The 57,671-nt window shown below is 63.2% G+C and carries 31 protein-coding genes (2 of these 31 only partly in view); 20 read left to right on the top strand and 11 right to left on the bottom strand.

Translation table 11 applies throughout. The features are described 5' to 3' along the window. On the top strand, positions 1-1,040 hold the 3' portion of the coding sequence (locus tag GEV01_RS12885) for a transglycosylase domain-containing protein (protein ID WP_152805696.1). 2,083 nt of this gene lie to the left of the window's left edge; only the last 1,040 of its 3,123 coding nucleotides appear in the window; its start codon lies beyond the left edge, outside the window; its stop codon occupies positions 1,038-1,040. 160 nt (positions 1,041-1,200) lie between these two features. Next, positions 1,201-2,565: a TAXI family TRAP transporter solute-binding subunit gene (locus tag GEV01_RS12880; RefSeq protein WP_152804835.1), complete on the top strand. Its 1,365-nt coding sequence runs from the start codon at positions 1,201-1,203 to the stop codon at positions 2,563-2,565. Positions 2,566-2,571: 6 nt separating this feature from the next. Here GEV01_RS12880 and GEV01_RS12875 read toward each other — a convergent pair whose 3' ends face one another. Continuing rightward, complete coding sequence (locus GEV01_RS12875; RefSeq protein ID WP_152804833.1) at positions 2,572-3,030, bottom strand: rhodanese-like domain-containing protein; 459 nt, start codon at positions 3,028-3,030, stop codon at positions 2,572-2,574. A gap of 311 nt (positions 3,031-3,341) precedes the next feature. Between GEV01_RS12875 and glnA the strand changes: the two genes are divergently transcribed. The 5 genes from glnA to corA all read left to right on the top strand — a co-directional run bounded on the left by glnA (position 3,342) and on the right by corA (position 9,087). Beyond that, positions 3,342-4,757 carry a type I glutamate--ammonia ligase gene (glnA, locus tag GEV01_RS12870; protein ID WP_008445691.1) on the top strand — a complete coding sequence of 472 codons (1,416 nt, stop codon included), beginning with the start codon at positions 3,342-3,344 and terminating at the stop codon, positions 4,755-4,757. Between the two features lie 124 nt (positions 4,758-4,881). Then, positions 4,882-5,382 carry a DUF4124 domain-containing protein gene (locus GEV01_RS12865; RefSeq protein ID WP_152804831.1) on the top strand — a complete coding sequence of 167 codons (501 nt, stop codon included), beginning with the start codon at positions 4,882-4,884 and terminating at the stop codon, positions 5,380-5,382. Continuing rightward, positions 5,379-6,476 (top strand): nitrogen regulation protein NR(II), encoded by a 1,098-nt coding sequence (gene glnL, locus GEV01_RS12860; RefSeq protein WP_152804829.1) that lies wholly within the window; start codon positions 5,379-5,381, stop codon positions 6,474-6,476. The genes GEV01_RS12865 and glnL overlap by 4 nt, the downstream gene beginning before the upstream one ends. 69 nt (positions 6,477-6,545) lie before the next feature. Beyond that, positions 6,546-8,045: a nitrogen regulation protein NR(I) gene (gene ntrC / locus GEV01_RS12855; RefSeq protein ID WP_152804827.1), complete on the top strand. Its 1,500-nt coding sequence runs from the start codon at positions 6,546-6,548 to the stop codon at positions 8,043-8,045. Positions 8,046-8,118: 73 nt separating this feature from the next. After that, the gene (corA, locus tag GEV01_RS12850) at positions 8,119-9,087 is read left to right on the top strand and encodes a magnesium/cobalt transporter CorA (RefSeq protein ID WP_152804825.1); all 969 of its coding nucleotides are present in this window, start codon (positions 8,119-8,121) and stop codon (positions 9,085-9,087) included. A gap of 81 nt (positions 9,088-9,168) precedes the next feature. On the opposite strand, the gene GEV01_RS12845 is transcribed toward corA, so the two are convergent. After that, positions 9,169-11,934: a TonB-dependent receptor gene (locus GEV01_RS12845; RefSeq protein ID WP_152804823.1), complete on the bottom strand. Its 2,766-nt coding sequence runs from the start codon at positions 11,932-11,934 to the stop codon at positions 9,169-9,171. 281 nt (positions 11,935-12,215) lie between these two features. On the opposite strand from GEV01_RS12845, the gene GEV01_RS12840 reads away from it, so the two are divergent. After that, positions 12,216-13,592: a sensor histidine kinase gene (locus tag GEV01_RS12840; protein WP_152804821.1), complete on the top strand. Its 1,377-nt coding sequence runs from the start codon at positions 12,216-12,218 to the stop codon at positions 13,590-13,592. On the opposite strand, the gene GEV01_RS12835 is transcribed toward GEV01_RS12840, so the two are convergent. After that, positions 13,589-15,235, bottom strand: coding sequence for an NAD(P)/FAD-dependent oxidoreductase (locus GEV01_RS12835; protein ID WP_152804819.1), 1,647 nt, complete (start codon positions 15,233-15,235; stop codon positions 13,589-13,591). The genes GEV01_RS12840 and GEV01_RS12835 overlap by 4 nt on opposite strands. Before the next feature lie 1,217 nt (positions 15,236-16,452). Between GEV01_RS12835 and GEV01_RS12830 the strand changes: the two genes are divergently transcribed. After that, positions 16,453-19,344, top strand: coding sequence for a TonB-dependent receptor domain-containing protein (locus GEV01_RS12830; RefSeq protein WP_235914347.1), 2,892 nt, complete (start codon positions 16,453-16,455; stop codon positions 19,342-19,344). Between the two features lie 132 nt (positions 19,345-19,476). On the opposite strand, the gene GEV01_RS12825 is transcribed toward GEV01_RS12830, so the two are convergent. Together GEV01_RS12825 and GEV01_RS12820 are read right to left on the bottom strand one after the other, a co-directional pair. Continuing rightward, positions 19,477-20,784: an aspartyl/asparaginyl beta-hydroxylase domain-containing protein gene (locus tag GEV01_RS12825; RefSeq protein WP_152804814.1), complete on the bottom strand. Its 1,308-nt coding sequence runs from the start codon at positions 20,782-20,784 to the stop codon at positions 19,477-19,479. 145 nt (positions 20,785-20,929) lie between these two features. Continuing rightward, complete coding sequence (locus GEV01_RS12820; RefSeq protein WP_152804812.1) at positions 20,930-21,655, bottom strand: 16S rRNA (uracil(1498)-N(3))-methyltransferase; 726 nt, start codon at positions 21,653-21,655, stop codon at positions 20,930-20,932. Between the two features lie 142 nt (positions 21,656-21,797). On the opposite strand from GEV01_RS12820, the gene tkt reads away from it, so the two are divergent. Both tkt and gap read left to right on the top strand, forming a co-directional pair. Then, complete coding sequence (tkt, locus tag GEV01_RS12815; RefSeq protein WP_152804810.1) at positions 21,798-23,792, top strand: transketolase; 1,995 nt, start codon at positions 21,798-21,800, stop codon at positions 23,790-23,792. A 48-nt stretch (positions 23,793-23,840) separates the two neighbouring features. Then, positions 23,841-24,851: a type I glyceraldehyde-3-phosphate dehydrogenase gene (gene gap, locus GEV01_RS12810; RefSeq protein WP_008445703.1), complete on the top strand. Its 1,011-nt coding sequence runs from the start codon at positions 23,841-23,843 to the stop codon at positions 24,849-24,851. Positions 24,852-24,917: 66 nt separating this feature from the next. Here the strand turns inward: gap and GEV01_RS12805 are convergent, their stop codons facing one another. The 4 genes from GEV01_RS12805 to glnE form a co-directional block, all read right to left on the bottom strand. Next, positions 24,918-27,839 (bottom strand): TonB-dependent receptor domain-containing protein, encoded by a 2,922-nt coding sequence (locus GEV01_RS12805; protein WP_152804808.1) that lies wholly within the window; start codon positions 27,837-27,839, stop codon positions 24,918-24,920. Positions 27,840-27,982: 143 nt separating this feature from the next. After that, the gene (locus GEV01_RS12800; protein WP_235914375.1) at positions 27,983-30,802 is read right to left on the bottom strand and encodes a TonB-dependent receptor domain-containing protein; all 2,820 of its coding nucleotides are present in this window, start codon (positions 30,800-30,802) and stop codon (positions 27,983-27,985) included. A gap of 293 nt (positions 30,803-31,095) precedes the next feature. After that, positions 31,096-31,557: a cache domain-containing protein gene (locus GEV01_RS12795; RefSeq protein WP_152804804.1), complete on the bottom strand. Its 462-nt coding sequence runs from the start codon at positions 31,555-31,557 to the stop codon at positions 31,096-31,098. 122 nt (positions 31,558-31,679) lie between these two features. Then, positions 31,680-34,517: a bifunctional [glutamate--ammonia ligase]-adenylyl-L-tyrosine phosphorylase/[glutamate--ammonia-ligase] adenylyltransferase gene (gene glnE / locus GEV01_RS12790; RefSeq protein WP_175023063.1), complete on the bottom strand. Its 2,838-nt coding sequence runs from the start codon at positions 34,515-34,517 to the stop codon at positions 31,680-31,682. 116 nt (positions 34,518-34,633) lie between these two features. Here glnE and GEV01_RS12785 point away from each other — a divergent pair, with 116 nt between their 5' ends. The 5 genes from GEV01_RS12785 to GEV01_RS12765 all read left to right on the top strand — a co-directional run bounded on the left by GEV01_RS12785 (position 34,634) and on the right by GEV01_RS12765 (position 45,679). Beyond that, complete coding sequence (locus GEV01_RS12785; protein ID WP_152804800.1) at positions 34,634-38,830, top strand: YhdP family protein; 4,197 nt, start codon at positions 34,634-34,636, stop codon at positions 38,828-38,830. A 15-nt stretch (positions 38,831-38,845) separates the two neighbouring features. Beyond that, the gene (locus GEV01_RS12780) at positions 38,846-39,643 is read left to right on the top strand and encodes a carbon-nitrogen hydrolase family protein (protein WP_152804798.1); all 798 of its coding nucleotides are present in this window, start codon (positions 38,846-38,848) and stop codon (positions 39,641-39,643) included. Positions 39,644-39,683: 40 nt separating this feature from the next. Then, positions 39,684-41,144 (top strand): metalloprotease TldD, encoded by a 1,461-nt coding sequence (tldD, locus tag GEV01_RS12775; RefSeq protein ID WP_152804796.1) that lies wholly within the window; start codon positions 39,684-39,686, stop codon positions 41,142-41,144. Positions 41,145-41,401: 257 nt separating this feature from the next. Beyond that, positions 41,402-42,481 carry a 3-deoxy-7-phosphoheptulonate synthase AroG gene (gene aroG / locus GEV01_RS12770; RefSeq protein ID WP_070267395.1) on the top strand — a complete coding sequence of 360 codons (1,080 nt, stop codon included), beginning with the start codon at positions 41,402-41,404 and terminating at the stop codon, positions 42,479-42,481. Positions 42,482-42,760: 279 nt separating this feature from the next. Further along, positions 42,761-45,679 (top strand): TonB-dependent receptor domain-containing protein, encoded by a 2,919-nt coding sequence (locus GEV01_RS12765; RefSeq protein ID WP_152804794.1) that lies wholly within the window; start codon positions 42,761-42,763, stop codon positions 45,677-45,679. 71 nt (positions 45,680-45,750) lie between these two features. On the opposite strand, the gene GEV01_RS12760 is transcribed toward GEV01_RS12765, so the two are convergent. Further along, on the bottom strand, positions 45,751-48,390 hold the full coding sequence (locus GEV01_RS12760; protein WP_328595506.1) for a TonB-dependent receptor: 2,640 nt from the start codon (positions 48,388-48,390) through the stop codon (positions 45,751-45,753). Positions 48,391-48,864: 474 nt separating this feature from the next. Beyond that, entirely contained in the window at positions 48,865-51,732 is a 2,868-nt protein-coding gene (locus GEV01_RS12755) for a TonB-dependent receptor domain-containing protein (protein WP_235914346.1), read from the bottom strand. Between the two features lie 511 nt (positions 51,733-52,243). Between GEV01_RS12755 and GEV01_RS12750 the strand changes: the two genes are divergently transcribed. The 4 genes in view from GEV01_RS12750 to GEV01_RS12735 are tightly spaced (at most 2 nt apart) and all read left to right on the top strand, a layout consistent with a single transcriptional unit that may run on beyond the window. After that, positions 52,244-54,022 (top strand): ABC transporter substrate-binding protein, encoded by a 1,779-nt coding sequence (locus tag GEV01_RS12750; RefSeq protein ID WP_152804790.1) that lies wholly within the window; start codon positions 52,244-52,246, stop codon positions 54,020-54,022. A 2-nt stretch (positions 54,023-54,024) separates the two neighbouring features. Continuing rightward, positions 54,025-54,963, top strand: a complete 939-nt coding sequence (locus tag GEV01_RS12745; RefSeq protein ID WP_152804787.1) for an ABC transporter permease — start codon at positions 54,025-54,027, stop codon at positions 54,961-54,963. Beyond that, a complete protein-coding gene (locus GEV01_RS12740; protein ID WP_152804786.1) occupies positions 54,960-56,078 on the top strand; it encodes an ABC transporter permease in 1,119 nt (372 codons plus the stop codon). Before GEV01_RS12745 ends, GEV01_RS12740 begins: the two co-directional genes overlap by 4 nt. After that, positions 56,078-57,671 carry the 5' portion of an ABC transporter ATP-binding protein gene (locus tag GEV01_RS12735; protein WP_152804783.1) on the top strand. It continues 146 nt past the right edge of the window, so the window shows 1,594 of its 1,740 coding nt (coding positions 1-1,594); its start codon is at positions 56,078-56,080; its stop codon lies off the right edge, out of view. The genes GEV01_RS12740 and GEV01_RS12735 overlap by 1 nt, the downstream gene beginning before the upstream one ends.

Genomic DNA, 57,671 nt, shown 5'->3' with positions numbered 1-57,671 from the left:
ATCGCACCGTCTACCCGGCGGCCAGCCAGCAGCAGTTCGCCGCCTTCCTGAAGGACAACCTGCCGTCGCAGAACGAGGTGCCGGAAGAGCGCGTGGCCAAGCTGTACGATCAGTATGCGATCGACAAGTGGTCGCTGGCGGACCGCGGCTACCTGGCCAGCGTGCACCCGCTGGAACTGTGGATGGCGGCCTATATGCGGCTGCATCCTGGCGCCACGCTGTCGCAGATGACGGCAGCCAGCGAGCAGGAGCGGCAGGAAGTCTACCAGTGGCTGTTCAAGACCCACCACAAGCACGCACAGGACAAGCGCATCGCCGGCCTGATCGAGGTGGAAGGCTTCATGGAAATCCACAAGCAGTGGAAGAAGATGGGTTATCCGTTCGACTCGCTGGTGCCGTCGTATGCGACCACGCTGGGCGCGTCGGCCGACCGTCCGGCGGCGCTGGCGGAGATGATGGGGATTATCGTCAACGGCGGCGTGCGCAAGAGCAGCCAGCGCATCAGCTCGCTGCATTTCGCCGAGGGCACGCCGTATGAAACGGTCGTCACCAAGGGCAAGCCGACCGCCAACGAGCAGGTGCTGTCGCCGGAGGTGGCGCGGGTGGTGGCCGATGCGATACGCGGCGTGGTGTCGGACGGCACGGCCAAGCGGGCGCGCACGGCCTTCGTCGGGTCGGATGGCAAGGTGATACCGGTGGGCGGCAAGACCGGTACCGGCGACCAGCGCTTCGACGTGTATGCGGCTGGCGGGCGCTTGATCGAGTCGCGCTATGTGAACCGGTCGGCGACGTTTGTGTTCAATATCGGCGAGCGCTTCTTCGGTTCGATGACGGCTTATGTGCATGGCCCGGAATCGAAGAACTATGACTTCACCAGCGCACTGCCGGTGCAGCTGCTGGTGGTGCTGGCGCCCAACCTGATGCCGCTGATCGAGCCGCATCCGGTGGCCAAGCCGGGGGCGACGCCGCCGGTGATCGTCAAGACCGGCGGCAACACCACGGCGGCGGTGACGCCGCCGCTGCAGGCCTGCGGCGGCTGAATGTCGTCCCCGCGCAAGCGGGGATCCATGCTGAGGTAGCGTTCTATGGGCCGCATCGGCGGACCGTCCCGCCTGCGCGGGAGCGACGCGCTCGTGTTTCCCTTGCATAGTTGCTCATTTGTTGGCAATGTATCAGCCCATGAAACCGATACGCCACCACATGTCCAAAATCCTCAAGTTCACGCAGTTCTCAGTGCGGGACTTGTTTGTCGCCGCCGCACCCACCATCGCCCTGATTGCCGGCGTCTGCCTGCTGGCTTACTGGCTGGTGGACCCGGCGCCGCCGCGCACGGTGCGCCTGGCCACCGGCCAGGAAAATTCCGCCTACGAGGAATTCGGCAAAAAATACGCGGCCGCACTGGCCAAGCACGGCGTCAAGGTGACGCTGGTGCCGTCCGCCGGCTCCGGTGAAAACCTCAAGCGCCTGCGCGCCGGCGAAGTCGACATCGCCTTCGTGCAAAGCGGCTCCACCAACGAGGAGGCGGCCGAACGCGAAGGCCTGACCTCGCTGGGCAGCCTGTTTGTCGAACCGCTGTGGCTGTTCCTGCGCGAGACCAAGGGCAAGCCGCCCATCACCCAGCTGACCCAGCTGAAAGGCTTGAAGATCAACTACGGCCCCAAGGGCGCCGGCGCCCCGCGCCTGTTCCGCCAGGTGCTGGAACTGAACGGCGTCGAGAAGGGCGAGGTCGAGCGCTTCTCGCTGGCCAACACGCCGGCCACGGTGGAGCTGCTGGAAGGCCGCATCGACGGCCTGGTGTTCACCTCGGCGCCGGAAGCGCCGCTGATCCAGATGCTGCTGCAAACGCCCGGCATCAAGCTGTTCAACTTCAACCAGGCCGAAGCCTACGCGCGCAAGCTGCCCTTCCTGACCCATGTGGTGCTGCCGCAGGGGATCGTCGACCTGGGCCGCGACATCCCGGCCGAGGACTACAACCTGATCGCCCCGACCGCCACACTGGTGGCGCGTGACGATCTGCATCCGGCGCTGACCGACCTGTTCGTGCAGGCGGCCAGCAGCATCCACAGCGGCGCGGGCTGGTTCTCGCAGCAGGGCCAGTTCCCGTCGGCCAAGTACACCGAGATTCCGGTCGATGCCGAGGCGGCCAAGTACTACAAGAGCGGCCCGCCGCTGCTGCAGCGCTACATGACGTTCTGGCTGGCGAACTTCTTTGATCGCATGTGGGTTGTGGTGGTGGCGCTGGGCGCCTTGATACTGCCGCTGTCCAAGGTGGTGCCGCCGCTGTACGTGTGGCGCATCCGTTCGCGCGTGTACCGCTGGTATGGCCAGCTGCGCGCGGTGGAGCAGGCGGTGGAGGATGCGCCGGAAGGTTCGCGCATGGAGGTGTACGAGGCGCAGCTGCAGCGCCTGAACGAGATCGAAGAGCTGGTCAACCAGGTGTCGATCCCGCTGTCGTTTGCGGACGGCTTGTACGGCTTGCGCAGCCACATACAGTTCGTGCGCAAGCGTATCCAGTTCCTGATGGGCGAATCGGCGCCCGCCGTGGATGAGGCGGTGGCGGTGTAGCGGCTGCTAGGCGCCGGTCCAGGGCAGGTCGGCCTTGCACCAGCCGTTGACGTTCTTGCGGTGGCCGCGCTCGTCCTTGTCGCCCTCGAAGCCTTCCAGGATGTCGTAGCAGTGCTTGTAGCCGTGTTCGGTCGCCAGCTTGGCCGCGTTGCGCGAGCGCACGCCCGAGCGGCACAGGAACAAAATCACCTGGTCCTTGCGCACCACCGAATTCAATTCCTCGATGAACTCGTGGTTGGCGACGCCGCCCGGATAGATGGTCCACTGGACCGCACCATGTTGGGCTTCCGGTATCGCCACCCGTCCGACCCAGTCGCGCTCCGCGTGGGTGCGTACGTCGATCAGCTTGATGGCGTTGTCGGCGCTGATCAGTTCAAAGGCTTCCTGGGGCGTGACGGCGCCCGCGTACGGCCAGTCTTTGCTGCGGCTGCGCGCCAGCGCCAGAATATCGTCTATTTTGCTCATGTCATGTTCCAGAAATAAGTTTGAGTTTATTATAGGCTTCCTGCACGCGCACCACAGGCAGGCGCACCAAAGCCGTGCGTTTTATGGAAATATTCCAAAAATGCACAAATACGGTGCAATATCCCGAACATGCACTCAGTTGGTGCGGCATTGAGCTGCCTCATATTGTGGCACTTGGACTGGACGGCGAATTTTAGATTCATTTGCCTGCAAGTTCAAAGACGCTATCGACATAAGCTGATGAGTTTTATGCTGGCACGAATACTGCTTACCAAGAGCGCACGAGCCCCACATTCCTTTAGGAGATACGCATGGCAATGACAGCCGCAGAAGTTCTGAAAATGGTCCAGGAAAACGAAGTCAAATTCGTTGATTTCCGTTTCGCCGACACCCGTGGTAAAGAACAGCACGTCACCGTGCCTGTGTCGCACTTCGACATCGACAAGTTCGAATCGGGCCACGCCTTCGACGGTTCCTCGATCGCCGGCTGGAAAGGCATCGAAGCATCGGACATGATACTGCTGCCGGATCCAAACACCGCGAACATCGACCCGTTCATGGAAGAGACCACGCTGTTCATGCAGTGCGACGTTATCGAGCCTGCCGACGGCAAGGGCTACGACCGCGATCCACGCTCCATCGCCAAGCGCGCTGAAGCCTACCTGAAATCGTCGGGCATGGGCGACACCGCCTACTTCGGCCCAGAGCCAGAATTCTTCATCTTCGACAGCGTGCGCTGGAAGATCGACATGTCCGGCTGCTTCGTCAAGATCGATTCCGAAGAAGCATCGTGGACCACCGGCGAGAAGCTGGAAGGCGGCAATACCGGCCACCGTCCTACCGTCAAAGGCGGCTACTTCCCAGTGCCACCAGTGGACAGCTTCCAGGACATGCGTTCGGAAATGTGCCTGATCCTGGAATCGCTGGGCATCCCGGTCGAAGTGCACCACCACGAAGTGGCCGGCGCTGGCCAGAACGAAATCGGCACCAAGTTCTCGACCCTGGTCGAGCGCGCCGACTGGACCCAGAACCTGAAATACGTGGTCTGGAACGTGGCCCACAGCTACGGCAAGACCGCCACCTTCATGCCTAAGCCTATCGTTGGCGACAACGGTTCCGGTATGCACGTGCACCAGTCGATCTGGAAAGACGGCGTCAACCTGTTCGCCGGCGACGGCTATGCCGGCCTGTCCGACACCGCGCTGTACTACATCGGCGGCATCATCAAGCACGCCAAGGCACTGAACGCGATCACCAACCCAGGCACCAACTCGTACAAGCGTCTGGTTCCAGGCTTCGAAGCACCGGTCAAACTGGCGTACTCGGCTAAAAACCGTTCGGCTTCGATCCGTATTCCACACGTGGCCAATCCTAAGGGCCGCCGTATCGAAACCCGCTTCCCGGATCCACTGGCCAACGTCTACCTGTGCTTCGCAGCGCTGTTGATGGCTGGTCTGGACGGTATCGCTAACAAGATCCACCCGGGCGAAGCAGCATCGAAAGATCTGTACCACCTGCCGCCGGAAGAAGACGCACTGATCCCAACCGTGTGCTCGTCGCTGGAAGAAGCGCTGGACAACCTGAACAAAGACCGCGAGTTCCTGACCCGTGGCGGCGTGTTCAGCGATTCCATGATCGACGCTTACATCGAACTGAAAATGCAGGACGTCCAGCGCATGCGCATGACGACTCACCCTGCCGAGTTCGACATGTACTACTCGCTGTAACAGCCATGCACCGGCAACGCCGGTGCGGCTAGTGCGGTACAAAACGCGGGGCGAGCAGAGCTTTCCCCGCGTTTTTCTTTGGATGTTGTATATTCGGGATGGATAGTTCCACCACGGATTACGAATGACAACTCGTTTCAAAAGATGCGCGCTGCCGGTGTTGCTTGCACTGCTGGGCTGCTCGGCCGCCCAGGCACAGATCTACAAGTGCACCACGCCCAACGGCAGCATCGAGTACACCGATATCAACCGCGGTAGCTACTGCAAGGCGATGGACTTGCCGGGCACCGTGGTGCCGGCGCCGCCGCGCCGCCAGGGCACGCCCGCGCGCGTCCCCGGCGTGCCGGCGCCGGTCAGCACGCCGGGGGATTTTCCCCGCGTGGACAGCGCCGAGCAGCGGGCCCGCGACGCCGACCGCCGCGGCATCCTGGAGGACGAGCTGAGAACCGAAACGCAGAAGCTGGCCGAGTTGCGCAAGGAGTTCAACAACGGCGAGCCGGAACGGCGCGGCGATGAACGCAACTACGCCAAGTACCAGGAACGGGTGGCCGGCATGCGCGACAACATCAGCCGCTCGGAAAAAAATGTGGAAGCCTTAAAACGTGAGATCGCGAATATCCGATGACTTTAGTCAGTAAGCAAGCCGGCCGGCACAGCCTGCCTTCGCTGGCGGGGCTGGAACTGCTGGCCTCGGCCGTGGTGCTGCTGGACGCCGACGGCCAGATCGTCTACGCCAACGCCGCCGCAGAAAATCTGCTGGAAAGCTCGCTCAAGGCGCTGTCGCGCCAGACGCTGAGCGCGCAATTCCTCAACCCGGGCGAGCTCGACAACATCTGCAGCCAGGCGCGCGAGCACAAGTTCTCCGACCTGCGCCAGGACTTGATGCTGGAGCGGGCCGGACGCGATGCGCTGCACGTGCACAGCATCGTCTCGGTGCTGGACGAGCCGGCAGGCCATATCCTGATCGAGCTGCGCGAGCACCTGCAGCACCTCAAGCTGGACCGCGAGGAGCGCATCCTCGACCAGAGCCAGGTCAACAAGGAGCTGATCCGCAACCTGGCGCACGAAATCAAGAATCCGCTGGGCGGCATACGCGGCGCCGCGCAGCTGCTGGAGATGGAGCTGCCAGCGCTGCACGCGGGCCAGCTGCGCGAGTACACCCAGGTCATCATCAAGGAAGCCGACCGGCTGCAAACACTGGTCGACCGCCTGCTGGCGCCGCACCGCCGGCCGCACATCGTCGGCGACGTCAACATCCACGAAGTGCTGGAGCGCGTGCGCAGCCTGATGCTGGCCGAGTTCCCGTCCGGCCTGACGATCTTGCGCGATTACGACGCCTCGATACCCGAGTTCCGCGGCGACAAGGAGCAGCTGATCCAGACCGTGCTCAACATCGCCCACAACGCGGCGCAGGCGCTCGCCAGCCGCATCGATAACGGCGATGCGGAGATCGTTTTCAAGACGCGCGTAGCCCGGCAAGTCACCTTGGCCAAGGTCCGTTACGGGCTGGCATTAGACTTGCATATCATTGACAATGGACCGGGCATCGCACCCCAGATCCGCGACCGGATTTTCTACCCCTTGGTGTCGGGCAGGGAAGGCGGCAGCGGCCTGGGCTTGACCCTAGCGCAAACCTTCGTGCAACAGCACATGGGCGTGATCGAGTGCGAGAGCCGGCCTGGATATACGGATTTCCGCATCCTGCTGCCGCTGCCATAAGCCCAGGCAGGCAGGGGCGGATACCGAGTCCCTTGATTGACGATCCATATTGCGGGATACACACAACACATGAAGCCAATCTGGATAGTAGACGACGACGAATCGATCCGCTGGGTACTGGAAAAAGCGCTGGCCCGGGAAAACCTGGCCACCAAGAGTTTTGCCAACGCGCGCGACGCCATCGCCGCGCTGGAGTTCGAGACACCGCAAGTGCTGGTGTCCGACATCCGCATGCCGGGCGACTCCGGCCTCGACCTGCTGCAACTGGTGAAGTCGCGCTTCCCCGGCCTGCCGGTCATCATCATCACCGCCTTCTCCGACCTGGATTCCGCCGTCGCGGCCTTCCAGGGCGGCGCCTTCGAATACCTGGCCAAGCCGTTCGACATCGACAAGGCTGTCGAGCTGATCCGCCGCGCGCTGGACGAGAGCCTGCGCGAGACCAGCGTTGAATCGGGCCCGTCGGAAACCCCGGAAATCCTCGGCCAGGCGCCGGCGATGCAGGAAGTGTTCCGCGCCATCGGCCGCCTGTCGCAATCGAATGTGACGGTGCTGATCACCGGCGAATCGGGCTCGGGCAAGGAGCTGGTGGCGCGCGCGCTGCACAAGCACAGTCCGCGCGCATCGCAGCCCTTCATCGCGCTGAACACGGCGGCGATTCCGAAGGACTTGCTGGAATCCGAATTGTTCGGCCACGAGCGCGGCGCCTTCACCGGCGCGCAGACCACGCGCCGCGGCCGCTTCGAGCAGGCCGAGAACGGCACCTTGTTCCTCGACGAGATCGGCGACATGCCGTTCGATTTGCAGACGCGCCTCCTGCGCGTGCTGTCGGACGGCCACTTCTACCGCGTCGGCGGCCACCAGCCGCTCAAGGCCAATGTGCGCGTGATTACCGCCACCCACCAGAACCTCGAACAGCGCGTGCGCGAAGGCTTGTTCCGCGAGGACTTGTATCACCGCCTCAACGTGATCCGTTTGCGCCTGCCCAGTTTGAGGGAGCGGCGCGAGGACATCCCTATTTTGGTGCGCCACTTCCTGGTGCAGAGCGCCAAGCAGCTGGGCGTGGAGGCCAAGCGCATGAGCGACGCCACCTTGCAGTTCCTCAGCGGCCTGGATTTGCCGGGCAATGTGCGCCAGTTGGAAAACCTGTGCAACTGGATCACGGTGATGGCGCCGGGGCAGACGGTGGAGGTCAAGGACTTGCCGCTGGAGCTGACGCAGGAGCAGGGCAGCGGCGCCAACGCGCCGGCGCCGGCCGAGCACTACGCGCCGGTGCAGCATCACGGCACGGTGACGGCGATACCGGTGCCGGAAGCGGGCCATCATGCGCCGGCCGGTTCGCCGGATGCGTGGCTGGGACTGCTGGAGGCGCAGGCCGCCACCATGCTCAGCGGCGGCCAGCAGGAAGTGATGGCGGTGCTGGGACGGCAGTTCGAATCGGCGCTGATACGCACGGCGCTCAAGCACACGCACGGCCGCAAGAACGACGCGGCGGTGCGCCTGGGCATAGGCCGCAACACCATCACCCGCAAGATCGCCGAACTCGGCATCGACGGCGCCAAGGACGATTGATCCCGGCGCCGGCGCCGGTTTGAGGTAAGCTCTTGGCTGATGAAGCCAAGGGCTTTTTTTTTATGGAAACAGTATGTTGATTAATTGCGTGGCCTATCAGGACGGCCAGAAGCTGGCGGACATTCCGGTCGAAGAGATCAGCGACTACATCGAGAAGCCGGAGACCTTTGTCTGGGTCGCGTTGCGCGACGCCCAGCCGGACGAGCTGTCCATCATGCAGCAGGAATTCGGCCTGCACGAGCTGGCGGTGGAGGATGCGCGGCGCGGCCACCAGCGGCCCAAGATCGAGGAGTACGGCGATTCGCTGTTCGTGGTGGTGAAGACCATCGAGTGCCGCGACAACGATATCGCCATCGGCGAGGTCGACATCTTCGTCGGCGACAGTTACGTGCTGTCGGCGCGCGACGGCGGCAGCCAGCAGGGTTTCCTCGGCGTGCGCGCGCGTGCCGAGAAGGAACCGCACATGCTGCGTCTGGGCCCGGCCTTCGTGCTGTATGCGCTGATGGATGCGGTGGTGGACCGCTACTTCCCGGTGCTGGACATGCTGGAAACCGAGCTGGAAAAAATCGAAGAGCTGATCTTCAGCCAGGGCCGGCAGCGCGACAACATCCAGCGCTTGTACGAACTCAAGCGCAAGGTGACGATCGTGCGCCACGTCGTGTCGCCGCTGATGGAAGCGGTGGGGCGCTTGCACGGCGGCCGCGTGCCGGCCATGTGCCAGGATACGCAGGAATACTTCCGCGACGTGCACGACCATTTGCACCGCATCAGTTCCGCGCTCGACACGATACGCGACACCATCGCCACGGCGATCCAGGTCAATCTGTCGATGGTGGCGATCGAGGAAAGCGAAGTGAACAAGCGGCTGGCGGCGTGGGCGGCGATCTTCGCGATCTGCACCGCGTTTGCCGGCGTGTGGGGGATGAACTTCAAGGTCATGCCGGAGCTGGAATGGAAGTACGGCTATCCGTTCGCGCTGTCGGTGATGGTGGGCGTGTGCCTGTACCTGCACCGGCGCTTCAAGAAGGCCGGCTGGCTGTAGCAAAAAAAACGCCCGTGTGGCCGTGCGACGATCTTGAGCGTCGCATGCGCACACGGGGCGTCTTCATTTCAAAGCAAAGGCTTACTTGAACTTGTAGCCAGCGGTCACGTAGACCAAGCGGCCACGTGGATCGTACTGGTTGATGTCGTAGCCGGACTGGAACTGATTGGTGACTGCGGTGCCAATCGGGTCAGGCTTCTTGTCGAACAGGTTCTTGATGCCCAGGGCCAGCGTCAGGTTCTTGATGCCGCGCCAGGTGACGTTGGCATCGTAGGTGGCTTCCGACGAGATGAACACTTTGTTGTCGTTCAGGTCGTGGCCAACCTGGTAGCCGCTGCGATAGTTCTGCACCAGGGTGGTCGACCATGGGCCTTTGCTCCAGGTACCGGCCAGCTGGTGTTTCCAACGCAGGATCACGCCGCCGTTTTGCGCGCCGATCACCGGATTGCCGGCGCCGTCGACGATGGTGCCGACCTTGTGCGAGACGTCGCCGCCTGGGCTGGTCTGGTCGAAGGTATCCATGTAGGTACCGTTCAGGTTGGCTTCCAGCTTACCGAAGCTGAAGTTGTCTTTCCAGTTGGCCGACAGGTCCAGGCCCTGCACGTTGGCGTTGCCGGTGTTGGCCAGCGTCTGCTTGATGCTGACGATGTCGTTGCCGTTCAGCGTCACCAGGCCTGCGTAGGCTGGGTCGCCGGCGCGGAAGCGCGATACGACTTCCTGTGCCGACGGCGTCGCCAGGATGTCGCGGATGTTGATGTTGAAGAAGTCGACACCGATGCTGGCGGTCGATACCGGCTGCCATACGGCGCCGAACGAGTACTGCTTCGACTTCTCAGGCTTCAGGTTAGGATTGCCGCCCGACAGAGCATTGACTTGCAGACCGGTTTGCTTGGTCGCTGGGTCGTTGAACTGCTCGGAAGTACCCAGCGTCTGCGGCTGCCACAGGTCGATCAGCGACGGTGCGCGGAAGCCGGTGCCGTACGAACCGCGCAGCAGGAAGGTCTTGATCGGCTGCCAGCGGACATTGCCTTTCCAGTTGGCCGAGTTACCGACGTCGTCGTAGTGGTCGTCGCGCACGGCCAGGTTGGCTTCCAGCGTCTTCGTCAGCGGAATGCTCAGTTCGCCGAAGGCCGAGTTGACGGTACGGTCGCGGTCGACAGGCTTGACCGAGCCGCCCAGGCCGGAGATATCGCCCGACTGGTAAGCAAGGCTAGGGCTGGTGGTGTAGTTCTCTTTGCGCGACTGGGCGCCCAACGCGTATTGCGGGGTGATGCCGGCGATGGTCCAGAAGTCGCCGGTGATCTTGGCATCGAACGAGTCGCTGGTCGATTTGGCCGACAGGAAGTCGCCGCTGAATGCCGCGCCTTTCAGCTGGTCAGCCAGGGCGCCGGTTTGCACGCCGCCTGCCGCCCATGGGTTCCAGTTGCTGTTGTTGATGATCTTGGCGTAGGCCACTTGCGAGAAGTAGCCGGTGGTCACAGCGCTGTTCAGCTTGGACTCGTTGTGGGTCAGCGCCACTTCGTAGTCGACCGCGCCGATGGTGCCCTTGGCGCCAACGACCACACGCGCCTGCTTGGCGGTGTCGACGTTCTGGCGTGGGCCGAAGTCGAACACGCGCGAGGTGATCGACAGCGGCTTGCCGATCAGCGAGCTGAAGCCTTGGCTTTGCAGGTAAGGCACGGCGATCGACTGGTAGGCCGGGTTGCTCGGGAACAGCAGCAGTGCCGCGTCCACGCCCTGCTTGGCGAACTCGCCGTCGGTCTCGAAGAAGCTGGCGCGTGCCGGCGAGGCCTGGTAGGTCTGGGTGACTTTGCTCTGCGAGTACAGCACGTCGCCGAACAGCTGGTGCTTGTCGTTGATCTGGTAGGTCAGGTTGCCGGTCACGTTGAACAGCTCGCGGTCAGGCGTCAGGCCGACGTCCGGGCCCGAATCGTAGTAGCAGTAAGGCGAACCCATGGCGCCGTTTTGCAGCGTGCCCATCTTGATGGTGCCGCACTTGTCGCCGATGGCCAGCGGGTTGCCGTAGCCCGAACCGCCCGAGCTGAAGCCTGCGTCAGGGCCTTTGCCTGGCGTGAACGAACCCTGGATGTTGCCCAGGCCGGTCGCGGTGCCGTTGTAGTAAGGCAGCTTGGTCGAGGTGGCCGCGTAGTCGCGGTCACGGCCGAACAGGGCTTTTTCTTTTTCGTAGGAACCCGACAGCACCACGTTCAGCTTGTCGGTGTTGTAGCCGCCGGTGATCGAGGCCTTGCTGTTCTGGCCGCCACCGCTTTGCGAAGGCGAGGCGTAGCCGCCGGTGATTTCCACGCCGTCGGTCTGCTTGGACAGGATGAAGTTGACCACGCCGGCCACCGCATCGCTGCCGTACACGCCCGAAGCGCCGTCTTTCAGCACTTCGACGCGCTCGATGGCGGCCAGCGGGATGACGTTGACGTTGACGGAGGCGCCGTCGCTGCCGGCGAAGGCCGCCAGGCGGCGGCCGTTGACCAGCACCAGGGTGCGGGTCGAGCCCAGGCCGCGCAGCGAGATCGACGACAGGCCGCCGGTCGAAGTGCCGGCGCCGGTGGCGTTGCTGGTGCCGCCCGCCGAGGAGAAGGCCGAGATCGATTGCAGCAACTCTTCGGTGCTGGTGGCGCCGGTACGGGCGATATCCGCCTTGGTGACGACTTGCACCGGCAGCGAGGTTTCAGCGTCGACGCGCTTAACCGACGAACCGGTGATTTCCACGCGCTGTATAACAGGGGTATCCTGTGCAAATACTGGCTGGGTCAGCAGGCCTGCACCGATCAGTGCGGCGCCGCCCGAAAACATCAGGCGCAGTGAACGCGAAATTACAGTTTCCATCATCATGCTTTTGAACTCCTGGCGAGGTACGGATTAGTACTTTGTCATTAAAAATGTCACAGTGAATAATCTATCTATAAAATTATTCTGGCGGTCATCAGACCACTTGAGCCGTGCATGGTCAATCGAAGCTCTGTAACAACAATGAAATAAACAACACTTTTGGCGGTTATTTCAAAAAAAGACGACTTATTTACACAAAAATACAAAGTTTTTGGTTGTTTATAGCTGAATCATGCTAAGCATGCGGCGAACGTTCAACCATGTTCATGCGAGCCGGGGATATGATGAGTGATGACAAGTTATTGGCCGAACAAGTGATGCCGCCACCGCTGTTCGGCGCCGAGGATGGCCGGGCGCTGGCCGAAGCGGCGTTGCGTTCGATCACGGCCTCGACCGCGCGGGTGCGCGGCGACGACTTCCTGCGCATCCTGGTGCACGACCTGGCGCGGGCGCTGGATGTCACCTATGTGATCGCCGGCCGGGTGATCGTCATGGAAGATGGCCAGGAGGGCATCCGCACGCTGGCGGTGTGGGGCGGCGCCGACTACCTGCCGAACATGGAATACAGCCTGCTGCACACGCCCTGCCAGGATGTCACCGACCAGAGCATGTGTTTCCACGCCTGCGGCATCCAGGCCGATTATCCGAAGGACACGCTGCTGGTCGACATGCGGGCGGAAAGCTATATCGGCATGCCGATGATCGATACCGAGGGCCGCACGCTGGGCATCCTGTCGGCCATCGATACCAAGCCGATGTCGGAGGACAAGCGCTTGCTGGCCCTGTCGCTGCTGTCGATCTTTGCCGCGCGCGGCGCCGCCGAACTGCAGCACCAGGAGCGCGAGCAGGTGCTGGAGCACAAGGTGCAGCAGCGCACCGAGGCCTTGCGGGCGGCGCAGACCATCTTGATCGAGCAGGAAAAGATGGCGGCGCTGGGCGCGCTGGTGGCGGGCGTGGCGCACGAGGTCAACACGCCGATCGGGGTGGCGGTGACGGCGGCGTCGACCTTGAGCAGCTATGCGGCCGAACTGGCCAAGTGCGTGTCGGGCGAGCGCGTCAGCCGCTCCGAGCTGGTGGCGACGGCCCAGCGCATGCAGGAGGCGGCCTCGCTGGTGGAGCGCAACCTGCTGCGCGCCGCCGACTTGATCGGCAACTTCAAGCAGCTGGCGGTGGACCAGGGCAGCTTGCACGTCACCACGCTGGCGCTGCTGGAGCATGCGCAGAGCGTGGTGTCGGCGCACGGCCCGGCCTTGCGCAAGTCGGGTATTTCAGTCGTGCTGGATATCGCGCCGGAGTTGCGGGTCCGGCTGGATCCGGGGCGCTGGTCGCAGGTGCTGTCCAACCTGCTGATGAATAGCGCCAAGCACGCGTATCCCAACGGCGGCCCCGGCGTGGTGACGCTGGGCGCGCGCATGGCGCTGGACGGCGGCGCGCGCTGGCTGTTGCTGGAGTTCGCCGACGACGGTGTCGGCATGACGAAGGAAGTGCGGGAGCGCCTGTTCGAACCTTTCTTCACCACCAAGCGCGGGCAGGGCGGCTCGGGGCTGGGCATGCACATCGTCTACACGATCATGCAGCAGATGGGCGGGCAGGCGGCGGTCGAGGCTTGCCAGAGCGGCAGCCGCATCAAGCTGCGGCTGCCGGCTCCGGAGCAGGCTTAAGGCTTGGGCTGCTGGTCGGCGGCCATCGACAGGGCTACCGCCTCGGCCACCTTGATGCCGTCGACGCCGGCCGACAGGATGCCGCCCGCGTAGCCGGCGCCTTCGCCGGCCGGGAACAGGCCGCGCGTGTTCAGGCTTTGCAGCGTGTCGTCGCGGCGCTTGATGCGGATCGGCGACGAGGTGCGCGTCTCCAGTCCGGTCAGCACGGCGTCGTGCTTGAAGTAGCCCTTGACCTGCTTGTCGAACGCCGGGAAGGCTTCGCGCAGCGCCGTCACGGCGAACTCCGGCAGGATGGTCGCCAGGTCGGTCAGGTGCACGCCCGGTTTGTACGACGGCACCACGCTGCCGAACTCGGTCGAGGCGCGGCCGGCGACGAAATCTCCCATCAGCTGGCCCGGCGCGTTGTAGGTGCCGCCGCCCAGTTCAAACGCTTTCTCTTCCAGGCGGCGCTGGAATTCGATGCCAGCCAGCGGGTGGCCCGGGTAGTCGACTTCCGGCGAAATGTTGACCACGATGGCGCTGTTGGCGTTGCGCTCGTTGCGCGAGTACTGGCTCATGCCGTTGGTGACGACGCGGCCCGGCTCGGACGCGGCCGCCACCACCGTGCCGCCCGGGCACATGCAGAAGCTGTAGACCGCGCGGCCGTTGGAGGCGTGGTGCACCAGCTTGTAGTCGGCCGCGCCAAGGATGGGGTGGCCGGCGTTGGGGCCGAAGCGGCAGGTGTCGATCAGCGATTGCGGGTGTTCGACGCGGAAGCCGATCGAGAACGGCTTGGCTTCGATGTAGACGCCGCGCTGGTGCAGCATCTCGAAGGTGTCGCGCGCGCTGTGGCCGACCGCCAGCACCACGTGGTTGGTGACGATTTTCTCGCCGCTCTCCAGCGTCAGGCCGCGCACCTGGCCGCCGTCCGGGCCTTGCTCGATCTCGATGTCGACCACCTTGTTTTCAAAGCGGTACTCGCCGCCCATCTGTTCGATGTTGGCGCGCATCTGCTCGACCATCTTCACCAGGCGGAAGGTGCCGATGTGCGGCTTGCTGACGTAGATGATTTCTTCCGGTGCGCCGGCCTTGACGAACTCGGTCAGCACCTTGCGGCCGTAGTGTTTCGGATCCTTGATCTGGCTGTACAGCTTGCCGTCCGAGAAGGTGCCGGCGCCGCCTTCGCCGAACTGCACGTTCGATTCCGGGTTCAGCTCGCGCTTGCGCCAGAAGCCGAAGGTGTCGACGGTGCGCTCGCGCACTTGCTTGCCGCGTTCGAGGATGATGGGACGCAAGCCCATCTGCGCCAGGATCAGCGCCGCGAACAGGCCGCAGGGGCCGGTGCCGATCACTACCGGGCGCGGGTTCTGGTCGTGGCCGGCCAGTTGCTCGCCGTGGGCGACGAATTTATAAGAGGTGTCCGGCGACGGCGTCAGGTGGGTGTCGTGGTGCAGGCGCTGCAGCAGGGCCGCCTCGTCCTTGACCTCGACGTCGAGCGAATAGATCAGCACGATCGCGGTTTTCTTGCGGGCGTCGTAGCTGCGTTTGAATACCGTGTAGCCGAGCAGGGCGTCGGCGGCGATGCCCAGGCGGGCCAGGATGGCGGCCGGCAGTTCGTCCTCGGTATGGTTCAGCGGGAGTTTGACTTCGTTTAATCGCAACATGGATAGCTTCCTGAGAGGGCGCTGTCTAGGCGCCATGGTCGGCGGGCCGGCGCGGCGGCGTTGCACGCCGCTACGGTCCCGTAAAGCCCCGTATTTTACCCGCAATGGCCGCCAATTGCAGCTATGTCGGCCTGGCTTGCCTTTTGAAATGCGGGAAAACGCCGACACGGCAAATATAAGACGCCGCACGGGTTATTGCGGAATATTAAATTCTGCCATGCAATGCGGCCGGGCCGGCCCGATTATCGCCCCGCAATTTGATGTTTTAAATACGGATAATTAAACGCCATTGTTTTCTTATTCCTCCGGTATTTAAATATTCAGATCGGGAATAACCAGTGGTAAATAATATGCGGCTATCAAGAAATCATGGACTGCATGGACAATTTCGTCCCAGGCAATGCACCTGATATTGCTTTTCGGTAATTATTCACAAGTAAACAATCGTCGTATTTGTTGTTAAAAGACGACTCGCACCAAAACGGCCAGCGGCTGCTTTTCATCCGCTCAAACCGGGGATTTAGTTTCTTTTTGGAACTTTTTTCAGGGCTGCCGAGTGCTCAAATAGACGCGATTCCGGGCAAATTGGATGTGCTTTGTTCTGGAAAGCGTGGCTTTTCCCTTGATTATCACCGGTTGACGCTTGACGATTGAAAATTTTGGTGTACTCACCAAGAGGGCTCCACGCTAGGACGGGAAACGTAGCAAGTTCGTTGCTTTGTTGTTTTTTGGTGAGTATTCCGTTATTTGATAGGAAATTAAAAGTGTGTTTTTGAAAACATTTTTCCGCGACGGGCGACGCGATACGAAGCACTGTTGTACGAAGGAGACATTCCGGAGGCTTGCTAAAAAAGAATTCTTTTGCGACTTGGAGTAGGCGCTTTGCCGCAACGCACCATACCGGTGCGGAGAATCTGAGGCGGCTGGAATGGCGTTCGGGAGTGTGTAAGGTTCGTTGACAATAGTCGAGTTGCTATGTTTTTATGAACAGCGGAAAAGTTTGGCTTTATTTCATCATTGATGACGCAGCGCCGATCTTTACCCGGGGCATTGAAAGGGCAGTTGCCGGGATTTGCAGGGTTTTATCCAGACTTTATGCAAAGCCGGTAGAGGTTAAACAAAGAAATGGGTCGTTTTTACAAGCTATCCAAAAGATGCCGTTAAACGTCTAATAAACACATCCAAGGGAATACAATATAATGATCAAGGAAACAGTATTGTCTCGCTCGATCCGCCTGATGTTCGTCGGCGGGATTGCGCTGGGTATGCACGCAGCTTCCGCGCAGCAAGCGCCGGACCAGCCGCTGCAAAAAGTTGAAGTGACCGGTTCGCGTATCCCGACGCTGAACACGGAAGGCGCCAGCCCAGTGACGGTACTGAGCGCCAAAGACATCAAGATCGATGGCGTGCGCAATGTCGAAGACATGCTCAACAACCTGCCGCAAGTGTTTGCTGCGCAGGGTGCCGCGATCTCCAACGGCGCCTCCGGCACCGCGACCGCCAACCTGCGTAACCTGGGTTCCGACCGTACCCTGGTACTGGTCAACGGCAAGCGTCTGCCAGCCGGTAGCGTGAAAGATTCCGCACCTGACTTGAACGAAATCCCATCCGGCCTGATCAAGCGCGTTGAAGTGCTGACCGGCGGTGCAGGCGCGGTGTACGGCGCTGGCGCGGTATCGGGCGTGATTAACTTCATCCTGCGCGACAACTTCGAAGGCGTGGAAGTCCAGGGCAATATCGCCGGCTTCAACCACAAGCAGCACAACGGTGTCGCTGACGTGGTGTCCAAGCGCGGCTTCGCAGTCCCAGGCAATGCCAACTTCGATGGCAAGACCAAAGACGCCAGCATCCTGTTGGGTAGCAACTTCGACAACAACAAGGGTAACGCCACCTTGTTCTTCACCTACAAAGAAACCGATGCGGTTCTGCAGGCGGCACGCGACTTCTCGTCGTGCGCACTGGCAGGCGGCGACCCTAACTTCACCTGCTCGGGTTCCGGCACCCAGGCCAGCGGCCGCGTAGGCGCCTTCACCAACGACGGCAAAGGCGGCGTACGCGCTTACTCCTCCGCCACCGACGCCTACAACTTCGGTCCGCTGAACTACCTGCAGCGTCCTTCGCAGATGTACGGCTTCAACGCCCAGGCTCACTACGACATCAACGACAAGGTTCGTGTTTACCAGGAATTTGGTTTCCACAACTACTCGACCGATGCGCAAGTAGCGCCAGGCGGTATCTTCTTCGGCGTGCGCGCCACCATCGCCGGCGACAACCCGATGCTGAGCGACGCATGGCGCACCGCGCTGGGCCTGACCAATTCGCCAACCTCGAAAACCACCGTCACCATCGGCAAGCGTAACGTCGAAGGCGGTCCACGTATCGACTCGATCAACGACAACTCCTTCCGTGAAGTGCTGGGCGTCAAAGGCGAGATCAACAACTGGTCCTACGACGTGTTCGGTCAGTACGCTCGCGTCAGCCACGCAGAGTCGAACACCAACTACTTCTCGCTGGCCAAGATCGCCAAAGCCTTCGACGTCGTCAACGTCAACGGCAAGGCAACTTGCGCGTCGGTCGTCAGCGGCGCCGATGCAGCTTGCGTACCGTACAACCTGTACGGCGGCGCCATCACCCCGGCCATGCTGAACTACCTGAACGCTTCGGGCATCAACACCGGTTACACCCAGCAGATCATCATGGGCGGTAACGTCGGTGCCGACCTGGGCGTGTACGGCATCAAGTCGCCATGGTCGAGCAATGGTATCGGCGTATCGTTCGGCGTAGAACGCCGTGCCGAGAAGCTGGTCTACCGTCCGGATGACACCACCCTGTCGGGCGACCTGTCCGGCGCCGGCGGCGCATCGCCACCAGTCGTCGGCGGCTACTCGGTCAAGGAAGTTTTCGCCGAGACCCGCGTTCCGCTGCTGGAGAAAAAACCGGGTGCTGATTCGCTGGATCTGTCGGGCTCGTTCCGTCGTTCCGAGTACAGCACCGACCACACCGCCAACACCTACGGTGTGGGCGTGGACTGGGCGCCAGTGGCGGACCTGGTACGTGTACGCGGCAGCTACCAGCGCGCCGTTCGTGCTCCGACCATTCCTAACCTGTACAACCCACAGTCGATCGGCAACGGCGGTCCTGCAATCGATCCATGCGAAGGCCCATCGCCTAGCGCTACCGCAGCTCAGTGCGCCAACACCGGCGTAACCGCTGCCCAGTACGGCAAGATCGAGAAAAACACGGCTAACCAGCACTCCAGCCTGACCGGTGGTAATCCTAGCCTGGCGCCGGAAGAAGGTACGACCTACACCGTGGGCCTGGTGCTGACCCCGATCAAGAACCTGACCGTGACCCTGGACGCGTTCAAGATCGACATCAAAAACACCATCTCCACCGTCGATCCTACCGTGGCTCTGACCCAGTGCCTGACCAAGGCAACCGCCAGCTTCTGCGCACTGGTCAAGCGTGACCAGTTCGGCAGCCTGTGGCTGTCGCCTAACGGTCCTCTGGGCTACGTTGCTGCAACCAACGCCAACATCGGTTCGGTCAGCACCTCCGGTCTGGACTTGGGCGCAGCGTACGTGATGCGCGCCAAAGACCTGGGTACGTTCAACTTCAACATCAACGGCACCTACATGCGTTCGTCGTCGGTTGAAAACGTCCCTGGCCTGGGTTCGTATGACTGCAAAGGCTACTTCGGTGCCACTTGCGGTACTCCAACCCCGGAATGGCGTCATAAAGCCCGCGTGACCTGGTCGACTCCTTGGAAATTCGACGTATCGGCCACCTGGCGCTATGTCGGTTCGACCAAGCAGGAAGGCTTCAGCACTGACGACCAGCTGTCGAACCGCGATGACAAAGGCGTGGTACAAGTGGCGCCGATCGAGTCCGAACTGGGCCGTCGTAACTACTTCGACCTGAACGTTCAGTACCCGATCACCAAGAAGATCAGCCTGAGCGCCGGTATCAACAACCTGTTCGACAAAGATCCACCGATCGTGTCGACCCTGGTTACGGCAGCTGCCGGTTCGGCTAACGGTAACGGCTACCCACAGGTTTATGACTCGCTGGGTCGCTTCATCTACCTGAACCTGACCGCACGCTTCTAATCTGATTAGTCGCTAGCGTTCACCAAAAAACGGCACCTTCGGGTGCCGTTTTTTTATGGCCGCGTGCTTTGCCTGGCGCCAGGCGAAAAAAAACGGCGCCCGCAGGCGCCGTCGTGGCGGAGCGCGCGGCCGTCAGAGGTCGAAGCCGCCCTGCTGGCCGCGGAAGCTGTTGATGCCGTCGGTCAGCGCGGTGATCATCGCGCGCTCGGCCTGCGACAGCTGCGGATGCCAGATGTCGAAGATCAAGACCACGCGCAGCTGCTCGCTGTCGTTCCAGGCTTCGTGCTCGATGGTGTCGTCGAAGACCCAGGCTTGGCCCGGCACCCACTCGCGCGTCTCGTTGCCGACGCGGAAGCCGCAGCCGGGCGGCACGATCAGAGGCAGGTGCGTCACCAGGCGGGCGTTGCTGACGCCGACGTGGGCGGGGATGCGGGTCTTGGGCTTGAGCAGCGAGAACATCGCGGTCGGCGTGCGGCCGGGCTGGTCGGGCTGCGGGGCGCCGCCCAGCAGCGCCATGGTGCGCGGGCACTGCGCGGCGTTGGCCGGCACCGGCACGCCATCCTTGAGCAGGTGGAAGGCGCTCCAGCGCGGCGAGTTGTTCAACTCGGCAAACTGGTTGTGCGGCACGTCGGCGGCGTAGGTCAGGTAGGGCGTGAAGCCGTCCTCGGCCTGCAGCACTTGCAGGAACTCGTCGCGGATGGCGTCGGTGCCGGCTTCGATCGCGTCCAGCCACGGGAATTGTTCGCGCGGCAGGAAGGCTTGCGGCAGCAGGCCGGGGTAGTGGTACATCATCGATTCGGACTCGTAGCGGCGCTTGCGGCGCACCATCAAGTCCACCGATTCGCGGAAGCGGCGCAAGTCTTCGCCGGCGTACTGCCGGTATTGCTGCTCAAGGAAGCGGTCCAGGAAGCGGCCGTAGCCGGCGTGGTACTGGTCGACATATTGCATCGCGTGCTGGACGGCGTCGCGCATGCCGGGGTCGAGCTGGTCGGCCGGCGGCGCCACCGAGGCCACCGCGCCATATACCGAGGCCGACTGGTGGGTGTTGCCTTGCCGTTCCAGCAGGTTGGCGCGCAGGATCAGCGCCACTATATTAGAGGGCTCGGCCACCAGTGCGTTGTGGATGGCGGTTTCTTCGGCTTTCTCGTCCTGCTGGCGCTGGCAGGCCAGCGCCAGGCTGATCCAGCTTTGCGGATCGTCGGGGGCGGCTTGCGCCAGGCGTTCGAAGGCGCGGCGTGCGGTGGCGACGTCGTTGTAGCGGAAGGCGCGCTTGCCCAGGGAGCTCAGGGCCAGCACATGGGCCGGTTGCAGCTCCAGGATGCGCGCCCACATGCGGCCGGCGTCATCTTCCTGGCCGGCTTGCGTTGCCCTGATGGCGGCCGCCTCCAGGGCGGCGATTTCAGCTTGCGCCGTATGCGGTGAGGGCGGGGAGGTGATCATTTCTGTGTTGGCGAGTTAACAGGGAAACTTTGTTGCCTGTCAAAAAATTATAGCCCGCCCACCTTGCCCCCAGAGGCAAGGGTCGCATGAAACTAGATCAAGTGTTGGAATTTTGCATCATTGCGTTACATTCCGCCGCACGATGTTACATGCCGCCCCACAGCCCGCTCAACACGGCCACGGCCGACAGGCCGGCGGTCTCGGTGCGCAGGATGCGCGGGCCCATCGCCAGCGGCAGGGCGCCGTGCTGGATCGCCAGGTTTTCCTCGGCGTCGCTGAGGCCGCCCTCGGGGCCGATCACCAGCGTCACCGCCTGCGGGCTCTGGTGGCGGGCCCAGTCGGCCAGCGACTGTTCGGCGCGCGGCGTCAGGATGATGCGGCGGTGCATGTCCTGCTGGGTGATCCACTGCTTGTAGTCTTGCAGCGGCGCCAGCTGGGCCAGGCGGTTGCGGCCGCTCTGCTCGGAGGCCGAGGCGATGATGCCCTGCCAGTGCGCCATCTTCTTTTCCGCCCGCTCGGCCGACAAGCGCACCACGCAGCGCTGCGCCGCCAGCGGCTGCACGCCGGACACGCCCAGCTCGATCGCCTTTTCGATGATCCAGTCCATCTTGCTGGCCTCGGGCAGGGCCTGGGCCAGCGTGATGCCGAATGGCAGCTCGACCTCGCGCGGCTGGTGGGTCTTGATCTCGACGCTGACGTGGCGCTTGCCGATATCGCTCAGCGTGGCGCCGTATTCGCCGCCTTCGCCGTTGAACAGCGTCACCAGCTCGCCCTGGGCCAGGCGCAGCACCTGGATGTGGTGGGCCACGGCCTCGGGCAGGCTGACGAGCTGGCCGATGGCCAGAGGTTGTGCGATATAAAAGCGGGGCATGCGCGAATCCGGTCGGTTTGAGTTCCGCAATTTTAAATGGTGGACGCCTCGGTCTGGTAAAATAATGGGTTCAGCAAGTGAGCAGCACCGACAGGCAGCATCCCATTGCCCCCAGTTTCCATACTTTCGTGATAGACCTACGATGACTTCTACGCTCCCAACCACCCAAATGGCTAACGCGATCCGCGCGCTGGCAATGGACGCCGTCCAGAAGGCCAATTCCGGCCACCCAGGCATGCCGATGGGCATGGCCGAAATCGCCGTTGCGCTGTGGAGTGGCCATTACAGCCACAACCCGGCCAACCCGAAATGGGTGAACCGCGACCGCTTCCTGCTGTCCAACGGCCACGGCTCGATGCTGCACTACGCGCTGCTGCACCTGTCCGGCTACGCGGTGAGCATGGACGACATCAAGTCCTTCCGCCAGATGCATTCGAAAACCCCGGGCCACCCGGAAGTCGACATCACCCCGGGCGTGGAAACCACCACCGGCCCGCTGGGCCAGGGTATCGCCAACGCGGTCGGCATGGCGCTGTCCGAGTACCTGCTCGCTGCCGAGTTCAACAAGCCTGGCTTTGACGTCGTCAACCACTACACCTACGCCTTCGTCGGCGACGGTTGCCTGATGGAAGGCATCTCGCACGAAGTGTGCGCGCTGGCCGGCACCCTGGGCCTGAACAAGCTGATCGCGCTGTACGACGACAACGGCATCTCCATCGACGGCAAGGTCGAAGGCTGGTTCACCGACGACACCCCGGCCCGTTTCGAAGCCTACGGCTGGAACGTGATCCGCGCGGTCGACGGCCACGATGTCGCCGCCGTCTCGGCCGCCATCGCCGCCGCCAAGACCTCCAGCAAGCCGACCCTGATCTGCTGCAAGACCATCATCGGCAAGGGTTCGCCTAACCTGCAAGGCGGCGACAAAGTGCACGGCGCCGCGCTGGGCGACAAGGAAATCGCCGCCGTCCGCGAATACATCGGCTGGAGCGCCGCACCGTTCGAAATCCCTGCCGACATCTACGCCGCATGGGACGCCAAGTCCGCCGGCGCCAAGCTGGAAGCCGACTGGGCCGCGACCTTCGCCGCCTACAGCGCGCAGTTCCCGACCGAAGCCGCCGAACTGACCCGCCGCATGAAGGGCGACCTGCCAGCGGCCTTCGACGCCGCTCTGGCCGCCGGCATCGCCGCCTGCGTCGACAAGAAAGAAAACATCGCCACCCGCAAGGCCAGCCAGAACGCCATCCAGGCGCTGGCGCCGGTGCTGCCGGAATTCCTGGGCGGCTCGGCCGACCTGACCGGTTCCAACCTGACCAACTGGAAAGAATGCATCGCGCTGCGTTCCGGCAAACCAGGCAACCACATCAATTACGGCGTGCGCGAATTCGGCATGTCGGCGATCATGAACGGCGTCGCCCTGCACGGCGGCTACATCCCGTTCGGCGCCACCTTCCTGACCTTCTCGGACTACAGCCGCAACGCACTGCGCATGGCCGCGCTGATGAAGCAGCGTTCGCTGTTCGTGTTCACCCACGATTCGATCGGCCTGGGCGAAGACGGCCCGACCCACCAGTCGGTCGAGCACATCTCGTCGATGCGCCTGATCCCCAACCTGGACAACTGGCGTCCATGCGACACCGTCGAATCGATGGTGGCATGGGGCGCGGCGGTCAAGCGCAAGGATGGTCCTTCGACCCTGATCTTCTCGCGCCAGAACCTGCCGTACCAGGAGCGCAGCGCCCAGCAGATCGCTGACGTGGCTCGCGGCGGCTACGTGCTGAGCGAAGTGGCCGGCGCCAAGGTCACGCTGATCGCCACCGGTTCCGAAGTCGAGCTGGCCGTGGCCGCCGCTTCCGCGCTGGCCGCGGAAGGCATCGCGGCGCGCGTGGTGTCGATGCCGTCGACCGATGTATTTGACCGTCAGGACGCCGCCTACAAGGCCAGCGTGTTGACCAAAGGCTTGCCGCGCGTGGCAATCGAAGCCGGCGTAACCGATTTCTGGTACAAATACGTCGGTCTGGAAGGCGCAGTGGTCGGCATCGATACCTTCGGTGAATCGGCTCCGGCAGGCGTGCTGTTCAAGCACTTCGGCTTCACGGTGGAAAACGTCGTGGCGAAAGTCAAATCTGTCATTGCATAATCTATAATTGCTTGTTGCATTACCTATTTTTCTAATCAGGAGCATAGTATGACGATCAAAGTTGCAATCAATGGCTACGGCCGCATCGGCCGCAATGTGCTGCGCGCTTTCTACGAAGGCGGCAAGAAACAAGACATCCAGATCGTTGCGATCAACGACCTGGGCGATGCCAAGTCGAACGCCCACCTGACCCGCTACGACACCGCCCACGGCAAGTTCCCAGGCACCGTGACGGTAGACGGCGACAATATGATCGTGAATGGCGACGTGATTCGCGTGTTCGCACAGCGCAACCCAGCGGAAATCCCATGGGGCGAGCTGGGCGTGGACGTGGTGCTGGAGTGCACCGGCTTCTTCACCACCAAAGAGAAAGCTTCGGCTCACTTGAAGGGCGGCGCCAAGAAAGTCATCATCTCGGCGCCGGGCGGCAAGGACGTTGACGCCACCATCGTGTACGGCGTGAACCAGCACGTGCTGAAGTCCACCGACACCGTGATCTCGAACGCTTCGTGCACCACCAACTGCCTGGCCCCGCTGGTCAAGCCGCTGAACGACGCCATCGGCGTGGAAACCGGCCTGATGACCACCGTGCACGCTTACACCAACGACCAGGTGCTGTCGGACGTGATGCACGAAGACCTGCGCCGCGCCCGTTCGGCCACCATGAGCATGATCCCGACCAAGACCGGCGCTGCCGCCGCGGTTGGCCTGGTGCTGCCTGAGCTGAACGGCAAGCTGGACGGTTTCGCGATCCGCGTGCCGACCATCAATGTGTCGCTGGTCGACCTGTCGTTCATCGCCAAGCGCGACACGACCGTGGACGAAGTCAACGCGCTGATGAAGGCCGCCGCTGAAGGCGCGCTGAAAGAAGTGCTGACCTACCAGACCGAACCGCTGGTGTCGATCGACTTCAACCACAACCCGGCGTCGTCGAACTTCGATTCGACCCTGACCAAAGTGTCGGGCCGCCTGGTCAAGGTATCGTCGTGGTACGACAATGAGTGGGGCTTCTCGAACCGCATGCTGGACACCACCGTTGCACTGATGACCGCCAAGTAATCTGCGCTACCAATAAAAAAAGCCTCCCGAGTCAAACCGGGAGGCTTTTTTACTTACGTCATACGATTACAGCGTACCGCGCACGCCCAGGTAGAAGCGGCGGCCGATCGGATCGTACACGCTGGCATTGGTTTCCGTGCCAGTGGTATTGCCAGGCAAGCCGCTGATGATAGGTGCCGGCTTGGTGTTGAAGGCATTGTCGATACCCAGGTAGAGCTCGATCTTCTTCGCCACGTCATAGGTGAACTGGAAGTCGTTGTAGGTCTTGGAACCCACTTTGACCGAACCCGGCTGCAGCTTGTTGGTGAGCAGGAACTGATCGTTCAGTGCGCCGGAACCCGTGTACGACGTCGTCATGTGGGCGCCGAACTTGTTCCATTTGTACGCCAGGTTGATGACGGCCTTGTTGCGGGCGTAACCGACTTCGCCGACGCTGTAGTCGCGGTCGGCGTCCGGCTGCGGACGCTCCCAGAAGTCCTTCAGGTAGGTGTAGGCGATGTTCGCGCTCAGGCGGCCAGGGCCGACGTAGTCCGACCACGATGCCGTGATGTCGATGCCTTCGGTGGCTTTGCCGCCGGAGTTCAGGTACAGGCTGTCGACATACTTCAGCGCGCCGACGCTGGAATCGCCGACGGTGGCGGTGCGGCGCGTGACGTACTTGCAGTAGGCCGCATCGCCGGTGTAACACTGGTTCAGCGTGTACTGGCGGTCCGACAGCAGGATCGCATCCGAGATCTTGATGTTGAAGTAGTCGGCCGTGAAGGTGAACTTGCTCAGCATCGGGATCGAGCGCGGGGTCAGCACCACACCGACGGTGGTCGAACGTCCTTGTTCCGCTTTCAGGCCCGGGTTGCCGCTGTCGTAGCCGCTGACGCCTTGCAGGTCGGGCTGGGTCAGCACGACCTTGCCGTTGGCCGCGATGTTGGCGCGCACGTAAGGATTGGCGCGGCAGCCGGCATCGTATTTGCCGGTCGAGGTGGCGGTCACGCCTTCGCACGGGTCGGACACGTCGGGGAAGGTCTGGCTAGGCGCGGTGTACAGTTCGTTGATGTTCGGCGCGCGGGTCGAGGTGGCGCGCGTCGCGCGGAACTTGATGTCCGAGGTCGGCGCCCATTCCAGGCCGGCGTTCCAGCTGTTGGTGTTGCCCACGGTCGAGTAGTGGCCGTTGCGGAAGGCGCCGTTGAAGGCCAGCGACTTGGCGAACGGCTGGTCTTTCAGCAGCGGCACGCGGGTTTCGAGGAAAAACTCGCGCACGTGGTAGCCGCCTTCGGTCGGCGGCAGCGCGTTGCCTGCGTTCAGGCCGGCCTGGGTCAGCGGATCGGGCACCGCGCTCGATTGCTCGTCGCGCCATTCGAAGCCGGCCGCCCAGCCGATCTTACCGGCCGGCAGGTCGAAGTACTCGCCGCTGATCGAACCGCCCGCCAGTTTCTGCGTGATCGAGGTGGTCAGCGAGCCTGGCGCGATCACGTATTTCAACGCTTCCGGGCTGACCGTGTTGTAGCCGAACAGATTGATCGGCACGCAACCGAAGGCGCGGGCGTTGGCGTCGGCGCAGATGGCGTCGGTGGTGCTGCCGTTGCGGTTGACGTCGTTGACGTCGGGGATGGCTTCCAGCGCATTGCGGAAGTTCAGCACATTGACCTGGCCCGACGAGTTTTGCGCTTCCTTGGTCTTGCCGTAGGCGATGTAGGTATCGTAGGTCCAGTCGCCGACGCTGCCCTTCAGGCCGGTGGCCAGGCGGAAGGTGTCGCGGTCGGCGGTCTGGGTGCGGCTGCCCACTTCGGACATGCGGCGCGTGAAGCTGTAGTCGCGCAGGCCGTCGCCATCCTTGTCGGTGATGCGGTCGTACAGGTATTGCGGCACCAGCGGATTGCGCACCGCCTTGCCGTTGACCATGGTCTCGGCCGGCACCAGGCCCTCCGAGGCTTTGTAGATATCGTCCGAACCCAGGCCGAACGGTTCGGTATTGGTGCGGGTCTTGGACGAGGCGAAGTTACCTTCGAAGAAGGCGCTGACCTTGTCGTTGATCGCATAGTTGCCGGTGGTGGCGAACAGGAAGCGCTCGGTCGGGATGGCGATGGTGCGGAAGGCCGAACGGTTGAAGCCGGTCGCGGCCTGGCCGTTGCCGCCGTTGACGTTCCACGGAATGATGTTGCCGGCGCGGTCGTAGGTGAAGTCCTCTTCGTCGCCGGTGAAGTGGCCCTGCGGCGCGAACGACGACAGGTTGGGAACCGGGATGAAGGCGTCGCTGGCCTTCTTGGTCTTGGGCAGTTTCGAGGTCTGGTCGTTGGCCGAGATGGCGCGGTCGCGCGAGAATACCGCGCCCTGCTTGGAGTAGCCGAAGTGGCCCATGACATTGCTGGCGCCGTCGGCGCTGGAGGTGCCGAAGGTCAGCGACAGTTTTTTCTTGAAGTCGTCGCCTTCCGAGCTGCGGCCGGTCGAGGCGTCGAACAGCAGGCCGTTGAAGTTGCGCTTCAGGATGATGTTGACCACACCGGCCACAGCGTCCGAACCGTAGGTGGCGGAGGCGCCGCCGGTCAGCAGTTCGACGCGTTCGATGAAGTCGGTAGGAATGGTGTTCAGGTCGACTGCGGTGTCGCCCGGCACGCCGGACACGAAACGGCGGCCGTTGACCAGCACCAGGGTGCGCGAATCGCCCAGGTTGCGCAGGTTGACGGTGGACACGCCGGCGCTGGAGGTCACGAAGTTCGAGTTGGTGCGGCTCAGGGTAGGCGTACCCATGGTCGGATTTTTCTGCAGCAGGTCTTGCAGCGTGGTCGCGCCCGAGGCGGCGATGTCGGCCGACGACAGGATTTGCAGCGGCGATGGCGATTCCGCACCCGGTGAAGAGATGCGGGAACCGGTGATCTGGACCTTCTGGATGCTGTCTGCGGCAGCTTCTTGCGCGTGGGCGGCCTGTAAGCCGAGCGCCAGTCCGCCGACGCAGATCATGCGTACGGAACGGGATAACGTTGTTTCTTTGAGCATTGCCAACTCCTCCAATTTTTATCAGTACTGCAAATTGTCGGAAAAACATTTTTTCCGATCTGCTAATATATTTGGCGAGTGGCATTTTTGTAAACATAAAATGGCAATACGGTCAAAAAAACAATGTTGCTGTTCCTTTTACGCTACAAGCTGACGCGCAAGCCCAGATAGTAGCGCCGCCCGATCGCATCGTAGGTCGAGGTGTCGGTCTCGGTGCCGGTCTGGTTGCCGGGCAGGCCGCTGATGATGGGCGGCGCCTTGGCGTTGAAGACGTTGTCCATGCCCAGGTAGAGCTGCAGCGATTTCCTCAGGTCGTAGGTGAACTGGAAATCGTTGTAGGTGCGCGAACCCACGCCCACTGTGCCGGGCGGGATGCTCAGGCTTTTCAGGAACTGGTCGTCCAGCGACACCGGGCCGGTGTAGGTGGCAGTCCAGTTGAGGCTCATGGGCCCCCATTTGTAGGCGAGGTTGAGGCCGGCCCGGTTGCGCGGGGCGTTGGTGTTGGCTGCCGTGATCTCGCCGACATCGACGTTCTTTTCCGCCTCCGGCGTCGCCTTCTGCCACAAGTCGCGCAGCCAGGTCCAGGCCAGGCGGGCGCTCAGCTTGCCGGGGCCGACCTGCTCCGCCCACGAGGCGGTGAGGTCGACGCCCTCGGTGCCGAAGCCGCCGCTGTTGGTGGCGGCGATATTGCTGTAGCGGATGGAGCCGGAACTCAGGTTGCCGACCGCGGCTGGACGGCGCGTGATGAAGCTGCAAAAGGTTTGATTGTTCTGGTTGTAGCATTGATCCAGCGCATATTGGCGGTCGGTACTGACGATGGCGTCGGCGATCTTGATGGTGAAGTAGTCGAGTGTGAAGGTGAACTTGCGCAATATCGGCACCGAGCGCGGCGTCACCACCAGGCCTATCGTCGTGGAACGGCCTTTTTCCGCCTTGAGGTTGGGGTTGCCGCTGTTGTAGCCGCTGATACCCTGCTGGTCGGCTTGATTTAACGTGAAAATACCGCCATGTGCGTTCATATTGGCCGCAACTCCCGGCGCATTGCGGCAATTGGCGGCCAGCGCGCTGGTGCCGGAGATGGCCACGCCTTCGCAGGGATCGACCAGCCCGGTCGGGAAATCCTGGCTGGGCGCCTGGAACAGCTCGTTGATATTCGGCGCCCGCGTCGATTGCGCGCGTGTGCCGCGCAGCTTGATGTCGCTCGTGACACCCCATTCGAGGCCGGCGTTCCAGCTGTTGGTGCTGCCGACGGTGGAGTAATCGCCATGGCGCACGGTGCCGAGGAAGCTCAGGTCGCGGGCATAGGGCAGGTCTTTCAGCAAGGGCACCCGGGTTTCGACAAACACCTCGCGCACCAGGAAGTGGCCGAAGGTGGGCGGCAGGGCATTGCCGGCGTTCAGGCCGGACTGCGTCAGCGGATCGGGCACGGCGCTGGATTCCTCGCTGCGCCATTCGAAGCCGGCGGCGATGCCGATGCGGCCGGCGGCCAGGCCGGGCAGTTCGCCGGTGACGGAGCCGCCCACCAGTTTCTGGGTGATCGCGGTTTCCAGCGAGCCGGGCGCGGTAACGTACTTGAGCGCCGCCGGCGAGATGCTGTTGTAGCCGAAGATATTGATGGGGACGCAGCCCTCGGCCACCGCGTGCGTGTCGCGGCACACCGGCGTGCCGTCGGCGCCGGGGATGGCTTCCAGCGCGTTGCGCAAGCTCATCACGTTGACCTGGCCGGTGGAGTTCTGCGCTTCCTTGGTCTTGCCGTAGCTGAGGTAGGCCTCGTAGCTCCAGTCGCGCACCGTGCCTTTCAGCCCGGTGGCCAGGCGGAAGGTGTCGCGGTCCACGGTCGAGTGGCGCGGGCCGAATTCGGACAGACGGCGGGTGAAGAAGTAGTCCGGCAAGCCGTCGCCGTCGGTGTCGCTGATGCGGTCATATAAATACTGCGGCACCAGCGGATTCTTGACCAGCACGCCGTTGACCATGGAGGCGGCCGGTACCTGGCCGCTGGGCTTGTACACCTGGTCCGAGCCCAGGGGGAAGGGTTCGATGTTGGTGTCGACCTTGGACGAGGCGTAGGTACCCTCGAAAAACGCGCTGTGCTGGTCGTTGAACGCCCAGTTGCCGTTGGTGGCGAACAGGTAGCGCTCGGTCGGCACGGCGATCAGGCGGTAGGCCGAGCGGTTGAAACCGGTGGCGCCGGCGCCGCTGCCGGCCGCGCCATTTTGATTCCACGGGATAATGTTGTTATTCGTGTCATAGGTGAAATCCTCGCTGTCGCCGAAGAAATGGCCTTGCGGCGCGTAGCCGGAAAAGTTGGGCCGTTTGGCGACGAAGGCCAGTTCCGGGTGGCCCTTGGTGATGGCCGAGGTCTGGTCAATGGCCGACGCCGCCCGGTCGCGCGAGTACACCGCGCCCTGTTTCGAGTAGCCGAAATGGCCCATGACATTGCTGGCGCCGTCGGCGCCGGTGGTGCCGAAAGTCAGCGCCAGTTTCTTTTTGAAGTCGTCGCCTTCGTTGCTGCGGCCGGTTTGCGCATCGAATAAAAGGCCATTAAAGTTTTTCTTCAAAATAATATTCACCACGCCCGCCACGGCATCCGATCCATAGGTTGCGGAAGCGCCGCCGGTTAATAACTCAACCCGCTCGATAAAATCGGTGGGTATTGTGTTGAGGTCGACAGCAGTATCTCCGGGCACGCCCGAAACAAAGCGCCGGCCGTTCATTAATACCAGAGTGCGGGAATCGCCGAGGTTTCTTAAATTAACTGTCGATACGCCGGCGCTCGAAGTCTGGAAATTGGAATTGCTGCGGCTGATAGTCGGCGTGCCCATGGTGGGGTTTTTCTGCAATAAATCCTGCAGATTGGTGGCGCCGGACGCGGCAATATCCATCGAGTTTAATATCTGCAAAGGCGAGGGCGATTCCGCCGCCGGTGACGCAATGCGCGAACCGGTGATCAATACCTTCTGCATCGGTTCGGCAGTTTCCTGGCTGATGGCGGCTTGCGTGCCCAGCGCCAAGCCTCCGGCGCAAAGCAGACGTATCGAGCGGGCGAGCGAGTTTTCATTGTTCATTATCCGACTCCTAGGGGTGGTCGCGGTTATTTTTGAAATGTCACCGCTTATAGACTGACTAGGCTGCCGAAGAGTTCCCCGTGGACGTAAGCTCGTTTTTGGCGTTTACATGTCAATAATTGGCACGATCACAGAATGAAGACAAAAAAAAACCGGGACATCGTCCCGGTTTTGTGTGCGTGCGGCAGGTTTTATTTGTAGATGCCGGAGCCGACCAGCATGTCGTCGACTTTTTCAATATAGCCGGATTTGGCTTCCACCGCCTTGGTGACCGGATTCGGCCATTTGAAATCAACCCAGCCTTTACCTTTGCCTTTGGCGAGGTCAACCATTTCTTTAATCATTGGTTTGCCTTCATTATCCTTGAGGGTAATCAAAGGTTTTCCAACCATTTTAGGATTATTGCCGTGAGCTAAAGCCACGCCATTTAAATCGTACACATAGATATACAGATCGCGGTCATGGAAAGTCGTATTGGCCGGATCGGAAATCGCCGAAAAGGCTTTTTCCTTGCCATCGGATTTAATCAGGGCAACCGCTTTTTTAACCATGGCGACGGCTTCGTCGGGAGTGCCCTTGTCGGCGGCCAGGACGGTCGATGACATGGCAAACATGCTTAAGCTTAACGCTGCGGCACCGAATAATGCTTTCATACCATTTCTCCTCTTGAGTAAAATTGCGACGGCGCTGTGCGCTCTGATGATTGTGTTTTTCAATATTACTGTAGTTAATGAGTTTAACTCATGGTGCTGGCAATTTAACAAATGAACCGTTGTTATGTGGCAACATTGCCATCGAATATGCTGCGCCATAAAGCCAGCACATGGGGCGCATGCGCGGCCACCAATTGCGGATCGATGCGCGCCAGGTCCTGGCCTTGCAGGCGCAGCTGGTGTTGCAGTTTGCGCAACTGGCGATAGGCGTCGCCGACCCTGGCCGCCAGTTCCGCGTCGATCAATCCCAGCTCGCCGCACATTTTCAAAAGTGCAATATTGCCGAAATTGGCGGTCAACTGCGGGTAGGCCGCAGCGTGCTGCAGGATCAGGAATTGCACGATGAATTCGATGTCGATCATGCCACCCGGATCTTGTTTCAGGTCGAACAGTTCGGTGTGGTTGGGCTTGGCGTCGACCATACGTTTCCGCATTGCAATGACTTCCTGCTTCAGCGGACCGTCGACCGGACGTTCCTTGCGCAGCACCGCCTGGCGGATTTCCTCGAAGCGCAGGCCGATGGCGGCGTCGCCGGCGCAGAAGCGGGCGCGGGTCAGCGCCTGGTGCTCCCACACCCAGGCCGAATTGCTCTGGTATTTCTCGAACGCCGATACGCTGGACACCAGCATGCCGCTGGCGCCGTCCGGCCGCAGCGCGGTGTCGATGTCGAACAGGATGCCGGCCGAGGTGTGCGATGTCATCCAGGTAATAAAACGCTGCGCCAGCTTGGCGTACTGGGCCGGCGCTTCCTGGTCGCTGTCGTCGTACAGGAAGATCACGTCCAGGTCGGACACATAGCCCAGCTCCTTGCCGCCCAGCTTGCCGTAGGCGATCACCGCGAACTGCGGCACTTCGCGGTGGCGCGTGGCCACCGTCTGCCAGATCGCCTTGATGGCGGCGGCGACGATGGTGTCGGCCAGCGCCGACAGGTGGTCGGCCAGTTTTTCCACCGTCAGGTCGCCGGCCAGGTCTTGCGCCAGCAGGTGGAACAGCTGGGCGTGGTGGATTTCGCGCAGGATATCCATTTGCCGCTCGGTATCGCCCAGCGCCGAGGCCAGCTGGGTTTCCAGGTCGGCCGCCAGCGCCACCGGGTCGAACACGGCGTTGCGGACGCGGTCGTCCAGCAGCTCGTCCAGCAGGATGGGATGCTGGCTGAGGAATTGCGCCGCCCAGCCGCTGGCGTGCACCATGCGGATCACCCGCGCCAGCGTGTGCGGGTACTCGGTCAGCAGCGACAGATAGGCCGAACGGCGCGCGATGGCCTCCAGGAAGTCCAGCAGCCGGCCCAAGGTGGCTTGCTGGCTGCCGCCGCTCGATTCGCGCGAGCACTGGATGATGATGGGTAGCGCGGTGTTGACCAATCCCAGCAGGCGGTTGCGGCTGGCCTCGGGCATCGATTGCAGGCGCGGCGCCTGCCAGGTCGAGATCAGCCGCTTGGCCGCGCCCTCGGGATCGTCGAAGCCCAGCGCGGCGAAGCGCGACACCATGGCTTCGCGGTTGTCCGGATCGGCGCACTCGTTGCTCGATTGCGGATCGATGTCGTTGTCGCTGTTGCTGGTCTTGTCCGAGAACATTTCATCGAACTGGCCGGCGACGAACTGGCGGTGCGCCTCCAGCTGGGTCAGCAGGGTGGCGGTGTCGGGCAGGCCCATCATCTCGGCCACCAGCAGGCGGTCGGCGTCGTTGGCCGGCAGCGTGTGCGTCTGGGCGTCGTCCAGGTATTGCAGGCGGTGCTCCAGATTGCGCAGGAAGGTGTAGGAAGCCAGAAGTTGATAGACGATGGCGTGGCTTAGCAAACTTTTTTCGGCGATGATGCGCAGCGTGGTGCGGGTCGAGCGGTCGCGCAGGGCGGCGTCGCGCCCGCCCCGTATCAGCTGGAACACCTGGGCCAGGAATTCGATTTCGCGGATGCCGCCGCGCCCCAGCTTGACGTTGTTGCTGCGGTCCGGGTGCAGCCGCTCCTGGCGGTTGACCTCGGCGCGGATCTGCGCGTGCATATTGCGGATGGCGTCGATCACGCCGAAGTCCAGGTAGCGGCGGAACACAAAGGGCCGCACGATGGCGTCCAGCGCGGCGATATCCTCGGGCTGGCCGGTGACGGCGCGCGCCTTGACCCAGGCGTAGCGCTCCCACTCGCGCCCCTGGACGATCAGGTATTGCTCCACCATGTTCAGGCTGGCGGCCAGCGGACCGGAGCCGCCGTTTGGCCGCAAAGCCATATCGACGCGGAACGTGTAGCCATCTTCCGTGATCTCCGCCAAAGCGGCGATCAACTTCTTGCCCAGGCGGACAAAGAACTCGTGGTTGGACAGGCTGCGCTGGCCCGGCCCGGCGACGGTATCGCCATCCTCCGGGTAGACGAAGATCAGGTCGATGTCGGACGAAACATTGAGCTCGCCGCCGCCTTGCTTGCCCATGGCCAGCACCATCAGCTGCTGCGGCAGGCCGGAATCGCGGCCGATCGGCGTGCCGTGGGCCGCCACCATTTCCGCGTGCAGCTCCTGCATGTGCCGCTGGATGGCGAAATCGGCGAAGCGCGTCATGGTCTCCACCACCTCGGCCAGATTGGCTTTGCCGCCGAGGTCGCGGCGTATCAGCACGCACACCAGCAGGTTGCGCAGGCGGCGCATGGCGCGTACCAGCGGCAGCGGCGGGGCGCCTTCCGGCACGTTGGCCGCTTCTTTTGCTAAATAATCAGCAAGATTAATCTGGGCAAGCGATAATTGCGCTAAATCATCAGCCTTGGCGGCGCGGTCGGGAGCGGCGGCCAGCCAGCGCTGGTAAAAACGTGAAACGGTTGGTGCAATCATTGGCGACGTGTTTCCTGAAGCAGTTGTGACGGCGGTTGATCGGTAGCGGCGCGTAACCCACTGTAAAGCATGTAAAACCGGTGCGTCCAGGCCATAAGTGGCGCTGGTTTGCACAGGTGATGCGGTAGAATTGCTGCGCAGGCATAAAAGCTTGAAACCGAGTTTAGCGATTTATTTGACGCATGGCCTGATTTATTAGCTTATTGATGCAAAAACCAGAAGAGGAGACTGTGACAGGCGAGGGGCCTTTGGCCGCGCGCTGGCACCGGCTGCGTGCCGCCTATCGCATCTGCAACCTGGCCACCCATCATGTGCTGGGCTTCACGCTCAAGCTGTTCCTGCTGCTGTACTTCGCCTTCGCCATCCTGTTCCTGACGCTGCGCTACGCGGTGCTGCCGAATATCGACCACTACAAGGGCGATATCGAGCGTGCGGCCAGCCAGGCGGTGGGCAACCGCGTCACCATTTCCCGCATCTACGCTTCCTGGAAGGGCTTGCGTCCCAGCCTGTTCCTGGGCGACGTGGTGCTGCACGACCAGCAGGGCAAGCAGGCGCTGGCGCTGCCCAGCGTGTCGGCCACCGTTTCGTGGTGGAGCGTGCTGGCCGGCGCCGTGCGCTTCGACGCGCTGGAGCTGGTGCGGCCCGAGCTCGACGTGCGGCGCGAAGCCGATGGCCGCCTGCTGGTGGCCGGCATCTACATCGATCCCAACCGTCCGAGCGATGGCAAGGGCGCCGACTGGCTGCTGTCGCAGCGCGAAATCGTCATCCGCGAAGGCCGCCTGCAATGGACCGACCTGCAGCGCGCCGCGCCGCCGCTGGCGCTGGACGGCCTGACCATCGTGCTGCGCAACCAGTGGCTGCATCACCAGTTCGCGCTGAAGGCGACGCCGCCGTCGGCGCTGGCCGCGCCGCTGGACGTGCGCGCCGACTTCACCCATCCGGCTTTCGGCGCGCGGGTGTCCAATGTGTCGATGTGGAAGGGCGAGGTCTACGCCGACATCCGCGGCACCGACCTGCTGGCCTGGAAACCCTGGCTGGACTTCCCGTTCGAACTCAATAGCGGCGGCGGTTCGCTGCGCGCCTGGGTAGGCATCGACCAGTCGCGCCTGACCGGCTTCACCGCCGACGTCGGCCTGCGCGATGTGTCCGCCGTGCTGGGCAAGGAGCTGCCGCTGCTGGACCTGCGCCAGCTGACCGGCCGCATCGCCGCCCGCGAAGAAGTGTCGGCCACCGCGCCGCTGGTGAAGCGGGGTGCGCTCAAGCCGCGCTTCGGCGCGCTGGGCCACAGCATCGAACTGAGCAACCTGACGCTGACCACCAGCGACGGCCTGGTGATGGCGCCGACCTCGCTGTCCGAACACTATACCGCCGCCAGCGGCGCCAAGCCGGAGCGCTATGAAATCCGCGCCCGCCAGCTGGACCTGCAAACCATGGCCGGCCTTGCCGAGCGCCTGCCGCTGACCGAGCACCAGCGCAAGCTGCTGGCCGATTTCGCGCCGCGCGGCCTGCTGCAAAACTTTTCCGCCGAATGGCAGGGCGCGTATCCGGCGCTGCAATCCTACCGCGTCAAGGGCGACCTGGTCGGACTGGGCCTGAAGCCGCAGCCGCCGCGCCTGGCGCAGGCCAAGACCGCGAAGTCGCCGGCCATCGCCGCCATGCCCGCCATTCCCGGCTTCGACAACCTGAGCGGCTCCATCGATGCCAGCGACCAGGGCGGCAGCTTCAGCCTGGCCTCGCAGCAGCTGGTGCTGCAGATGCCGGATTATTTCAGCGAAGCGTCGATGCCCTTCGACCATCTGAACCTGAAGGCGCGCTGGTCGTTCGAGCCGGACAACCAGCTGCTGCTGCAGATCGACAGCATGGACTTCCTGCAGCAGGGCCTGAGCGGCACGCTGCAAGGCACGCACAAGATGCCGCTGGCCGGCAAGGGCGCAGGCAATATCGACCTGACCGGCACGCTGAACGGCTTCCAGCTCAACCGCATCGACAACTACCTGCCGATGCAGACCCCGCACGACCTGCGCGCCTGGCTGACCGGTGCGCTCGAAGGCGGCGTCGCCAGCGACGTCACGCTGCGCCTGCGCGGCGACCTGGCGCACTTCCCCTTCCACGGCGACACCGGCGCCGACAAGGCGCGCGGCGAGTTCCGCGTGGCCGGCAAGCTGACCGAGGGCAAGCTCAATTATTCGCCTAGCCACTTCCTGCACGACGGCAAGGAGCTGGGCAAGGACGGCAAGCCGCTGCCGCTGTGGCCGCAGGCCGAGCACATCAAGGGCAGCTTCGTGTTCGACCGCGCCCGCATGGAAATCCGCGGCGACACCGCCACCACCGGCGGCGTCGCGCTGTCCGGCGTGAAGGCGGTGATCCCCGATTTGACGATCCACGATTCGATGCTGGAAATCGACGGCAACGCGGCCGGCCCGATGCAGGAATACCTCAAGTACATGGCCGTCAGCCCGGTGCTGGAATGGATCTCGCACTTCACCGACGAAACCCAGGCCACAGGCAACGCCAAGCTGGCGCTGAGCCTGCGCCTGCCGCTGTCGCACCTGATCGACGCCAAGGTGCAGGGCGCGCTGCAACTGATGAACAACGACATCGTGCTGATGAACGATCTGCCGCCGGTGCAGGCGTCGCAGGGCAAGATCGAATTCAACGAACACGGCGTCAACCTGAACCAGCTGTCGGGCACCTTCCTCGGCGGCCCGGTCAGCATCACCGGCGGCAGCCAGAAGGACAATTCCATCGTCGTCAAACTGGGCGGCATGCTGACGGCCGAAGGCTTCCGCAAGAATTATCCGATGCCGGCCATGCAGCGCCTGGCCAGCCACTTCTCGGGCGCCACGCGCTACACCGGCACCGTCACCGCGCGCGACCACCAGGTGGTGGTGGCGGTCGACTCCACGCTCAACGGCCTCGGCATTGAACTGCCTGCGCCGGTCAGGAAGGCCGCGCCGGATGCATTGCCTGTGCGCTTCGTGCTCACCAGCGCGCTCACGCCGGATGCTGCCGGCGCCGTGCACGACGACATGCGCATCGCTTTGGGCGGCAACATCGCCGCCCGCTACCAGCGCCAGAAGACCGGCAAGACGCCATGGAAGCTGGTGCGCGGCGGCATAGGCGTGAACACGCCGGCGCCGGAGCCGGACAGCGGCATGGCCTTCAACATCAGCCTGCGCGCCTTGAATGTGGACTCGTGGCTGGACTTCGGCACCGAGATCGCCGGCAAGGCCGACACCGCGCCATCCGCCACCGACGGCGCCGACATCGCCCAGTACGTGATGCCGGACACCATCGCCGCCCGCGCCAGCGAACTGGTGATCGGCGACCGCAAATTGGAAAACGTGGTGGTCGGCGTCAGCCGCCAGAAATCGGTGTGGCAGGCCAGCGTCGATTCCAGCCAGGCCAACGGCTACCTGACCTGGAGCGAACCGTCGACCGGGCAGGGCCTGGGCAAGGTGACGGCCCGCCTGTCGTCGCTGGTGATCCCGGAGTCGGCCTCGAAGGATGTGCAGGAACTGTTGGACGGCAAGAGCGCGGCCGCCACCATCCCGGCGCTGGACGTGGTGGTCGAGCGCTTCGAACTGTTCAACAAGCAGCTGGGCCGGCTGGAACTGCAAGCCAACAATGCGCAGCTGTCGAATGCGCGTGAGTGGCGCATCAGCAAGCTGTCGCTGGCCAATCCGGACGGCGAACTGCGGGGCACCGGCAAGTGGGTGACCAAGGATGGTGTGCACACCACCGGCCTGAACTTCAATCTCGACATTGCCGACGCCGGCAAATTGCTGGACCGCTTCGGCTTCGCCGGCACGCTGAAAAACGGCAAGGGCACGCTCAACGGCGACATCGCCTGGAAGGGCTTGCCGTATGCGCTGGACCTGCCCAGCCTGTCCGGCGACATCAAGCTCAACGTTGAAAAAGGCCAGTTCCTGAAGCAGGATCCGGGCGCCGCCAAGCTGCTCGGCGTGCTCAGCCTGCAAGCCTTGCCGCGCCTGCTCAAGCTGGATTTCCATGATGTGTTTTCCGACGGCCTGGCGTTCGACGGCATCACCGCCAACGCCGCCATCAACCACGGCATCGCCAAGACCGACAACTTGAAAATGCACGGCGTCGCCGCCACCGTGTTGATGGACGGCAGCGCCGACATCGCCAACGAAACCACCAACCTGCATGTGGTGGTGATACCGGAAGTGAATCTGGGCACGGCGCCGCTGGTGTATGCGCTGGCCGTCAATCCGGTGATCGGCCTGGGCAGCTTCCTGGCGCAGCTGTTCCTGAGTGCGCCGGTGATGAAGGCCTTGACCTATCATATGCAGGTGACCGGGCCATGGAAGGCGCCGGTCGTCACCAAGCTCGATGCCTCCAAAGTGGAGCCGCCGCCCGCCGCCAAGGGCATGCACTAATTGAACGGGACAGCCATGAATACAGTCGCCGCAGTACAAATGATTTCCTCGCCGTCCGTGACGGAGAACATCGCCACCGCGCGCCGCCTCGTCAAGCAGGCCGCCGAGACCGGCGCCACGATGGTGCTGCTGCCTGAATACTGGGCCATCATGGGCTTGAACGACAGCGACAAGGTGGGCGTGGCCGAGCCGCTGGGCCGCGGGCCGATCCAGGACTTCATGTCGTCGCTGGCCAAGGAGCTGGAGATCTGGCTGATCGGCGGCACCTTGCCGCTGGCCTCCGACGACGCCGAAAAAGTCATCAACACCACGCTGGTCTACAACCCGCAGGGCGAGCACGTGGGCCGCTACGACAAGATCCATCTGTTCGGCTTCACCAAGGGCACGGAGTCGTACAACGAATCGAAGACCATCGTGCCGGGCAAGAACGTCGGCGTGTTCGAGGCGCCGTTCGGCAAGGTCGGCATGTCGGTCTGCTACGACCTGCGCTTCCCCGAGCTGTACCGCGCGATGGGGCCGGTGTCGCTGATCGTCGTGCCGGCCGCGTTCACCTACACCACCGGCCACGCGCACTGGGAAATCCTGCTGCGCGCGCGCGCCATCGAAAACCAGTGCTATGTGCTGGCGGCGGCGCAGGGCGGCAACCATCCGAACGGCCGCCGCACCTGGGGCCACAGCATGCTGATCGACCCGTGGGGCGCGGTCAAGTCCGTGCTGGCCGAGGGCGAGGGCACGGTCCACGGCGATATCGACCTGGTGTTCATGGACAGCGTCCGCCAGAGCCTGCCTGCGCTCAAACACCGGACCATGTGAACTCCGCTACAATTGCACCACACTACTAAAAGACACCATCATGAAGCCATTTGAACCGAATCTGTCCACCCTTGCCGTGGCGCGCGACATCCTGCTGACGCCGTTCGGACTGGACGAAGCCAAGCTGCTCAAGACGCTGGGCTCGATGTTCACCCACAAGGTCGACTACGCCGACCTGTATTTCCAGTTCACCAAAAACGAAGGCTGGAGCCTGGAAGAGGGCATCGTCAAGACCGGCAGCTTCTCGATCGACCAGGGTGTCGGCGTGCGCGCCGTCTCCGGCGACAAGACCGCCTTCGCCTACTCGGACGACATCTCGGAAGCGGCCCTGATGGACGCGGCCTCGGCCACGCGCACCATCGCCCGCGCCGGCGCCGGCAAGATCAAGGTGGCCGGCGCGATGACGCCGAGCGGCGGCCGCTCGCTGTACCTGCCGCACGATCCGCTGGTCTCGCTGGACGCGACCGCCAAGGTCAAGCTGCTGGAGCGCATCGAAAAAATGGCGCGCGCCAAGGACCCGCGCGTGGTGCAGGTGATGGCCAGCCTGGCCGGCGAATACGATGTGGTGCTGGTGGTGCGCAGCGACGGCGTGCTGGCTGCCGACATCCGCCCGCTGGTGCGCGTGTCGCTGACCGTGATCGTCGAGCAGAACGGCCGTCGCGAGATGGGTTCGTCCGGCGGCGGCGGCCGCTACGACTACGGCTACTTCAGCGATACGCTGCTGGAACAATACGCGACCGACGCCGTCAACTCGGCGGTGGTCAACCTCGATGCGCGCCCGGCGCCGGCCGGTCCGATGACCGTCGTGCTGGGGCCAGGCTGGCCCGGCATCCTGCTGCACGAAGCGATCGGCCACGGCCTGGAGGGCGACTTCAACCGCAAGGGTTCGTCGACCTTCTCCGGCATGATCGGCGAGCGCGTCGCCGCCAAGGGCGTGACGGTGGTGGACGACGGCACGCTGGCCGACCGCCGCGGCTCGCTCAACATCGACGATGAAGGCAACCCGACCCAGTGCACCACGCTGATCGAGGACGGCATCCTGAAAGGCTACATCCAGGACACCATGAACGCGCGCCTGATGAAGATGCCGGTGACGGGCAACGCCCGCCGCGAATCGTTCGCCCACCTGCCGATGCCGCGCATGACCAACACCTATATGCTGGGCGGCGACAAGGACCCGGCGGAAATTCTGGCCTCGGTCAAGAACGGTCTGTACGCGGTCAATTTCGGCGGCGGCCAGGTCGACATCACCAACGGCAAGTTCGTGTTCTCGGCCAGCGAGGCCTACATGATCGAGGACGGCAAGGTGACCTACCCGGTCAAGGGCGCCACGCTGATCGGCAACGGTCCGGAAGTGCTGAACCGCGTCTCCATGATCGGCAACGACATGCGCCTGGACCCGGGCGTGGGCGTGTGCGGCAAGGAAGGCCAGAGCGTGCCGGTGGGCGTGGGCCAGCCGACGCTGCGCATCGACGGCGTGACGGTGGGCGGCACGGCCTGAGCATTAGCTTATAGCCATAAACTACTTGCCAACCCGCGAACAATAGCGTTATAGTCATTTAAACACCCACGGAAACCCGTACATGACCTGCTTCTTCTTTACCGGCTACTTTTACTTTAGCAATTCCAACCCAAAGGCGGTGGAGTAGCGGCCGGTGCACGTAGAAGCAAAGACGAGTTCCAGCAAATTCCAAAAAACCGCCTCCCGAGGCGGTTTTTTTTTACCCATATTTTTTGATTCATCACCTGGAGAACAGCATGCCCCGTACCGATGATTTGCGCATCCGCGAAATGAAGGAATTGACGCCGCCGTCCCATCTGATACGCGAATTCGCGTGTTCGGAACAGGCCGAGCAAACCGCCGCTGACGCCCGCATCGCGCTGCACCGTATCCTGCATGGCCAGGACGACCGCCTGATGGTGGTGGTCGGCCCGTGCTCCATCCACGATCCGAAGGCGGCGATGGAATATGCGCGCCGCCTGGTGGTGCTGCGCCGCGAACTGGCCGGCGACCTGGAGATCGTCATGCGCGTCTACTTCGAGAAACCGCGCACCACCGTCGGCTGGAAGGGCATGATCAACGACCCGTACATGGACAGCAGCTTCCGCATCAACGACGGCCTGCGCATGGCGCGCGAACTGCTGCGCGACATCAACGAGCTGGGCCTGCCGGCCGGCACCGAATACCTGGACGTGATCAGCCCGCAGTACATCGCCGACCTGATCAGCTGGGGCGCGATCGGCGCCCGCACCACGGAATCGCAGGTGCACCGCGAGCTCGCTTCCGGCCTGTCGTGCCCGGTCGGCTTCAAGAACGGCACCGACGGCAACGTCAAGATCGCGGTCGAGGCGATCAAGGCGGCGTCGCAGCCGCACCATTTCCTGTCCGTCACCAAGGGCGGCCACTCGGCCATTGTCTCGACCAACGGCAACGAGGATTGCCACATCATTCTGCGCGGCGGCAAGACCCCGAACTACGACGCCGCCAGCGTCGATGAAGCCTGCAAGGCGATCGCGGCCCAGGGCCTGGCGGCGCGCCTGATGATCGACGCCTCGCACGCCAACAGCTCGAAGAAGCCGGAGAACCAGGTGCCGGTGTGCGCCGACATCGGCCGCCAGGTGGCCGGCGGCGACAACCGCATCGTCGGCGTGATGGTGGAATCCCACCTGGTGGCCGGCCGCCAGGATCTGGTGCCGGGCAAGGAGCTGACTTACGGCCAGTCGGTCACCGACGGTTGCATCGACTGGGACAGCAGCGTGCAGGTGCTGCACGACCTGGCCGCCGCCGTGCGCCAGCGCCGCCTCGCCACCCAGGCGGCCGAGGCCGCCGCAAAGTAAAATAATGTAGCGCCGTTACACTCTTGATACAAAGGGCCCCAATGGCTATATGGGGCCCTTTGTTTTTGCGGATTGCTATCAAGAGTGTTGTAAGAACCCCGAATGCATCACGAGTTCGATTGACCTTACCTTCTTGGCATGTTTTTATACTAAGCATGGATGGTGTCTTCGAACACCCTTCTACGTTAATTCACCTGTCCTGTTTTCAGCGCGACCCGTTGCCACCCCGGCAGCGGGCGTCGGACCGGTGCATTCAAAAAATAATATCGGAGGTAAGTCATGATTCAAGAAAGAGTGTTGTCGCGTTCATTGCGATTGATGTTTTCGGGCGGCGCCATCGCCGGCTTCGGTTTGCTGGCATTGCCGGCCATCGCGCAAGACGCCGCAACCGATAAGCAGCCCATCCAGCGGGTCGAGATCACCGGCTCGGCGATCAAGCGCATCGCCAAGGAGGGCGCGCTGCCGGTGCAGGTGCTGACCGCGGCCGACATCAAACAGAGCGGCGCCACCTCCGCGACCGATCTGATCCAGATGCTGCCGTCGATGCAGGGCTTCGTGCCCTCGTCCAGTTCGGTCAACGGCGGCGGCGCCGGCGTCACCACGGCCGCGCTGCACTCGCTGCCGTCGAAATACACGCTGGTGCTGCTGGACGGCCAGCGCATGGCGCCCAGCCTGCTCGGCAACGGCCAGGGCGGCGGCTACGCCGTCAACATCGAGAGCATCCCGCTGGAGGCGGTGGAGCGGGTCGAGATCCTCGGCGACGGCGCCTCCGCGCTGTACGGCTCGGACGCGATCGCCGGCGTGGTCAACTTCATCCTGAAAAAGAACATGACCAAGGGCGAGGCTTACGCCACCTACGGCCAGCCGCGCGCCTCCGGCGGCAAGTGGAACAGCGCCGGCCTGACCAAGGGCTGGGGCGATCTCGACAACGACAAGTTCAACATCCTGTTCTCGTACAGCCACGACGAGCAGCAGCGCATCACGGCGCTGCAGCGTAGCTTTTCGGCGCAGGGCGCGTTCTTCAAGTTCAACAGCGGCGGCAAGCAGTACTGGTTCGACCAGCGCACCGCCAACACCGAACCGGCCAACGTCTCGTTCAACGTGCGTCCGCGCGGCTCGGCCGACAGCGTCGCCACGACCGGCGTGGCGATCAATCCCTACCAGATCGCCAACGGCAATTGCGGCGGCCCGCTGGCCGGCCCGCTCGATACCCAGTGCGGCTTCAACTACGGCGCCACCGTCGAGGATGTGCCCGGTTCGCGGCGCGACAGCGGCCTGCTGAAGGGCACCTGGCAACTGAACGACGACACCCGCCTGTGGGGCGAACTGGTGTTGTCGAGCTATTCGATGACCGCGCAGTACGCGCCGTCCGCGCAGCCGATGGGCGTCAATTCCACCGACCGCTTCCCGCAGCTGTATGCGCGCTACATCCAGCCCTACCTGGACGCCAACAACCTGGAGAATCCCACCGGCGACGGCACGCTGGGCTACCGTTCGGTGCTGGTCGGCGGCCGCGCCGACGAATACATCACCGACGCCCGACACTTCGCCGTCGGCATCGACGGCAACGCCTGGGGCTGGGCTTACAACGCCAGCGTGATCCTTTCGGAAAGCAAGATCAAGGATAACGCCTACGGCGGCTACACGGACTTCGACAAGCTCAACGCGCTGGTGGCGTCCGGCGCCTACGATCCGGTGATGGGCAGCGGCGCCGACCAGCTGCGCGGCGCGCTGGTCAACGGCACCACGTTCTCGACCAACACCTCCAAGCTGAACACGCTGCACGCCGGCGCGCAGCACGACCTGTTCAGCCTGCCTGGCGGCACGTCCATCATCTCGCTGGGCGGCGACTATTCGAAGACCCGCTACCAGATCGCCTACCATCCGACCATCCTGTCCAACTCCGGCTATTCGACCCAGCCGGCATCGGGCAACTATCCGGTGGGCGGCAACTACGGCCAGGTGCCGTTCGACGCCCGCCGCGACAACTGGGGCATCTACAGCGAGGTGCTGCTGCCGCTGGCGAAGACCTTCGAGGCCACCGTCTCGGGCCGCTACGACAGCTACGACAAGACCCACAGCGAGTACATCTTCGCCAAGCTGGCCGACGCCAGCGGCCTGCGGCCGCTGCTGCCGTCCGGCGAGGTCGGCAACTCGTTCAGCGCCGGCACCTACAAGGTCAGCGCGCGCTGGACGCCGGTCGAGAGCCTGCTGTTGCGGGCGGCCTACGGCACCGGCTTCAAGACGCCCAACATCAGCGACATCGCCGGCGCGCCGACCTTCTATGGCAGCACCGCCGGCAGCTACCGCTGTCCGTTCCCGGGATCGCCGGGTTGCCAGGTGGCGGCCCAGGCGCAGTACGATTTGCTGAACGGGCCGAACGGCGCCAGCGGCAGCGACGGCCTGCAACCGGAAAAGTCCAAACAGTGGACGCTGGGCGGCCGCATCGAGGCGCTGCGCGGCCTGTCGCTGGGACTGGATTTGTGGAACGTCCAGATCCGCAACCAGGTGCTGTCGGCCGGCATACCGGAGCAGGTGGGCTTCGCCAATCCGCAGCAGTACCAGCGCCTGTTCGTCAATCCCTATCCCGACCCTGCCGGCTACACCACGATCGCCTACATCCAGGCGCCGATCAATGGCGGCGTGGCGAATTACCGCGGCGTCGACTGGGACTTCAGCTACCGCAACAAGTCGCCGTTCGGCGACTGGAAGGCGGCCTGGACCGGCACGTATATGATCAAGCAGAACTACACCACAACCGCCGGCGGCGACATCAATTCCGACCTCGGCCGCTTCGGGCCGGACAACGCGGTGGTGTTCCGCGTGCAGAGCAACCTGGCGCTGAGCCTGACCAACGGCAAGCTGACCAACACGCTGACGGCGCACTACAAGTCCGGCTACCACGACCAGGCTTATCCGGCCGGCACGGCGATCTTCCCGGTCAATCCGGACGGCAGCCGCGGCAGCGATTCGGTGGACTTTGCCGGCTTGTGGACGCCGTCGTACACCACCTTCGACTGGCAGGGCAAGTATGACTTCGGCCGCTTCACGCTGACCGGCGGCATCAAGAACCTGTTCGACCGCAATCCACCGCTGACCTTGCAGAACGCCGGCGGCGGCAACCAGCTCGGCTACGACGGACGCTACACCGATCCGGCCGGCCGCGCGTTCTACATCACGGGCAACTACAAGTTCTAAGCGCCCAAAAGAAAGTGGCGATGCGCCGGCCGGGGCCGGGGCATCGCCACTGGGGCAGGAGCTAAACTAGCTTAGAAGGTGTAGCTGGCGCGGGCGTACAGTGCGCGGCCGACCGGATCCGTGTAGCGTGGATCGTAACCCTTCTGGAACAGCGTACCCTGGTTCGAGAACGGTGGTTCCTTGTCCAGCAGGTTCTTCACGCCGGCGGTCAGGCTCAAGCCCGCGAAGCCGGTGTAGGTGCCCGACAGGTTCCACAGCGAGTACGACGGTACCGAGTTCTTGAACTGAGGCGCGATGTCCAGGTTCTGGTCGGTGTAGCCGGACTTGTACGACTGGGCCAGCGTGGCGCTCCAGGTGCCCAGGCGCCAGTTCAGCGCGGCGTTGTGCTTCCAGCGGAACACCGGATTGTTGGCGGCGTAGCGGCCGACGTTCTGGATGAATGGACCGTCGCGCTCGTCCTGGTACTCATACTTGTGGACATAGGTGCCGTCCACGGTCAGCGTGAAGTTGCCATAGCCGGTGGTGCCGGAGCGCAGCGTCAGGCTCATGTCGACGCCGTCAGTGTTGACCTTGCCCAGGTTTTCCTTCAAGTCCAGGATGGCGTAAGGCGAGCCGTCCGGATTGCGCAGGAAGCGTTCCTTGTACTTGGCATAGTCGCCGTAGATGGCTTCTTCCGGCAGCGCGTTGATCTTGTCCTTCAGGCGGATGTTCCAGTAGTCCAGCGCCAGCGTGACTTGCTGGACAGGCTCCAGCACGACGCCGACCGAATAGGTCTTGGATTTTTCCGGGCTCAGGTTGGCGTTGCCGCCTTGCAGCTTGAACTGTTGCAGGTCGCAGTCGCGCAAAGGATTGGCGATCGGGTTGGACGACAGCACGCCGCCCGGGCACAGGACCGGATCGTTATACGAGTTGTTGGTGTCGTTCTTCGAACGCGGCGCGTTTTTCTCGAACAGCGTCGGCGCGCGGAAACCGGTCGAGGCCGAGCCGCGCAGCAGCACCTGCTTGGTCGGCTGGTAACGCACGCCCAGTTTCGGATTGGTGGTGCTGCCGACGTCGCTATACTTGTCGTAGCGGGTCGCGAACTGTACTTCCAGGTCCTTGATCAGCGGCATGTTCAGTTCGCCGAAGACCGCCTTGATGGTGCGGGAACCGTTGGTCGATTGCGAACCCGACAGGCCGGAGCTGGCGGCCTGGCCGGCGATGTCGCGATTGACGAAGAAGTCCGCTTCTTCGCGGCGCAGTTCGCCGCCGACCGCCACCGCCAGCTTGCCGCCGCCGAGGTCCATCAGTTCGCGGCTGGCCTTGGCGTCGATGCCGGTGTTGCGGGTCTTGCCGCTCTGGACCTGGCCGCGCAGCGCGGTGCTGGCCAGGTAGGTCTTGCCGGCCGCGTCCTGCAGGCCGAACGGGTTCAGGGTGCCGTTGAAGACGCCGGCGGCGAAGCTTTCATCGCGTACATAGCCGCCGGTGAAGTATTCCGCCGAACGGCTTTCGGACAGCGTGAAGCCAGTCTTGTAATCCCAGTCCTTGAACAAGCCTTCGGCGGCGATGCTGAGGCGGTCGGCCGCGCCCTTGGAATTGATTTCGCGCTGGCCAGCTTCGGTTGGGCGCCAGTTGACCGACAGCGGGTCGCCCGACAGGCCCGGCATGGCCGGCACGCCGCCCGAATTGCCCGGATAGTATTTGCTCGATTTTGGCAGGATCAGGCCGGTTTGCGGCGGCGGCGCGGTGTGCGACACCACATCGTTTTCCGAGTGCAGGTATTCGATCGACGCCTGATGGTCGTTATTGATCTTGAAGGTGGCCTTGCCGAAGAAGGCGGTCTGCTTTTGCGCCGGCAGATCGTCGATCAGGCGGGTGTAGTCTTCGCGGCAGGTGCCGTTGCTGGCGCGCGGCACGGACAGCGGCGCGTCGCAGCCCTTGGCGAAGCCGGGATTGCCGGCGGCGCCCGAGGTCGGGTCGAAGTAGTTACCCGGGTAGGTGGTGCCGGAGGTCAGGTTCAGACCGCGCTCGGGGATCACGCCGGTTTTCGAGAACTCGCGCTGTTGCGAGGTCAGGATGTCCAGCTTGTGATAGTCGAACACGCCGAACACATTGTAGCCGTCCTTCTCCAGGTCGCCGAAGCCGCTCGACAGATTGACGCGGTGCTCGTCGGCGCCCACTTTGCGCGGCGCGATGATTTCGCCCGTGATGGTGGTGGTGGTGACCGAGCGTTTGGTGATGAAGTTGATGACGCCGCCGATGGCGTCGGTGCCGTAGATGGCCGAAGCGCCGTCGCGCAATACCTCGACCCGTTCCAGCGCCGAGACTGGAATGATGTTCAGGTCGACGCTGGCGCCGTCATACGGGTGGTTGGCGATGCGGCGGCCGTTCAGCAGCACCAGGGTTTTGTCGCCGCCCAGACCGCGCAAGTCGGCGCTGGCCTGGCCGCCCGTGGGCAAGCCGCTGCTGTTGCCGCCGACCACATTGCTGGAGCCAAAGCTGGAGCTGTTCGAAGGGATGCGGTCCAGCACTTCCTGGGCCGTGGTCAAGCCTTGCTTGACGAAATCGTCCGCGCGGATCACCGTCAGCGGGTTAGCCGTTTCCGATACCAGGCGCTTGATCGAGGAGCCCGTCACTTCGACGCGCTGGATCGGCTGGTCGCCGGTTTGGGCTTGCGCCAGCGGAGCGCTCAGGCTCAGTCCCAGCAAACCGCCGACGCATGCCAGACGCACGGATCGCGCCACTACTGTTTCAACCATCATTATTTCTCTCTCCCTTGTGAAAACAATGAACACCAAGTCGTTTGTAGGTCTTATGTAAAGAGTCCGCATGGATTCTTTACTCAATCATCAGAGCATCCGGCCGTCTTTGCTGTCAACGCACAAACATTTATTTATGAACAAAATTTCATGCCGGACCTTGGGTCAGGTGATGCACCAAATTCGTGCAAAAAACACTCTAATTTGGTGCATGCTGACTTGGCATGTATAAAACATTGTGAATTTGGTAAAAAGAAGGGAAAGTATTGAGGTGCCGTCGTCGGCTTGCAACATGGTGGTGCCGGCGCCGAACCATGGGCCTGGTTTGGAACGGTAACTGAACGTTACATTAATGCCACAGTTGTCGCGGCTCACAACGCAAAAAGCCCCGTCTTCCGAAAAAGACGGGGCTGCAAGGTCATGCGCTTTCGGCCGGAGGCCGGAGGCTTAGAACTTGTACGTCGCGGTCAGGTAGAAAGTGCGGCCCAGCGGATCGGAGTAGCGGCCGTCGTAGCCCACTTGATTGCCGCCGCCCGAGTTACGTACCGAGAACGGTGGATCCTGGTCCAGCAGGTTCTTGATGCCGGCGGTCAGGGTCAGGTTCTTGATGTAGTTGGCCTTGATCTGGTAGTCGACGGTGGTGTACGACTTGACGTCGCGCTCCATGCCGGCCACGCCGCCGATGCTGCCGTCGGCGTTGACCACGCGTACCGCTGCGTCATCCGCGGTCAGCACTTTGTCGTGGTAGCCGGAACGGTAGTTCACGGTCAGCGAGTTGCTCAGCTTGTCGGACGTTTTGAGCGCGAACACCACTTTCGAGATGACGCGGAACACCACGTCGTCGTAGGAGTCGAAGCGGCCGATCGATTTCTCGGTACCGACGCCAGGCACATCCTGCTCAGCCTTGAGCATGTAGGTACCGGTCCAGTTCACGCTGGCCTTGCCGATCGGCGTGGCGGTGCGGAAGGTGGTGTCCCAGTCCAGGCCGCGGAAGTGCGAGGAGGCCAGGTTCATCGGTGCGCGCACGGCCACCAGCACGTTGCTCTTCTGGATAGGATCGGCGTACACCGCGATCCACTGGTTGGCCAGGACCGGATTGGTGAACAGCTGGTCCTGCGAGAAGGTGCGGATCTGGTTCTTCAGCTTGACGTCCCACATGTCCAGGCCGAACGAGACCATGCTGTTAGGCTCCAGGCGGAAGCCGACGGTTGCCTGCTTGGATTCCTCGGCCTTCAGCGCGCCGGCGCCGGTGGCAGGGTTGCCGCTGTCGAGCAGGCCGTATTCCGACGAGCCCGGACGGCAGTAGACGAAGCGCGGATCGGTGGCGGTCTTGATCGGGCACGGGAAGGCGTTCGACGAGCCGGCGTTTTTCAGCGGATCGGCGATGTTGTTCATGGTCGGCGCCTTGAAACCGGTGCCGTAGGAGCTGCGCAGCAGCAGCTGCTGGGTCGGGGTGTAGCGCACGGCCAGCTTGTAGGTGGCTTTGGCCACGTCTTCGCCGACCTTGCCCGACGGCGAAGCCTTGCCGGTGGCGTCGTAGCTGACGTTTTTCTTGTCGACGGCGGCGTAGCTGTCGTAGCGTACGGCGGTGGTCGCTTCGAGGTTCTTGGCGATCGGCATCAGCAACTCGGCGAAACTACCCCAGTTGTTGCGGCTGGCGTCGAGTGCCTGCGAGCCGGTGCCGCCGCCGATTTCCACGTCGGTCCAGCCTGGATTGCCGGCGCCAGGGCCCATGGCGATGCGCGCCGGGGTGTCCTGGTAGGTCTGCTTGGTGAAGTCGGCACCGACGCCCAGTGCCGCAGCGCCGCCCGGCAGGTTGAACACTTCGCGCGAAGCGTGTGCGCTGATGACGTCGATCTTGGACTTGGTCACGTCCAGTTCCTGGTGCAGCACGGCCGGGGCCAGCAGTGCGGCGGCGCCGGTGCTGGAAACGAAGGGATTGTAGACGCCGGTGCGGACCAGTTCTTCGAACTTGTCGCCGCTCATGTAGCCGGCCATGGCGCGGTCGGTCTGCTTGTTTTGCGAATGGGTGAAGGCGCCGCCGACATCCCAGCCCGCGTACGAGCTGTCGATGCCCAGTACGAAGTGGGCCGCGTCGGTGCGGTATTCATCGGTACGGCCGCCGGCGTCGGCGCCGCGGTAGTACCACAGCGCGTCGGTGACGTCGTTCGGGTTCACGCCCTGGCCGGCCAGCAGCGGCACGATGCTCTTGTTGTAGGCGCCGATGTAGCTGTTATTGACGGTCTTCACGCCCGACACCGGATCGGTGCTGAACACGGTCAGCGGCTGGGCTGCCGGCGCGTAGCGCGCGGTGTTGGTGAACTTCGACAGCACCAGTTCGCTGAACACGGTGGTGTCCTGGCCGAGGCGCTTGGTGGCGGATGCAAAGATGCTGTCGCGCTTCAGTTCAGGCAGCAGCTGGACCGTGGAAGCATAGTCGAAACGGCAGGCGCCGCTGCGCGAGAAGGTGTGCGGCTGGGTGCAGGAACCTTTGTTCAGCAGGTCGGTGTTGAGCACGTCGTCGTCGTCGGCGGTCACGACTTCGACGTTGGCCGGGGTCGAGTTGATACTGGTTTGCCAAGTCGCGTACTGCTTGCCGTTCTGGGTGAATTTGTGCACGCCGGAGTTGGCGAAATCGCGCTGGCTGGCGTTCAGTTCCTTCTGCTCATCGTGGCTGTAGGCCAGCAGCACGTTGTAGCCGTCGGCTTCCAGATCGCCGAAACCTTTGGAGATGGAGATGTTGCTGCTCTTGCCGCCCGATTTCTGCGGCGCGTTGAGGGTGCCTTCGACGGTCAGGTCGCGCTGGTTCTTTTTCAGGATGAAGTTGACCACGCCGGCGATCGCGTCCGAGCCGTACAGGGTCGAAGCGCCGTCGGTCAGGATCTCGACGCGTTCGACCGCCGACAGCGGAATGCTGGCCAGGTTGACCGCGCTGCCGGTGCCGTAAGGCGCCATGCGGCGGCCGTTCAACAGTACCAGCGTGTATTGGGTGCCGATGGCGTGGATCGACGCGGTTTGCACGCCGCCGCCGCCGCCGTTGACCGAGGTCGAGGAGGTGATGAAGCCCTGCATCGATGGCAGTTGCGCGACCAGGTCGGCAACGTTGTTGGCGCCGCTCTGTTCGATGTCGGCGCGGGTCAGCGTCTGGACCGGCAGCGAACCTTCCTTGGCGATACGTTTGATCGACGAACCGGTGATCTCAACGCGGGCGACATTGTCGCTGTCGCTGGTCTGCGCGAACGCCGCATGCATACTCAGGGCCAAGCCGCCGGCGCACATCAGGCGTACGGAGCGGGACAATACAGTTTCAACCATCATTATTTTCTTGCTCCCAATTGAAAACGGTAAACACAGGGGTGTGATTTGTTTTTTTTATCGGCGATGCCATGCCGTCTGAAAAAAACACCAACGTTCTTTTCGTCTTTTCATCAGATCACCCGGCGACATCGACTGTCAACGTACAAACTACCAAGGCGATAGCTAAAGATTATTATTTACTTTGTAACAATAATGATCCAAAAAAGGATGTGAAAACGCTCTAATTTGGTGCGTTCAGCAAAAAAACGGTGTGTAACATTGATTTAGTATCAAAAAAGAAGGGAAAATCTTGTGACTTCGTCGGTTGCATGCAACAAGTTGGTGCAATGCAATTTCATGAACCTGCATTCATGCCACTACATGGCGTTACATTTATGCGACATGAAGCGGTGTATCGGGTTCGCCGCGCCCGCGCCGGCATATTAGTCATTCGCTATCACGTGGCCCATTTCGGCTGCGGGCGATTTGTTGTATTGTTCAGGCACTTATCAGCGGCCAGAGGACGCGTATGCAGTGCATCAAATTCGCCGCCGCCTTGAGTGCCGCCTGCTGGTCGCTGGCGGTGCTGGCGGCGCCGCCGGTCAAGACGCTGCGCTACATCCTGCCGGCGGCCGAGGCCAGTTTCGACCCTGCGCTGGGCCGGGACTTATATACGGGCCACATCACCGAAGCGATCTTCGAAACCCTGTACACCTACGACTACCTCGCGCGCCCGGTCAAGCTGGCGCCCGAGACGGCGGCGACCCTGCCCGAGGTGTCGGCCGACGGCAAGACCTATCTGATCCGCCTGAAGCCGGGCGTGCACTTCACGCCCGACCCGGCCTTCGGCGGCAAGCCGCGCGAGCTGACCGTGGCCGACTACGTGTATTCGTGGAAGCGGCTGTTCGACCCCAGGCTGGCCTCGCCGAACAGCTGGCTGTTGGAAGGCAAGGTGGTGGGCCTGGACGTGCTGGCCGAGCAGGCCAAACAGACCGGCCGCTTCGACTACGACGCGCCGGTGGCGGGCCTGGAGCAGATCGACCGCTACACGCTGCGCATCCATCTGACGCACAGCGATTTCAGCCTGGGCATGATCCTGGCCTACGAGCCGATGGCGGCGGTGGCGCGCGAAGTGGTGGAGAAGTACGGCGACAGCAAGGGCGAGGTGGCCGGCCATCCGGTCGGCACCGGCGTCTACAAGCTGGGCCAGTGGATACGCGGCAGCCGTATCGTGCTGGAGGAGAACACCGGCCACCGCGCCGAGCAGTGGAACTTCGAACCCAGCGCCGAGGACCGCGCCGACGACGAGCGCATCATCCGCCAGATGCAGGGCAAGAAGATCCCGCAGATCGGCCGCATCGAGATCAGCATCCAGGTGGAGGACCAGTCGCGCTGGCTGTCCTTCACCAGCGGCGAGGCCGATCTGTTCTGGCTCGACGGCCCGCTGTCGCCCAAGGGCCTGATCGACGGCAAGCTGCGGCCGGAGCTGGCGGCGCGCGGCATCCAGCTGTCGCGCATCGTCGATCCGGTGCTGACCTATTACTACTGGAATATGCGCGATCCGGTGGTGGGCGGCTTTGGCAAGGAGAAGATCGCCCTGCGCCGCGCGATCGCGATGGCGCACGACGTCGACGAGGAAATCCGCCTGGTGCTCAACGGCGAGGCGCGGCGGCTGGAGTTCCCCATCCCGCCCGGGGTGGAAGGGCACGATCCCGGCTACCAGGGCCTGCTGCGCTACGATCCGGTGCTGGCCAACCAGCTGCTGGACCGCTACGGCTACAAGAAGGGCGCCGACGGCTGGCGCACTCTGCCGGACGGCAAGCCGCTGCTGATCCACTACACCTCGCGCAACGAGGCGGCCGGCGTGCTGATGGCCGAGCTGTGGCGCAAGACTTACACGCGCCTGGGCATCCGCATGGAAAACCAGCGCATGATCTTCAGCGACATCCAGCAGGCGGAACTGCTGTGCAAGCTGCAGACGCGCACCTACCAGTGGATGGCCGACTACCCGGACGGCGACAACTTCATGCAGCTGTTCTACGGCCGCAACATCAACCAGAACAACAACGGCTGTTACCAGGATCCGCAGTTCGACCAGTGGTACGAAGCCAGCCACGCCATGCCGCCGGGACCGCAGCGCGACGCGCTGTACCGCAAGATGGCGCGGCTGCTGGAAGTGCAGGCGGCGGCGATGCCGGCCTATTCGCGCTACCGCAGCATGCTGGCGCAACCGGCCGTGCTGGGGTATAAGAAGCATCCCATCCTGCATCAGGAATGGAAGTACATCGATATCGAGCGCAAGGACTAGAAATGTTGGCTTATATTGTGCGGCGCCTGTGGCAGATGCTGCCGACCATGCTGGGCGTGGTGCTGCTGGTGTTCGTGCTGTTCAACTGGGTGGGCGGCGATCCGGCCTACATCCTGGCCGGCAAGATGGCCAATGCCGAGAGCATCGCCAACATCCGCCATCAGCTGGGCGTGGACCAGTCGTATCCGGTGCAGCTGTGGATCTTCATCAAGCAGATCGCCAGCTTCGACTTCGGCCTCAGCTGGGCGACCGGGGAGCCGGTGTCGCACATCATCGCCACGCGGCTGGGGCCGTCGCTGACGGTGCTGCTGCCGCTGACGCTGCTGGAAACGCTGCTGGGCATCGCGCTGGCGCTGGTGGTCGCCTTCGTGCGCGGCTCGCTGACGGACCGGGCGGTGATGATCGCCTGCACCGTGGGCATGTCGATCAGCATCCTGGTCTACATCATCGTGTTCCAGTACGGACTGGCTTACAAGCTGGGCTGGTTTCCGGTGCAGGGCTGGGGCGAGAGCTTCTGGGAGAACCTGCTGCGCTACGCCACCTTGCCGATTTTGATCGGGCTGGCGGTGTCGATCGCGCCGACCTTGCGCCTTTACCGCAGCTTCGTGCTGGACGAGGTGGGGCAGGATTACGTGCGCACCGCGCGCGCCAAGGGTTTGAGCGAGCGGCGCGTGATGTGGGTGCATGTGCTGCGCAACGCGGCCATTCCCATCATCACGCATGTGATGGCCAACCTGCCGGCCCTGTTGATCGGCGCCTTTTTGCTGGAGCGCTTCTTCGGCATACCGGGCATAGGGCGCGAGGTGATACTGGCGGTCGAACGCAGCGACTTCCCGGTGATTAAGGCGATCACCGTGTACGTGGCTGCGGCGACCATGGTGTTCAATCTGTTGACGGATTTGATGTACCAGGCGGTCGACCCGCGGGTGCAGCTGACATGACGGCCGTCGTGCATGCCGGGTCGCCCGGACTGTGGCTGCTGGCCTGGCGGCGCTTGCGCGCGGACCGCGTGGCCATGGCGTCGCTGGCGGTGGTGTCGGCTTTCCTGTTGATGCTGGTGCTGTCGGCCAGCGGGCTGATCGTGGCGGACTGGGAGGCGGAGGTGGGGGTGAATTATGCGCCACCGGGTTTTGTGGGCGCCACCCCGGCTTCCAGCGAGACGGCTGCCCTTGCCGCGCCGACGCAGGCCTTGCCGGACAACCCTTTCGATCCGCTGGCCGACGATATCCGCGCCTTGCGCGCGCAACTCGCGCCCGCTGCGGCAGGGGCGGTGGAGATGTACGGCGTCGCCGATCCGCTGGCCGACGACCTGGCGCAATTGCGCGGTGCGACGGCTGCGGGCTCAACCGCGGCGACCCAAGCTGGCGCTGGCCGGCGGCCGACGCTGCCGTTCGGCGGCGACAAGTGGGGCCACGACGTCATCAAGAAAACCATCAAGGGCGGCGAGACCTCCATCGTGGTCGGGCTGGTGGCGGCCTTGCTGGCGGTCAGCCTGGGCACCTTGTTCGGCGCACTGTCTGGCTATTGGGGCGGCGTAGTGGACGACTGCTTCAACTGGTTCTACAGCATCTTCACCGCCATCCCCTCGGTGCTGATGATACTGGCCGTGGCCGCCGTGCTGCAGCAGAAGGGCGTGCTGACCATCGTGCTGATCCTCGGCCTGACCGGCTGGACCGGCCCCTACCGTTTGATCCGCGCCGAATACATCAAGCACAAATCCCGTGAATACGTGTTGGCCGCCGACGCCATCGGCGCCTCGCACTGGAGCAAGATGTTCACCCACATCTTCCCCAACGTCAGCCACGTCGCGCTGGTGCAGATGTCCATCCTGGTGGTGGGCTTCATCAAGGCCGAGGTTATCCTCAGCTTCCTCGGCTTCGGCGTGCCGGTGGGCGTGGTGTCGTGGGGCAGCATGCTCAACGAAGCGCAGAACGAATTGATACTCGGCCGCTGGTGGCAGCTGACTGCCGCCGCCATCGCCATGGCGCTGCTGGTGACAGCCTTCTCGCTGTTCACCGACGCGCTGCGCGACGCCCTCGATCCCAAGGTTAAATGATGAGCGCTCAATCTTCCGATCGTCCACTGCTGGACATCAGCAATCTGCGTATCGCCTTTCGCAGCGGGCGCCGCGCCACGGTGGACGCCGTCAAGGGCGTGTCCTTCCAGGTGCCGCGCAACGCCACCGTCGCGCTGGTGGGCGAATCGGGTAGCGGCAAATCGGTCAGTTCGCTCGCCGTGATGGGCCTGCTGCCGGCCGACAGCACTATCATAGCCCCCGCCAGCCGCATCCTGTTCGACGGCCGCGACCTGCTGGCGCTGTCCGCAGCCGAACGCCGCGCCTTGTGCGGCAAGGAGGTCGCGATGATCTTCCAGGAGCCGATGTCGTCGCTGAACCCGGTGTTCACGGTTGGCGCGCAGATCGCCGAAGTGCTGCGCCTGCACATGGGCATGAGCGCGGCCCAGGCCCGGCGCCGCACGCTGGAGTTGCTGGACGAAGTCGGCATCCCCGATCCGGAGACCAGGATAGACGCCTATCCCAGCCAGATGTCCGGCGGCCAGCAGCAGCGGGTGATGATCGCCATGGCCATCGCCTGCGAACCCCGCCTGCTGATCGCCGACGAGCCGACCACCGCGCTCGACGTCACCATCCAGAAGCAGATCCTGGAACTGATCGCGCGCCTGCAAAAGCGCCACGCGATGGCGGTGCTGTTCATCACCCACGACCTCGGCCTGGTGTCGGAAATCGCCGACCACGTGATCGTCATGCGCCACGGCGAGGTGCGCGAGGCCGGCCCTGCGCGCGCGGTGCTCGAGCAGCCGCAGGACGGCTACACCAAGGCGCTGCTGCATTGCCGGCCGTCGCTCGATGCGCGGCCCTGGCATTTGCCGGTGATCGCCGATTACATGGCCGGCCCCCCGCCGCAGCGCTACGCCGGCGGCGACATCGCCGAAGGGCAGGGCGTCACGCCGCTGCATCCGCTGGAGCGCCAGCGCGGCAGCGGGCCGGACGACGAGCCGCTGCTGGTGGTGAACAACCTCAGCAAGAGTTTTTACCAGCGCGAAGGCTGGTTCGGAAAGCGCGAGTTTCAGGCGGTGAAGGATGTCTCGTTCACGCTGGCGCGCGGCAAGACCCTGGGCGTGGTGGGCGAATCGGGCTCCGGCAAGACCACCGTCGGCCTGACCCTGCTGCGGCTGCACCAGGCCAGCGGCGGCAGCGCACTGTTCGACGGCCGCGACCTGCTGGCGATGTCGGCGCGTGAATTCCAGGCCTACAAGCGGCGCATCCAGATCATCTTCCAGAACCCGTACGCCTCGCTGAACCCGCGCTTCACGGTCGGCCAGATCCTGCTGGAGCCGATGCGCATCCACCGCATCGGAGCAGGCGAACGCGAGCGTGTCGCGCTGGCCCACCAGTTGCTGGAAAAGGTTGGGCTGCCGGCGTCGGCCTTCCTGCGCTATCCGCACGAGTTTTCCGGAGGCCAGAGGCAGCGCATCGCCATCGCGCGCTGCCTGACGATGCAGCCGGAGATCCTGGTGTGCGACGAGTCCGTCTCGGCGCTGGACGTGTCGGTGCAGGCGCAGGTGCTGAACCTGCTGCAGGATCTGCAGGATGAGTTCGGACTGTCATACATCTTCATCTCGCACGACT

Origin of the sequence: Rugamonas rivuli (genome assembly GCF_009380165.1) — a bacterium.
Classification (GTDB): Bacteria; Pseudomonadota; Gammaproteobacteria; order Burkholderiales; family Burkholderiaceae_D; genus Rugamonas; species Rugamonas rivuli.
This window is presented reverse-complemented; position numbering and strand designations above follow the sequence as displayed.

Coding starts and splice junctions, on each gene's coding strand:
- GEV01_RS12880 (WP_152804835.1), top strand. CDS start 1,201: ATGTCCAAAATCCTCAAGTTCACGCAGTTCTCAGTGCGGGACTTGTTT.
- GEV01_RS12875 (WP_152804833.1), bottom strand. CDS start 3,030: ATGAGCAAAATAGACGATATTCTGGCGCTGGCGCGCAGCCGCAGCAAA.
- glnA (WP_008445691.1), top strand. CDS start 3,342: ATGGCAATGACAGCCGCAGAAGTTCTGAAAATGGTCCAGGAAAACGAA.
- GEV01_RS12865 (WP_152804831.1), top strand. CDS start 4,882: ATGACAACTCGTTTCAAAAGATGCGCGCTGCCGGTGTTGCTTGCACTG.
- glnL (WP_152804829.1), top strand. CDS start 5,379: ATGACTTTAGTCAGTAAGCAAGCCGGCCGGCACAGCCTGCCTTCGCTG.
- ntrC (WP_152804827.1), top strand. CDS start 6,546: ATGAAGCCAATCTGGATAGTAGACGACGACGAATCGATCCGCTGGGTA.
- corA (WP_152804825.1), top strand. CDS start 8,119: ATGTTGATTAATTGCGTGGCCTATCAGGACGGCCAGAAGCTGGCGGAC.
- GEV01_RS12845 (WP_152804823.1), bottom strand. CDS start 11,934: ATGATGATGGAAACTGTAATTTCGCGTTCACTGCGCCTGATGTTTTCG.
- GEV01_RS12840 (WP_152804821.1), top strand. CDS start 12,216: ATGAGTGATGACAAGTTATTGGCCGAACAAGTGATGCCGCCACCGCTG.
- GEV01_RS12835 (WP_152804819.1), bottom strand. CDS start 15,235: ATGTTGCGATTAAACGAAGTCAAACTCCCGCTGAACCATACCGAGGAC.
- GEV01_RS12825 (WP_152804814.1), bottom strand. CDS start 20,784: ATGATCACCTCCCCGCCCTCACCGCATACGGCGCAAGCTGAAATCGCC.
- GEV01_RS12820 (WP_152804812.1), bottom strand. CDS start 21,655: ATGCCCCGCTTTTATATCGCACAACCTCTGGCCATCGGCCAGCTCGTC.
- tkt (WP_152804810.1), top strand. CDS start 21,798: ATGACTTCTACGCTCCCAACCACCCAAATGGCTAACGCGATCCGCGCG.
- gap (WP_008445703.1), top strand. CDS start 23,841: ATGACGATCAAAGTTGCAATCAATGGCTACGGCCGCATCGGCCGCAAT.
- GEV01_RS12805 (WP_152804808.1), bottom strand. CDS start 27,839: ATGCTCAAAGAAACAACGTTATCCCGTTCCGTACGCATGATCTGCGTC.
- GEV01_RS12800 (WP_235914375.1), bottom strand. CDS start 30,802: ATGCAGAAGGTATTGATCACCGGTTCGCGCATTGCGTCACCGGCGGCG.
- GEV01_RS12795 (WP_152804804.1), bottom strand. CDS start 31,557: ATGAAAGCATTATTCGGTGCCGCAGCGTTAAGCTTAAGCATGTTTGCC.
- GEV01_RS12785 (WP_152804800.1), top strand. CDS start 34,634: ATGCAAAAACCAGAAGAGGAGACTGTGACAGGCGAGGGGCCTTTGGCC.
- GEV01_RS12780 (WP_152804798.1), top strand. CDS start 38,846: ATGAATACAGTCGCCGCAGTACAAATGATTTCCTCGCCGTCCGTGACG.
- tldD (WP_152804796.1), top strand. CDS start 39,684: ATGAAGCCATTTGAACCGAATCTGTCCACCCTTGCCGTGGCGCGCGAC.
- aroG (WP_070267395.1), top strand. CDS start 41,402: ATGCCCCGTACCGATGATTTGCGCATCCGCGAAATGAAGGAATTGACG.
- GEV01_RS12765 (WP_152804794.1), top strand. CDS start 42,761: ATGATTCAAGAAAGAGTGTTGTCGCGTTCATTGCGATTGATGTTTTCG.
- GEV01_RS12755 (WP_235914346.1), bottom strand. CDS start 51,732: ATGGTTGAAACTGTATTGTCCCGCTCCGTACGCCTGATGTGCGCCGGC.
- GEV01_RS12750 (WP_152804790.1), top strand. CDS start 52,244: ATGCAGTGCATCAAATTCGCCGCCGCCTTGAGTGCCGCCTGCTGGTCG.
- GEV01_RS12745 (WP_152804787.1), top strand. CDS start 54,025: ATGTTGGCTTATATTGTGCGGCGCCTGTGGCAGATGCTGCCGACCATG.
- GEV01_RS12740 (WP_152804786.1), top strand. CDS start 54,960: ATGACGGCCGTCGTGCATGCCGGGTCGCCCGGACTGTGGCTGCTGGCC.